This window comes from Pseudomonas sp. BF-RE-21 (assembly GCF_019947305.1).
In the GTDB taxonomy this organism is placed as follows: Bacteria; Pseudomonadota; Gammaproteobacteria; order Pseudomonadales; family Pseudomonadaceae; genus Aquipseudomonas; species Aquipseudomonas migulae.
This window is the reverse complement of record NZ_JAGYGF010000012.1, coordinates 1-55,861: the sequence shown is the minus strand read 5'-3', so window position 1 is coordinate 55,861 and position 55,861 is coordinate 1. Positions and strand designations below refer to the sequence as shown.

The window sequence follows — 55,861 nt, the reverse complement described above, 5'->3', positions numbered from 1 at the left end:
GATCAGCGCTTTGGCGCCCTCGGCCAGTGCGTCGGCAATCTGTCCGCGAACAAAATCTGCGGCGGCCGGCGAGACCATCGGACCCAGCGTGGTGGCTTCGTCCAGCGGGTTGCCCAACACGTACTGGCGAGTCAAATCGGCGAAACGCTCGACGAAGGCGGGATAGATTTTCTCGTCCACATAGATGCGCTCGACCGCACAGCAGCTTTGCCCGGAGTTGAAGAAGCTGCCGTCCACCAGGTTTTCCACGGCGTATTCGAGATTGGCGTCGGCGCGAACGTAGGCCGGGTCTTTGCCGCCGAGCTCCAGGCCCATGCCGATGAAATCCGTGATGGCTGCTTGTTGGACTTGCAGGCCAGCGTCCACCGAACCCGTGAAGTTCACCTGTTGTACGTCGCCGGTGACGATGGCTACTGCGGTACTGGCATGACTGAGCAGCAGGTTCTGGAACAACCCTTCAGGCAGATTGGCCCGGCGAAAAGCTTCAGCGAAACGCTCGCCGACCAGCAGGGTTTGCGAGGCGTGTTTGAGGATCACGCTGTTGCCCGCCATCAACGCCGGAATAATCGTGTTGACGGCGGTCAGGTAGGGGTAATTCCACGGGGCGATCACGAGCACCGTGCCTAGCGGCTCGCGTTTGATGTAACGCCGAAAACCTGCGACCGGTGCAGGCTCAACGGCTGCAAGCGCTTCGGGCGCAATAGCGATCATGTGCCGGGCCCGCTCTTCGAAACCGCGCAGCTCGCCAGCGCCATAACGCACCGGTCGACCCATTTGCCAGGCCAGCTCCGGCACGATTTCATCTTTCATGGCGAGCATCGCGTCCACAGCGGCACTGCAAAAAGTTGCGCGCTCGCTCAGTGGTCGGCGCTTCCATTGCGCCTGGGCCGTTGCAGCCGCCTCAAGCGCCTGAAGGAGTCGGGCGGTATCTATTTGTTGGCGCTCGACGTACACCCGGCCATCGACCGGAGAAATAAGCTGAATCTTCGCAGTCATGGTGTGCTCAATAGCGCTCGAAGCCGCGCTGCAGTTCCCAGTCGGTGATCCGCCGGTCGTACTCTTTCTGCTCCCACTCGGCGGTGTGAACGTAGTGATCGACCACTTCATCGCCGAACGCCTCGCGCAACATGCTCGACCCCTTGAGGGCGGAGCAGGCATCGCGCAGGGTTTTCGAGACTTCCGGCAAATGCTCATCGAGGTAGGCATCGCCCTCGAACGGGGCCGCGAGTTCGAGCTTCTCGTCGATCCCGGCCAGGCCCGCCGCGATCAGTGCGGCAAAGGCCAGATAAGGGTTGAGGTCGGCGCCGCCGATGCGGCATTCGATGCGGATGGATTTGCTGCCTTCGGCACACAAGCGAAAGCCGGCGGTGCGATTGTCGCGGCTCCATACCGCCCGCGTCGGCGCGAAGGTGCCGGCCTGGAAGCGCTTGTACGAATTGATGTAGGGCGCCAGAAAGCAGGTGATGTCGTTGGCGTACTTCAGCTGCCCGGCGACCCAGGCGCGCATCAGTTTCGACATGCCGAACTCGGCTTTGGCGTCGAAGAACAATGGCTTCTTGGCGTTCTTGTCCCACAGCGAATTATGGATATGGCTGCTGGAACCGGCGGCGTCATAGCGCCACTTGGCCATGAACGTAATCGCCTTGCCTTGCAGCTGCGCGATCTCTTTGCAGGCGTGCTTGATGATGACGTGGTGGTCGGCCATGGTCATGGCATCGGCGTAACGAATGTTGATTTCTTCCTGGCCGGGGCCCCATTCACCCTTGGAGTTTTCCACGGGAATGCCCGACGCTTGCAGATGTTTGCGAATCGCCCGCAGCACCGGTTCCTCGCGGGTGGTCTGGAGGATGTTGTAATCCTCGATGTAATGCCCGGCGGTTTTCGGTTGGTGATAGTTGCGCTGGTGGATCGCCTCGTAGCTCTCATCGAACAGGTAGAACTCAAGCTCCGAAGCGAACATGCCGGTGTAGCCCCGTTCACGCAGGCGCTCGACCTGTTTTTTCAGAATCGCCCGCGGGCTGTGGGGCAAGTCCTTTCGATGGTGATGATCGAGCACATCGCAGAGCACCAGCGCCGTGCATTCCAGCCAGGGCACACGCCGCAGCGTGGACATGTCCGGTTTGAGGACGAAGTCGCCATAGCCTTTGCTCCAACTGGCTGCGGCGTAACCCGGCACCGGTTCCATGTCGATGTCGTCGGCCAGCAGGTAATTGCAGCAGTGGGTTTCTTCGTGGCCGCTGTCGATAAAAAACTCGACCTGGAAGCGCTTGCCGACCAGGCGTCCCTGCATGTCGACCATGCAGACCAATACGGTGTCGATTTCGCCAGCGGCAGCCGCGCGCTTGAGTGCATCAAAGCTGAGGAGGGGCTCGGTCATCACGTCAATCCTGCGTGAAAGGGTTGGGCCTGTCTGAGATAGCTGTTGCAGACGCTCTCCAGAACAACCAAAACCCTGCAGAATCGAGCATCGTGAGCAATAAGCTGATCCAAGCTTAGCCTACTGTTGAAAACTGCAAGTCCTTATGAGCCGCTAAATTCACAGCTTGTAGCCAATCTGCCGCAACAGGTTTTTGCGCCACAGAATGTCTTCGTCGCCTTCAATTTCCTTGGCGCAGAAGCCATCCACCACACCCAGAATCGCGCGTCCCTGTGCTGTCTCGGCGAGCACCACTTCAGTGGGGTTGGCGGTTGCGCAAAAGATCCGGCACACCTCTGGAACCGTCTTGACCGTGTTCAATATGTTCAGCGGGTAGAAGCCGTCACCCAGGAAGATGATGAAGCTGTGCCCGGCGCCGATGGCTTGGGCATTGCTCTGGGCCAGTTTGATCATGGCGGGATCGGTGCCGGACCAGCGCACCATGCATTTGCCCGAGGCTTCGCAAAAAGCCACGCCGAAGCGGATGCCTGGCACTGCGTTGATCAACGCTTCGTGAATGTCCTCGACGGATTTGATGAAGTGGGTCTGGCCCAGAATGAAATTCGTGTCTTGCGGCTTATCGATTTTCTGCGTGATGAGTTGCATCTCGAACACCTCCTTTCACGACGGTGTTGCCAGGGGCTGGCAACCGTTCAAGTCTCACGATTCATTTTAGGAGATTCGCGCCCAGGCCGACGCTTGAGCGACCGGCGCACGTCGGGCGGCGGTAATCGGGTAAGGTAGGCGCGAAAATGCACCGGGTGCGCCGATTGACTTCACTGGAACCGAACATGATGAAAGCTGTAACCCTCACCTTCGTCCTTTCACTGACCGCAGGGGCATTTTGCACGCCGGCGGCAGCGGCGGGGGATGCTGAAGCCGGGGCGAAACTGTTCACGCGGATCTGCGGCGGCTGCCATCAAGTGGGCGAGTCGGCGCGGGGCGGCTTCGGCCCGCAACTCAACGGCATTTTCGGCCGTCCCTCGGGAAGCGTGACGGACTACCAGTACTCCGACGCGATGAAATCCGCCGGCATTGTCTGGACGCGAGAGACACTGACGGCTTACCTCGAAGCGCCGAAGAAAGTGGTGCCCGGCACCCGGATGATTTTCTGGGGGCTCAGCGATCCGGAGAAGATCGAGGATGTGCTGGCGTACTTGCAGACGTTTCAGCCGCAGTAATCAAATGCGTCGTTGAAATGTACGTCGATGTACATTTTGTGTACGCACGAGGGCGTGCAGCGTAGAGTGGAGCGACATTTTCAGAACACGGTGGTACCCGAGGATGTCGCAGACAGGAAAGACACGGACCAAGGCACAGGACGCCGGCTGGCGCGGCTCGGTCAATGGCTGGCTGGACGCCGCCTACGATGCCCTCAAGGAATCCGGTGTGGACGCGGTGCGCGTGATGCCGCTGGCCAAGCGGCTGAACTTGTCGCGCACCAGTTTCTATTGGTTCTATGAGGATCGCGAGCAACTGCTGGCGGCGCTCCTGACCCGCTGGCGCGACAAGAACACCGGCGGGCTGATCAGCCAGTGCGAGAGTTACGCCGAAAGCATTTCCGAAGCCATCCTCAACGTTTTCGAATGCTGGGTGAATCCCGAGCTGTTCGACTCGCAGTTCGAGTTTGCCGTGCGCAGTTGGGCGTTGCAGTCCGCCGAGGTGGCCGATGAAATCGCGGCGGCTGACGAGGCGCGGATCAATGCCCTGGCCGGCATGTTTCGCCGGTTCGGCTACGAGACCGACGCCGCCGATGCGCGGGCCAGGACGATCTACCTCACGCAGATCGGCTACATCTCGATGAAAACCACTGAGGACATCGTCGTGCGTTTCCGACGCATTCCGCAGTACGTCACGGTGTTTACCGGCAAGGCACCGAAGCGTCGCGAGCTCGACCGTTTTTTTGGCAAGTTCGGCTACGCGGAAAAAGAGCCGGGTGTTTTCGTGTCGCTGGTCGACACTTTCGAGGAGGCCACGCCCGATGCCGAATAGAACACTGGGCATCATCGGCGGCACCGGCTGGTTGGGCCGTTCAATCGCTGACGCGGTGCTGGAAAGCGGCTTCATCGCTGCCGATTGCCTGCTGATTTCGAACCGTTCCGGCAGCAGCACGTTCGGGCCAGACGTGCGGGTGCTGGCGGATAACCAGGCGCTGGTTGAACTTAGCGACGTCGTGGTGCTGTCGATCCGTCCGGAGCAATTTCGTGAACTGCAGATCGACGCCCGGGGCAAACGGGTGATTTCACTGATGGCCGGTGTTCCGGCGGCGACCATCAGCGCCGCCATCGGTGCGCAAGTCGTGGTGCGGGCGATGCCGAATGCAGCTGTGGAAATCCGCCAGTCGTACACGCCTTGGTACAACGCCGGTGAGTTGAGCGAACAGGACCGCGAGTGGGTGCAACGACTTTTTGAATGCGTCGGTTCGGCGGACGAAGTGCCCAATGAGGATTGCATCGATTACCTCAGTGCTCTGTCCGGCACCGGGCCTGCTTTCCCGGCCATGCTTTACAGGGCGCTGGTTGAATCGGCGGTGGTCGCGGGGATTCCCGAGGCGATCGCCCAACGTGCCGCGCACGGCGTGGTGGTGGGTGGCGGTCAGCTACTGGCCAGCCGCGATCCCCTGCAAATGATCGACGCCCTCATGGCTTATCGCGGTGTGACGGCAGCGGCGTTGCAGTCGATGGCTGATCAACATCTCGACGCCATCGTGGGCCAGGCTGTACAGGCCGGTGCGGCTGTCGCCCGACGCGGGATGTAAAAAAAGAGGGAGCAAAAGCTCCCTCTATTCATGTTTGACAGGGGTCAGATTTCCTTCACCAACCGCAAGGCATCGTAGATCGCCGCATGCGTGTTGCGGGCCGCCACGGCGTCACCGATCCTGAACAGCTGGAAACGCCCTTGAGGGTTGGTGACGATGTGCTGCGCGTGACCGGCAATCAGGTCGTGCTGTTCCACCGCGCCGCCATTGCTGGAGTGAGGGCGAAGATCGAAATACAGGTCGTCCAGCGGCAGCGTGCCGTGGTTGACCACGACCTGATCGACGACACGCTGCTTGTTGACCTTGCCGTAGTCGCTGCCGAAGGTCGCGACCAGCTTGCCATCGCGCTTTTCCACCGACTCGACGCGGTACGTGACGGTAAAAGTGACGTCGAGGTCTTGCAGGCTGCGCATGTAGGGCACCAGGTTCATCGCCATCACTTCCGGCGCAAATGCACGGTCGGGCGTGACGATCTCCACGGTCGCGCCGCTTTGTGCGATGACTTCGGCAGCCTGCAAGGCGGCATGGTCGCCGGCATCATCGAAAATCAGCACGTTGCGGCCAGGTTTGATGTCGCCGGAAATAATGTCCCAGGTCGACACCACCAGTTCGTTGCCTCGAGCAAGCACCTCGGTGTCGGGCAGGCCTCCGGTCGCGACGATGACCACGTCCGGCTCGTGGGCCAGCACGGTGTCGGCTTCCGCCCAGGTGTTGAAGTGAAACTTCACGCCAAGGCGCTCGCACTGCGCCATTCGCCAGTCGATGATGCCGATCATTTCGCGGCGGCGTTCGTTCAGGGACGTCAGCCGGATCTGCCCGCCGGGCCGGTCCGCCGCTTCCAGCACAGTGACGTCGTGGCCGCGTTCGCCCGCGACACGCGCTGCTTCCAGCCCGGCGGGGCCGGTGCCGATGATCAGCACTTTGCGTTGGTGCGCCGCCCTGGGAATCTCGTGGGGCATGGTGGTTTCGCGACCGGTCGCCGCGTTGTGAATGCAGTAGGCGGCGCCGCCCTGATAGATCCGGTCCAGGCAATAGTTCGCGCCCACGCAAGGGCGGATGTCTTCCTCGCGCTTCTCGATGATCTTGCGCACGATATGCGGATCGGTCATGTGCGCGCGGGTCATGCCCACCATGTCGACCTTGCCCGAGGCAATCGCGTAGCGCGCCGTGGCGACGTCGGGAATCTTCGCCGCGTGGAAGGTCGGGAAGCCCGTCGAGGCACGGATCTCACCGGCGAAATCAAGGTGCGGCGAGTTGCGCATGCCCTGGATCGGGATGACATCAGTCAGGCCCGCGTCGGTGTCGATGTGGCCGCGCACCACGTTGAGGAAATCGATCAGCCCGCTGTCCTTGAGCATGTGCGACACCTGCATCCCTTCACTGGCGTTGAAGCCGCCCGGCAGCGTTTCGTCGCCGGTGTAGCGCACACCCAGCAGGAAGTTTTCGCCGACACGCTGGCGAATCCCGCGCAGGATGTCGAAGGTAAAGCGCATGCGGTTTTCCAGCGAGCCGCCATAAGGGCCGTCGAGATCGTTGGTCAGCGGCGACCAGAACTGATCCATCAAATGCCCGTAGGCCTGCAATTCCAGGCCGTCCATGCCGGCGGCCTGCATGCGTTCGGCTGCGTCCACGTAGTCCTTGATGATCCGCTCGATGTCCCAGTCTTCCATCTTCTTGGGGAACGAGCGGTGCGACGCCTCGCGACGGTGCGAAGGCGAGACCACGGGCAACCAGTCGGCCTTGTCCCAGCGAGTGCGCCGGCCCAGGTGGGTCAACTGGATCATCACCGCCGCGCCATGTTCGTGGCATTCATCGGTCAGGTCCTTGAGCCATCCGACTACTTCGTCCTTGTAGGCCAGCACGTTGTTGAACACCGGCGGGCTGTCCCGGGAGACCGCCGCCGAGCCCGCCGTCATGGTCAGGGCAACCCCGGCCTTGGCGCGCTCGACGTGGTAGGCGCGATACAGCGCCTGGGGCATGCCGTCGATAGGGTAGGCCGGCTCGTGCGCCGTGGTCATGATCCGGTTTCTGAGGGTCAGGTGCTTGATCTTGTAGGGTTGCAGCAAGGGATCGCTGGACATCGTGGTGCGCTCCAAAGTGGGCTTCATCAGGCTCGGCGACTTGAAATTAGGATAAATGTACATAGGTGTCAATTGCTCATGACACACGTGTACATTTTTCTTGCGCAACACAAAAGTCGCCGATAAGATCAGGCTCGAAAGGGTGCAGAGGAGCGACAGTCGTGCCTGGCACGATGTGAAAAGGGATTGCGAGGGATTCGGTGGAGAAGGGCTGTGCTGCCCGAATTCGAAGCAGCGAAGACTGCACTGTTCACGACCGTAAGGCCGTTCAAACGAAGACAACCTGCCTATCACCGTAAAATAGGAAGACGCCTGATGAACGCTCATTCGTATCGAAAAACAGCCTGTGCCTGCCTGTTCGGACTGGCGCTTGGAACCCACGCGGCGCTGACTCAGGCGGCGGAACAGCAACCTGTGCGCATTGGCTGGGTCAACTGGTCCGACACCGAAATCATCGTCAAGCTCGCCACCACCGCGTTGCAGGAACATTTAAAACAACCGGTGAAACTGGTGATGGCCGACATCGGCATTCAGTTCCAGGCCCTGGCCAACGGCAATATCGACCTCATCCCGATGGTCTGGCTGCCGAGTACCCACAAGGCGTTCTACGACAAATACAAGGACCGGCTCGAAGACCTCGGCGTGCTCTATGAAGGACGTATTGGTATGACGGTGCCGACCTCGGTGCCGATCAGCGAAGTGGCGAGCGTCGAGGACCTGAACAAACCGCAGGTCAGGGAAAAGCTCGACGGCAAGATCCTCACGTCCGAGGTCGGCAACGGCCAGTACAAGCTCACGGTCAAGGCCATCGAGGAGTACAAGCTCGATGGTTACAAGCTGGTGGCCTCATCGGAGTCCGGCATGCTCAACGAGTTGGACCGTAACCTCAAACGCGGCAAATGGTCCTTGGTCAATGCCTGGAGTCCGCACTGGATGTTCTCCAAATATCCGCTGCGCTATCTGGATGATCCCAAGAAGATCTTTGGCGGCGCCGAGCAGATTCACGCCATGGCGCGCAAGGGCTTCAGCCAGGAGTATCCGGAAGTGGCGTACTTCTTCGCCCACTACTCGATCCCTCAGGCTGATCTCGAAGCGTTGATGATGCAGGCGCGCCAAAGCTCTTCCGACCAGGCCGTCGCCGCTTATTACGCCGCCAACAAGCCCCGTTTCGAAGCGATGTTCGAGAAGGGCGCGCAGAGTGTCAGCAGTCGCCAGCCTTGAGTGCACTGGCAGACGGCAGGTGACTCATCGACCGATGATGCACAAATCCCCGGTGGCGCGGATCAATGCCTGGCCATGCAGGCCATCCTTGATCAGCGCCGACCGCTCTTTGGCCAGCCACTGGGCGCAGTTCGGGTCTTTGCGATAGGGCGCGAAATCGGCGTAGTGCTGCAACAGGCGGTTTTGCAGCTCATCCAGTTGTGGCCGGATTTGATTGGCAAGGTCCGGCCGCGGCACATCAGGCGCGTTGCCTGCCGCTTGCCATTGCGCGAGCAGTCCGTATTGCACCAGTTTGTTGGCTTCGATCTGTGCGGCGATCAGCTCGGCGATTTCGTCCGGGTCGAGTTTGCGGGTAACCGCTTGATTCCTGGCATTGGCGATGACTTGTGCTTCCCGGGCGCTGTCCTGGATCGGTTTGTGGCTGTCCCATTTGGTCAGCGCCACCAGATCAGCAATGTTCAGGCGTTCGTTTATCGTCACCAGCAGCGGTTGCAAACTGGCGGGCGCCGGGGAGGGCGTGCCGGCTTGTGCGCCGCAAGCGAGTAAACCGGACAGGGCGCAGGTCAGCAGCAGGCGTGGGGAGAAAAACATGGGCAACCTCATTGGATACGGGACTCGCAATCAGGAGCTATGTATCACAGGTGTGCTAGTGGCATTAAGGGGGAGCTGATTTTATTTGTGCACGAAAAAGCCCGGCGGGTCAGGCCGGGCTTCTTTTTGAGTACCGCGGTAGCGTTATTCATTCATACGGCGCGGCTTTCGATCAGACGGTCGGAACCGCCTTCGGCGACGCGGTTTTCGATCAGGCGGTCGGAACCACCTTCGGCAACGCGGTTTTCGATCAGACGGTCGGAACCACCTTCGGCAACGCGGTTTTCGATCAGGCGGTCGGAACCACCTTCGGCAACGCGGTTTTCGATCAGGCGATCGGAGCCACCTTCGGCAACACGGTTTTCGATCAAACGATCTGAACCACCCTCAGCCACACGACTTTCAATCAGACGATCCGAGCCGCCTTCAGCGACAACCGGGTGAGCAGACGAAGCGGCAAAAGCGTTAACTGCAAAAACCGAGAAAGCGATGCTGAGGAAGAGTTGGCGTTTCATGATGGTGTGCTCCGGGATGTAGTTGTTTGGTATGGAGCTGATGTTACGCCGCACAGTTTTTAAGAGAACTTCATTGAGTTGATGGTGACTATCGACGCCGGCAATGGTTTGCCAATGATGCGAAAGGGCGTCTGGGCGCATGCCTGCTCAGTACCGCCCCCCCTGTAGGAGCCAGCTTGCTGGCGATGGTGTGTCAGTCGACATTTCCTTAGCTGACACTCCATCGCCAGCAAGCTGGCTCCTACAGGGGGGGCTGGTGAGTAATGTCCTAAAAACTCCATGGCGCCAGCCTGTCGTCGGCTGCACCGCCCGGCCGGAGCAGCCGGGGTATGCTGGATCTCCCGAACTGTCGACGGTCTCCGGCAAGTCAGGCCGTGAGGCGTTTTCTGCGAGGTTCCAGGCTCTGATCGAGAGGGTAAACCGATGCACGACTATTACGATTTGGGCACCTACAGCCGCCCCGTAACGACTCGTTCGCCACAGGCTCAGCTTTGGTTCGACCGCGGATTGTTATGGTGCTACGGCTACAACCACGATGAATCCATCCGCTGTTTCCGCAAGGCGATCGAGCACGACCACGATTGCGCGATGGCCTACTGGGGAATCGCCTATGCCAGCGGCCCCAACTACAACAAGCGCTGGGACGCGTTTATCGAACAGGAGTTGAAAGACGCCGTCGCCCAGGCCCGACTGGCGACGCGTACTGCGCTGGCGCATTGCGACGGTGCCAAACCGGTGGAACAAGCGCTGATCCGGGCGCTTGAGCAACGCTATCAGGCCGACGCTGCCGACAGTGTTGAACAACTATTCACCTGGAACGATGCCTACGCGGCGTCAATGCGCGATGTCCATAAAGCCTTTCCCGACGACCCCGATGTGGCGGCGCTGTTTGCCGAAGCCTTGATTGACCGCACACCCTGGCTGCTGTGGGATCTGACAACCGGTGAACCCGCGCCGGGCGCCGACACCCTCGAAGCGCTGGCTGTGCTGGAGCAGGCACTGGGCGGTGCGCCGCACCCCGGCGTGCTGCACATGTACGTCCACACCCTGGAAATGTCACCCCATCCCGAACGAGCGTTGCTCGCCGCCGATGTTCTGCGCGACCTGGTGCCGGACGCCGGGCACCTGCGCCACATGCCGTCGCACATCGATGTGCTCTGCGGCGATTACCGTGGGGCCATGAACACCAATAGCCAAGCGATCCTGGCCGACCGAAAATTCCTGGAGCGGGAAGGGCCGCTCAACTTCTACACCCTGTATCGATGCCACAACTACCACTTCAAACTCTACTCGGCGATGTTCCTCGGGCAATACCAACCGGCGCTGGACGCCGCCGAAGAGCTGATGTCGACCATCAAGGAAGAACTGCTGCGCGTCGAGCAACCGCCCATGGCCGACTGGCTGGAAAGCTTCGTGTCAATGAAGGTGCATGTGCAGATCCGCTTCGGCAAATGGCAGGACATCCTCGTCACTCCATTGCCCAATGACCAGGAACTGTACTGCGTGACCACCGCAATGCTGCATTACGCCAGAGGCGTGGCGCACGCGGCCAACGGGCATATTGCCGCCGCGCAAGCCGAACAACGGCTGTTCATCAATGCGCTGACCCGCGTGCCGCCAACGCGTTACCTCTTCAACAATAAATGCACCGACATCCTGGCGGTGGCCGGCGCCATGCTGCACGGGGAAATCGAGTACCGCAAAGGCAACTACGACAGCGCGTTCGCTCACCTGCGCGAGGCGCAGTCACTGGACGACAACCTGCCGTACGACGAGCCTTGGGGCTGGATGCAACCGGTGCGACACGCGCTGGGTGCGCTGCTGCTGGAGCAGGGTCGGGTGGAAGAAGCCTTGCAGGCCTACCGGGCCGATCTGGGGCTGGACGACACGCTGAGCCGTGCGTCCTGGCATCTGGACAATGTCTGGAGCCTCCACGGTTATGTGGAGTGCCTGAAACGCTTGGGGCGGGACGCCGAAGCCGCTGCTGCCCGGACCCGCCTCGATCTGGCCATGGCGCGGGCCGATGTGGAAATCACCGCCTCCTGTTTTTGCCGTGTCGGGGCGCGCTGCTGTCAGGGCTGAACTCGCCGGAAACGGGCGCCACGACGCCCGTTTTCAGGCATCGAGAAACGCGTCGATCATTGGCACCAGCCATTCGGTGCGCGTGGTCACCTGCATGTGATCGGTGCCGGGGAGCACGGCAAGCTGCGCGTGTGCCAGGCGCCGGAACATCTGCACGGCATGTTCGGGACGGATGACGTCGGCATCGCCGACCACCACCAATGTCGGTGCGGTGATGCGGCGGATATCGTCGTCGGGGATGTCCTTGAAATCGCGCATGCGCCGGGCTGCCTTGTCATGCATCAGCCGCAGATTGCCGGGCTGCGGCGCGACCTTGAGGTACGCCTCCTGCAACTCTGGCGGCATGTTCTCCAGCGTGGCGTTGGCCATCGCTTCCCAGAGCCACGGATAGGCACCGTCACGATTGACCAGCGCCGACGCCGCCACGATTTTGCGAACGAGGTCCGGATGCCTGATCGCCACCTGCAAGGCGATGGTGCCGCCATTGCTGAAACCAAACAGGTCCGCTTGCCCGATGTGCAGATACGCGAGCAGTGCCGCCGTGTCGTCCGCGGATTGCTCGAAGCTGAACGGACGGTCGACGATGTCCGCTGTGTGCCCATAACCCTGTTGTTCGATGGCAATGACCTGACGCTCAGCCGCCAGCACCGGCAGGATCTGACCGAATGAGGTTTCAAGGGTGTCGCCGCCGCCATGCAGCAGGACGAGGGGCGGTCGCGTGGGGTGCGCTGCGCCGTGAATCTCGAAATAGATCCGCAGGCCGTTGACGGGGGCGTAGCCGGTTTTGCGCTGATTCATGGCGGGTTCTCCGCGTATTTGAGGGTTTGCAGGCTGGCGAGTGGATATCTGCACGAAGGTGATTATGCTTCATGAAACCTTGCAGTGATGTGAGGCGGTCAGCCTGTTGCCAGGCTTTGTGCATTCCGTAGTCCGATAACTTCAGCCCCAGGGCCTGGGTGCGACGATGCTAGTGAGGTGCTCCGGCCTACAACAAGAGCAAGACGGAGAAGACTCATGGCCGCAATCGACAACACCACCACGGGCAACGTGCCCAACCACGGGATCACCAGGGAGGAGCGCAAGGTCATCTTCGCCTCGTCCCTGGGCACCGTGTTCGAATGGTACGACTTCTACCTTTACGGCTCTCTCGCCGCGATCATCGCCAAGCACTTCTTTGCCGGTGTCAACGAGACAACCGCCTTCATCTTCGCGCTGCTCGCGTTCGCTGCGGGGTTTGCCGTGCGGCCTTTCGGCGCGATTGTGTTTGGGCGACTGGGCGACATGATCGGACGCAAGCACACCTTCCTGATCACCATTGTCATTATGGGTATCTCCACCGCCATCGTCGGGTTTCTGCCCGGCTACGCGACCATCGGCGTCGCGGCGCCGATCATCCTGATCACCTTGCGACTGCTGCAAGGCCTGGCGTTGGGCGGTGAGTACGGTGGGGCGGCGACCTACGTCGCGGAGCATGCGCCGAAGGGCAAGCGCGGCTATTTCACTTCGTGGATTCAAACCACCGCGACCCTCGGTCTGTTCCTGTCGCTGTTGGTGATTCTCGCCTGCCGCACCGTTCTCGGTACGGAAGCGTTCGAGGCCTGGGGCTGGCGGATTCCGTTCCTGCTGTCGATCCTGTTGCTGATCATCTCGGTGTACATCCGCCTGCAACTCAGCGAATCGCCGGTGTTCGTGAAAATGAAGGCCGAGGGCAAGTCGTCCAAAGCGCCGCTGACCGAATCCTTCGCCCGTTGGGAAAACCTCAAAATTGTGATCATGGCGCTGCTCGGTGGTACTGCCGGCCAGGCTGTTGTCTGGTACACCGGGCAGTTCTATGCGCTGTTCTTCCTCCTGCAAATGCTCAAGATCGACCCGCAGACCGCCAACCTGCTGATCGCCGGTTCGCTGCTGATCGGCACGCCGTTCTTCGTGATATTCGGCAGCCTGTCCGATCGCATCGGTCGCAAGGGCATCATCATGGCCGGTTGTATTCTGGCGGCGGTGACTTACTTCCCGATCTTCCATGCGTTGACCCAGTACGGTAACCCCGACGTGTTTGCGGCACAGGCGAAAAACCCGGTCACGGTGGTCGCTGATCCAGACCAGTGTTCGTTCCAGTTCGACCCGGTGGGCAAAGCCAAATTCACCAGTTCCTGTGACCTTGCCAAGACGGTACTGGCGAAGAAAGCCATCCCCTACATCAACGAAAAAGCCGAGCCGGGCACCGTTGCGCAGGTTCGCATTGGCGGCAAAGTGGTCGAGAGCTTCGAGGGCACCGGCATGCCGGCCGCCGACTTCAAGACCCGCAACGATGCCTTCGTCGCCACCCTTGGCACCTCGCTCAAGGACGCCGGTTACCCTGAGAAGGCTGATCCGGCGAAGACCAATTACCCGATGGTGTTGTTGCTGCTGACCATCCTGGTGATCTACGTGACCATGGTCTATGGCCCGATCGCGGCGTGGCTGGTGGAACTGTTCCCGGCGCGTATCCGCTACACCTCGATGTCGTTGCCGTACCACATTGGTAATGGCTGGTTTGGCGGCTTCCTGCCGACGGTTGCGTTCGCCATGGTCGCGGCCACGGGGGATATCTACTACGGGCTTTGGTATCCGATCGTGATTGCGGTGATGACGGCTATTCTTGGGACGTTCTTTTTGCCGGAAACCAAGGATCGGGAGATTCATCACACCTAGGGTTGGGAGGGTTTTTGGGATTGGGTGGGGGTATATCCGTTGCTGCGGTGATGGCGGCTGGCGGTTTCGCCCTTACGGCGAGTCACTTGGAAGAGCCCCAAGTAACCAAGGGCTCTTGCCCCTTTCGTTCGGTGGCTCGCTAATGCTCGCCATGCCCTCGCTCCGGTCCTGCTCCGTGGGCCCGCCGCCATCGGCCATCCATGGCCGGGGGCGGCTAACCCGGCATCCATGCCGGGTTGCCCACTGCGCAGAACCTGCGCTCGGCCTCTCGAGGGGGCGTGTACCTCAAGATCAAAAGCTGAAGGCGAGCTAACGCTCGGCCTGATGAGTGGTGAAAATCAAAAGCGTATGGGATTCCCTGTAGGAGCCGGCTTGCCGGCGAAAAACGTCTGGGCGACGCGTTCATTCAGACAGTACGCGTTATCGTTGACGTCCATCGCCAGCAAGCTGGCTCCTACAGGGTAAATGCAGATGTGTCTGGATAAATACGATCAACCGTAGGAGCCGGCTTGCTGGCGATAGCGTCCGTCCAGTCAATAAATGCGCCGACTGACCCACCGCCATCGCCAGCAAGCCGGCTCCTACAGGGGGGCGGTGTACATATCCGGAATGAGTGACCGCAGCAGTGAAGGCGAGCGCGTACGGTTATAGAGACAGGTCGGCTGGCAGGCCGCCTCGCTTTGGCTTTTGCTTGGCTTTTGATTTTGATCTGCCCCGTCGGAAGGCCGAGTGGAGGTTCTGCGTAGTGGGCAACCCGGCATGGATGCCGGGTTAGCCGCCCCCGGCCAGGGATGGCCGATGGCGGCGGGCCCACGGAGCAGGACCGGAGCGAGGGCATGGCGAGCCTTAGCGAGCCACCGTACGTCAGGGGCGCGGGCGCTTGGTTACTTGGCGCTTCTCCAAGTGACCCGCCGTAAGGGCGGAACCAATAGCCGCCGTTACCGCAGGAATGGATATACACCCAGTCAAAGACCTCCGGTCTGTACCACTCCAAGAGAATGCCCATGGATCGCCTGTCTACGTTGTTTTCGCAGTTCGGCGTACGCGCACACCTGTTTTACAACGGCAGGCTGTGCGGTATGGCGGCGTACGATGGCGCCGACCAGCGTGGTCATATTCACCTGCTGCAGGCCGGTACCATCACTTTGCGGGGCGGCGACCGTAAGGACGTGCTGCTGACGCAACCCAGTCTGATTTTTCTGCCACGCCCAAGCCGGCATCAACTGTTCGCCGGTGAGCCCGAGGGCGCTCAACTCCTGTGTGCGTCAATGGAGTTTGAGGGTGGGGTCGATAACCCATTGTCTGCCTCGCTACCCGATTGCCTGGTGCTGCCCCTGGAAGAGTTGCCGCAGCTGGCCGATACGCTGCGATGGATGTTCGTTGAGGCGGCAGCCGGACATTGCGGCAGGGAAGCGGCGCTGGATCGCTTGTTCGAATTACTGATCATCCTGCTGTTTCGACATCTGCTCGATCATCACCAACTGCGGACCGGCATGATGGCCGGGCTCGCGGATTCGCGACTGGCGCGCTCGCTGGTGCAAATGCACAACGCACCTCACCGTGCCTGGTCGGTGGCGGAACTGGCGAGCGAGTCGAACATGTCGCGTGCGGCCTATGCCGTGCACTTCCGGGCCGTTATAGGGCAGACACCGGCGGACTATCTGTTGAGCTGGCGTATCAGCCTGGCGCAGAAGCGTTTGCGTGAAGGGCGGCCGATTACGCTGATCGCCGCAGAAGTCGGTTATGAAAGTCCTTCGGCACTTGCTCGTGCGTTTCGTCGCAAGACGGGCTACAGCCCTCGGGACTGGCTAAAAGATTTGGCGGGAGAGGGGGACGGACTTTCTTGATGGGGCATGGCCTGAAAACATCGGATTGCTTCAGGCCATCCCAAGAGAAGGATCATCGATTCAGCGGTTTTCCAGCGCGGTTAATGAATGGCCGGCCACGAAGATGGACGCGGCAAGCAACCCGATGTCTTTCAGGAGAAACTGGCCCGGTGCAACCGAAATGGCCGGGAAGCCGAGGCTGGGTTCGATCACTCCTGGTGTCGACAACATAAAGCTCAACGTCGTGAAAAACAGCCCGGCTGACAAGGCGCCACCGATCAATGAAAGCTTGGGTGACAGCAGTCGACCTGCAATAAGAGCACCGATCGAGACTTCCAGGACGCCGAGTAAACTGGAGAAGGTATCGACGCTGAAAATGTTGTAGACCCAACCCAGGAAAGGGCTGTTGCTCACCAGCGGAACCAGGCCTTGCGCTTCGTAGTGAGTGAATTTCATGCCACCGAACCAGAAGTAGATCACGGCGAGGGCAAAGTACGCTCCGTAAGTCCCAATCGCTGTGGTTTTGCTCCCGAGCGATGATTGTCCAGAGGCGGCATTGGTTTTGTAGTTCTCGATGCTTAAGGTTTTCATGAGTCAGGCTTCCAATAGTGGGGTGGCAATACCTTTCACACCCCAACGCGGTGTGCGTTGGGAGTGGAGACAGTGTTGCCTTTGATGCCGCGCTATTGGGTTCTGAACGTATTGAGTCCGATGCAGATCGTCTTGACTCATTGTTGGTGCTGAATGAGAAGGGCCTCGACGCTCATCCTCTCGCGGTGGAGGCCGGGCTTGTTTTACCATTCGGGCCCACCTGCTCAAGTGGCACGCGACCCGATGGTTGCGCGTCGTATTCAAATGGAAGGATCCCAGCGTCATGTCCGGTTCGTTGTTTCGCAAGCTCGCCTTGTCCAGCCTTCTCTTGCTCGCCGGTTGCGCTGCAACAACCCCGAATGCTCCGATTCCCGTCAAGTCCAAGGCCATTGAAGCTTTCACCGACATCTGCCTGAAGACTGCGCCATCGTTCGCTGGTTCGGCCGAAGCCGCCAAGCGTTACGGTATCGATGATCTGCAGGATATGGGTTTTACCCGTATCGGCTTCACGGCTGACAAAAACCTTGCGGTGCAGTTGTCTGCGAAAGAGTGCGTGGTCACGACTCCGAGCCAGTCCGACGATAGCCTGACCCGACAATTGCTGAGCGCTGTGCAGCCATATTCGCAGACAGCGGTGGCGGATCGTGTGCCGTCGAAGGTTAGCCTGCAGGGCGCAAACTTCATTCTTCAACATGACCGTAATGGTGGTGAGGCTTACGTGCTGTTGCGCAATAACTGAGCCGTGTTTTTTTAGTTTGCGGCGGAGTTGGATTTGGGAAGGGTGTACATATCCGTTGCTGTGGTAACGGCTGCTAATGGTTTCGCCCTTACGGCGAGTCACTTTCGAAAAGCGCGAAAGTAACCAAAGCGCTCTTGCCCCTTTCGTTCGGTGCCTCGCTAAGGCTCGGCATGCCCTCGCTCCGGTCCTGCTCCGTGGGCCCGCCGCGATCGGCCATCCTTGGCCGTGCGCGGCTAACCCGGCATCCATGCCGGGTTGCCCACTACGCAGAACCTCCACTCGGCCTCTCGAGGGGGCGACTACCGCCACAGCCGCCGAGGCGGCCTGAAAGCCGACCTGGCTCATTTGCGTACGCGTTCTGCTTCACTGCTGCGTTCACTCATTCCGGACATGTACACCGATCCCCTGTAGGAGCCGGCTTGCTGGCGATGGCGTCCGTCCAGCCAATACATGCGTTGACTGACTCACCGCTATCGCCAGCAAGCCGGCTCCTACAGTTGATCGAGGACATACCGAAAACCAATGCATTTCCCTTGTAGGAGCCAGCTTGCTGGCGATGGACTTCAACGATAACGCGGGCTGTCTGAATCAACGCGGTGTCTGGGCGTTTTTCGCCGGCAAGCCGGCTCCTACAGGGAATCCCATACGCTTTTGATTTCCACCACTCATCAGGCCGAGCGTTAGCTCGCCTTCCGCTTTTGATCTTGAGGTACACGCCCCCTCGAGAGGCCGAGTGGAGGTTCTGCGCAGTGGGCAACCCGGCATGGATGCCGGGTTAGCCGCCCCCGGCCATGGATGGCCGATGGCGGCGGGCCCACGGAGCAGGACCGGAGCGAGGGCATGGCGAGCCTTAGCGAGCCACCGAACGAAAGGGGCAAGAGCCCTTGGTTACTTGGGGCTCTTCCAAGTGACTCGCTGTAAAAGCGAAACCAATAGCGGCCGTTACCGCAGAAACGGATATACCCCCAAGCAAAGTGATCAGCACCACACTCACTCAGGCAACCCAGCCATCCGCAGCCCCTGCGCAAAACGAGCAAGATCCTCTGGCCGCTGAATAGGCAGCCATTCTTTCAAATTGGAAACACGCAATGCAGGATCCAGCTCGCGCAAGCGCTGCATCGCCTGCTTCGCCTTATCCATTTGTCCCCTCAGCGCATGACTGGCCGCCAGCAGCGCGACCGGAGGCAGCAGGGTGGGCAGGTTGCGCAATGCCTTATCCGCCCAGTCCGTCGCACAGTCATAGCGCCCGGCAACGAAGTGCGCGAGCGCCATACCCACCTGCATCCTGAACATCTCCGGGTCCAGCGGGCTCAAGCGAACCGCATGGGTCAAAAACTCGATGGCGGCGTCTGTTTCACCGCGCAGTGCACGCAAAATACCGCCCAAAAACCAGGCAGGAGCGAGGTTCGGATTGAGCAAGCGCGCCCTGTCGAGCAGGGCAATGCCGCCATCGACATCACCGGTGAGATGGGCCAGCGCATGCCCGCTTCGCGTCAACGCCACCGCATCGTCCCGACCGAGCGCCATGGCTAGGCGCGCCAGCCGCGCACCTTCGGCGATCTCTTGAGGTCGATCGGTCATCCAGCCATTCAACTTGCGCCAGAAATGACACCACGCCGCCATGCCATAGGCCGATGCAAACTCCGGGTCGAGTTCAATGGCCTTGTAGAACATCACCAGCGCCTCCTCGATGGCTTCCCGTGTGCCGTTGTGCAGTTTCGCCATTCCCCGCAGGTAATAGTCGTAGGCACAGAGGCTTTCCGTCGGCTTGCGCTTGGCCCGTTCGATTTCCGCCCGTTCGAGCTGCGGCGCGATGGCACCGACGACGCTTTCAGTGATTTGATCCTGCAACTCGAAGATGTCGTCGAGCGTGCCTTCGAAGCGCTCCGCCCAGAGATGGGTTCCGGTCGTTGCATCAATCAGTTGCCCGGTGATGCGCACCCTGTCACCGGACCTGCGCACGCTGCCTTCCAGCACGTAACGCACGCCGAGCTCCTGGCTGACACCCTTGACGTCTACCGCCCGGCCTTTGTACGTGAAGCTGGAATTGCGCGCGATCACGAACAGCCAACGGATCCGCGACAGGGCGGCGATGATGTCCTCAACCACGCCGTCGGCGAAATAGTCCTGTTCCGGATCGCCGCTGAGGTTCTGGAAGGGCAGGACAGTGATCGAGGGTTTGTCCGGTAGCACGAGGGGTTCATTCCGGTCGGCGGGCACGCCTGCGTCGATATCGTGTCCGTCAGGTTGCCGGGCCTCGGCGGTCTCGCCTGCCTCGACCAGGCCAATGAAGCGATAACCCTTGCGCGGCACCGTGCGAACCAGGCGCTGTTCCTCACCGGTATCGCCGATGGCCTTGCGCACCGCATTGATGTGGCTGGTGATCGTCGATTCCGAAACCACCCGGCCGCTCCACACCGCCTTGAGCAAGTCATCCTTGCTGACGACTCGATCGCGCTGGCTGACGAGCTGCAGCAATAAATCGAAGACCTGTGGCCCGATGGGCACGACTTGCCCGCGCAAGGTGAGTTCCCGGCGCTCTTGATCGAGCACGTAGTCTTCAAACACGAATGGCAAGGTGAATATCCCCTGGTCGAGCGGGTAATGAGTACGAGCAGTCGATAATACGGCAGCGCGTAACCGGCTGCACCGTCGAGTCAGGATGACATTCAAACGGCGGTTTTTTGGACGAAAAACCAAGCGTGAGCGAAGGTAAATCCAAGGCCTGCGCAAGGACTTCGCTTATGCACGGGGGCACTCTTTACTCACACCGACAGCAATGGTTGCCGTCGTGAAGCGGAGAGAACCCATGAAGATCGTCGTCATTGGAGGCACTGGCCTCATCGGATCGAAACTTGTGAATAACCTCCGCGAGCGCGGCCATGACGTGCTCGCTGCCGCCCCCAGTACGGGCATAAACAGCATCACCCGCGAAGGCCTGGCCGAAGCGATGGATGGCGCTGATATCGTCGTCGACGTGGCGAACGCGCCGTCGTGGGAAGACCAGGCTGTCCTCGACTTCTTTGAAACTTCGAGCCGCAACCTGCTGGCGGCTGAAGCGGCCGCCGGCGTTCGTCATCACGTGGCCCTGTCAATCGTCGGTAGCGAACGGCTTCCCGAGAATGGCTATTTCCGGGCCAAGGTCGCCCAGGAAAACCTGATCAAGGCGTCCAGCATTCCTTACACCATCCTGCGGGCTACGCAGTTCTTCGAATTTGTCGGCGGTATCGCGCAATCGGCCGCCGTCGGTGAGGAGATTTGCCTTTCGCCCGCGCTGATCCAGCCACTGGCGTCCGACGACGTAGTGGCGGCGCTGACGGAGGTCACGCTGCAAACACCGGTCAACGGCACGCTCGAAGTCGCGGGGCCCGAGGCCATGCCGCTGGACGAACTGGTCAGGCGCTTTCTGCGGGCAACCGGGGACTCCCGCAAAGTCGTTCCGGACGTGCACGCACGCTACTTCGGCGCGGTGCTCGACGATCAATCGCTGACCCCCGGCAAGCACCCGCGCCTGGGCGCGATTCGTTTCGAGGACTGGCTCGCCCGGTCCTGACACCGGGTTGCGCCCTCATCAAACAGACGCATAAGGAGATTTGCCATGTTCACCCGATATCTTCTGGCCGCTGCTTTCGCAGCGCTCTCGATCACCGCGTCGGCCGACGACAAGCCCGCGGGCAAGGTGACGGTCGTGTTCGACCGGCCCATTCCCAATATCCCCGGCAAGAGCATGAAAGGCGTGGTTGTCGAGTATGGGCCTGGTGCCGCGTCGCCGGCCCACACCCATCCGAAAACGGCCTTCATTTATGCAACGGTCCTGGAAGGCTCGTTTCGCATCAAAATCAAAGACAAGCCGGAAAAGATCTACAACGTCGGCGAAAACTTCGTAGAGGAGCCGGGCTCCGTGCACGAAGTCAGCGCCAATGCCAGCGATACCCAACCTGCGCGTTTGCTGGCGGTGTTCGTCCTCGATTCCGATGAAAAGGTGCTCGTCACGCCCATCGGCAAGTGACCTCATACACGCGCTGATCGACGCGCGATAGCCGGGCGGCAGGCCACTGCCGCCCTTTGCCTGCTGCGTTTCCCGGCATTGAACAGGTAATGAGAACAATGAACTCGCTCCAGGACAAGGCCGCCATTGTCGCCGGCGCAAGCGCCGAAATCCCTGTCGCCGTGACGCGCCCCGGCAAGAAAAAAACCATCGGCCGGTTGCTGTGCGTCGCCGCCGTTCTGGTCCTGGCTGTCGGAGGGGGCTTGGCTGTTTTCAGCGGCGCGACCTCCACCGATAACGCTTATGTGCGCGGCGACGTGACCTCGCTCGCCGCCAAAGTGGCCGGATACATCACGTCGGTAGAGGTCGAGGATAACCAGACCGTCCGGGCGGGTGATGTCCTGTTTCGCATTGATGATCGAGACTACCGCGCTCGGCTGGCGCAGGCCGTGGCGAATGTCAGTGCGGCCCAGGCTCGCCTGAGTCATGTCGATGCCCAGACCCAGCTTCAGCGTGCCCTGATCCGCCAGGCCGAAGCCCAGAGGCGTTCAGCTTCCGCCGAGATGAATCTGGCGACCAAGACCCATGATCGCAACCGCAAACTGATCGTCAGCAACGCGGTCAGCCACGCCCTGGTCGATGAAACCGCCGCTGCACGGTCCAGAGCCGAGGCGACGGTATCGGCCGCCTCGGCATCGGTCGAGGCGCAACAGCAACACATCGCCGTGTTGGTTACCGAGCGCGAAGCAGCCGTTGCGGCGGTGAATCAGGCGCAGGCGGCGCGGGATCTCGCCCAGATCGATTTCGACAGCACCGTGGTCCGCGCGCCTGTCGATGGCGTTATCGGTAACCGCCAGGTCCGCGTCGGTCGGTATGTGACGACGGGCGTGTCGTTGCTCGATATCGTGCCGGTCCATGATGTGTGGGTCGTGGCGAACTTCAAGGAAACCCAACTCGAGCATATTCGCCCCGGTCAACGGGTGCGCATCACAGTTGACGGCTATCCGAACGAGGCACTTGAAGGTGTGGTCGACAGTTTTGCACCGGGCAGTGGTTCGGCATTCAGCCTGCTGCCCACGGACAATGCGACCGGCAACTTTGTTCGTGTCGTCCAGCGAGTGCCGGTGAAAATCCTGTTGGCCCACAACCCGTTGCCGGGCCGCATTGTGCCGGGCCTGTCTGCGCGGGTCGAGGTTGCGCAAGGAAGTGGCTCATGAGCCCGGTGGCCACCGCCACGCCGGGTAATGTCAGCGTGACGAATGGCCTCCTGATCATGGCGGGCATCCTGCTTGCCGCGCTGACGGAAGCGCTCGCCGGCACCGTCCTGTCGCTTGGCCGCAGCGACATCATCGGCGATACCTATGCAACGCCCGATGAGTTCGCCTGGCTGGACATTGGCTACACCGCGTTCAAGCTGATCGGGTTCGTGACCGCTCCTTGGTTGGTGAACCGCTTCGGTCCGCGTCAGGTCCTCATCAGCGCCACTTTGGTCATGGGCCTGGCGTGCGCCGTTGCCGCCATGACGGCTCGGCTGGATGTGCTGGTAGCGCTTCGAATTATCCAGGGCTTCGCCGGCGGCACGCTGCTGGTCGGGGGGCAGGTGATCATCTTTCGCGCCTGGCCGCGATCACATCAACCCATCCTTCAGGCGCTGTTCGCCATGGGCGCGGTTGTCGCGCCCGCCACCCTCGCGCCGGCCCTTCAAGGATGGTTGATCGATAGTCAGTCCTGGGCCTGGATTTTCTTCAGCGTTGTTCCGCTCGCCCTGGCGGCCAGTGGACTTTTGCTGACTGCCGACGCCCCGATGCCGACCAAGACACGGCATCGTCCGTTTGACGGGGTCGGCTTCTGCCTGATCTGCGTCACCTTGTTGTGTTTTACCTATGTGCTCAGCCAGGGCAGCCGATGGGACTGGTTCGAGGAACCGCGCATCCTGTGGCTGACCGTGATGGGGGCAGCCGCGTTGCTGGCTTTTCTTGGCCAGCAAGTGTTGACCCAAGGCCAGGGTGTGCTCGATTTCACCCTGTTCAAATCGAGCGATTTTACCTTCGCCTTTATCGTCAGTTTTGTCGCCGGTGCGGCCTTGTTCGGCAGTGCGTTCCTGATTCCGGCGTTTGCACTGTCAGTCCTCGCGTTCACACCCACCGATGCCGGCCAGCTGCTGTTGCCCAGTAGCGCCTTTTTTATCGGGGCGTTGCTGATTTCGGCCTGGCTCATGCAAGCCCGCCGCGTTCCGCCGTTCGCCACCGTGCCCTTCGGCATCCTGATGATCATGGTTGCGATGTGGATGCTGTCCGGTTCCACCCGTGAAAGCGGCGCCGACGACATGATGGCGGCCATCCTGTTGCGCGGGTTGGGTCTTGGTTTTCTGTTTCTGTCGATCACCCTGATCGCGTTCAGTGACCTCAGCAGGCGCAACCTTGCCAGCGGCATAGGGCTTTTCAATACGGGGCGCCAGTTGGGTGGCCTGATGGGCGTCGCAGGGCTTCAGACGCTGATCGAGCATAACGTTGTCGCCAACTCGGTGGTCCTTGGCGCCAGCGTCACTCCGGGAGGGGGCGCGGTCATCGAGCGGCTGACCGCCACGACAGCGATGTTGTCGGCCAAGGGAATGGATGCAGTGGCTGCGGGTCGGGCGGCGATGAACCTTCTGGGTCGTACCGTCACAGGTCAGTCCACCGTGATTGCGTTTGACAGCGCATTTGTTGCAGTGACGCTGCTTTTCGCAGTCGCCGCGCCCATGCTGGTCGGCATCAAAATCGGGTTGGGGCGATACGCGAAGCGGCGTGCTGCGGCGTCACCTCAATGAAGGCCACTCATTTGTTTGACGCAAGAAAAAGCCCGACTGATTAGGCCGGGCTTCTCGTTGAGTACCGCGATAGAGCCATTCATTCATACAGCGCGGCTTTCGATCAGACGGTCGGAGCCACCTTCGGCAACGCGGTTTTCGATCAGACGGTCAGAGCCACCTTCGGCAACGCGGTTTTCGATCAGACGGTCGGAACCACCTTCAGCGACGCGGTTTTCGATCAGACGGTCGGAACCACCTTCGGCGACGCGGTTTTCGATCAGGCGGTCGGAGCCACCTTCGGCAACGCGGTTTTCGATCAGACGGTCGGAACCACCTTCAGCGACGCGGTTTTCGATCAGACGGTCAGAGCCACCTTCGGCAACGCGGTTTTCGATCAGACGGTCGGAACCACCTTCGGCCACACGATTTTCGATCAAACGATCCGAACCACCCTCAGCCACACGGCTTTCAATCAACCGATCCGAGCCGCCTTCAGCGACAACCGGGTGAGCGGAGGAAGCGGCAAAAGCGTTAACTGCAAAAACCGAGAAAGCGATGCTGAGGAAGAGTTGGCGTTTCATGGTGGTGTGCTCCGGGGTGTAGTTGTTTGGTATGGAGGCGATGTTACGCCGCACAATTTTTAAGAGAACTTCATTGAATTAATGGTGACCATTGACGAAACCAATACATGGAAGAAGGTCCATGTTGTCCCAGTGATGGCATCTGGCTACGCGTTGCTTGATTGGATCCACAGTGGCACCCTCAGCGCCCGTTGCACCAAGGAGCCAGGTGATCAAGGAATGAGTGGATACGTACCCAACCCCCCGAAAAACTTCCGATACGACGAAGCCAAACCCGTCGACATCCACGCCAGACGCTGGGCCGAGTACGAGAAATACGGCAAGGCACCGGCGGCAGCGAAGGAGAAAGTCCGCGTCGCATTGCGCATTGGCGTGTTCTTCGACGGGACGCTGAACAATGCGAGCAACTCGGCTTCAGGATTGCTGTGTGGCGCCCATCATCCGATTTTGCCTGCGGATGTAGATGCGAGCTGCAAGCCGTATATGGCGGATCCGGAGGGGAGTTTTGGGAATGATGTGAGTAATGTTTCGAAACTGTTTGACCTCTATCCGGAATCGAAAGACGTACAGGGTGCAGGCTCGGTCAAACTAGCGCTGCGAAGCCTTTACGTTGATGGGATAGGCACAAGCGCCGGAGCCGAAGACAGCCTCTTGAATGCAGCCAGTGGGCGGGGAGCAACGGGTGTAGCGAGTAAGGTGCAGCAAGCGTTCGCGGACCTGAAGACATTGGTCAAGAGAGTAATCGAGAGTAACCCCGACAGCGAAATCACCTCGCTCACCTTTGACACGTTTGGTTTCAGTAGAGGCGCTGCTGCGGCACGGCATTTTGCAAACGAAATTGTCCGTTGCAAACAAGGGCCATTGGGAGAAGTGCTTCGAAGTAACCCCAAGGGCTTCAGCTCCAGCTTTGGCAGCCAATACAACAGCGAAATCATCATGGGGTTTGTCGGCCTGTTTGATACTGTTCCCTCTGTCGCGGGCTTTACAAATATGGGCGATATCAAAAGCCCGGTGGCTCCTGGCATTAACCTGTACCTGGACCGAAAATACTTCACCGATGTCGTGCAACTGACGGCTCGTGATGAGCATCGTGCGAATTTTGCGTTGAGTAGTGTCGTTCCTGCGCATCCGGAAATTCCCCTGCCCGGTGTGCATTCCGACATTGGTGGTGGTTATCGCGAGGAAGTGGAAGAGTGTGTATTGGTGAGCCCAATGCAGGCCCTCACAATCAGTAAAGGTGAAGACATCCGTACCACCTCCATTTATCGAGACGCCCTTCAAGAGAAAGCCAAGTGGATTGCCAACGGCTGGCCAGATGCAATGCTGGAGGTTGTTACTCCTGCGCCATCTGAGTTACCGGTGGCGGAGCAAGATCGTTTGGGGGGCATAAAAGTCCGAGCCTATGCGGGCTTGCAACTAAAAAGATCGGTGAGTGGAAAGTTGTCGGTGGTATCTCTGCGCTTGATGCACAAGTTGGCGAAGGAGAAAGGCGTCCAGTTTGATGATGTTCCGCAAACTCCTGAGTACGCTGTCCCGGCAGAGCTTCAATCGTTCTGTGACAACGTCCTCGCAGGTCAGTACAAACCATCACCTGAAGAAGAAAGGTTGCTTAGGCTTAAGTACATCCACATGTCTGCTAACTGGAACAACCCGATTGGCGGCAGCCGCGAACGTGGGATGAAAATCCGCTACACCAATGCGCCAACGGATGACGGAGTCCGTGTTCGCCACCCACATATTGCTGACCCAGGCTGGAGATTATTTTGATGCGAGCAATCGTCATTTTGTTGTGCGCATTGCTGGCGGCAGGTTGTCAGGCAACCGAGCCATTGTCGGGCAAAGGCGATCCGAAAAATCCTTGGTGGAGTCTCAGTTTCAACGAGCCGTTCTACATGAAGGTTTGGGTAGAGGACAGCGCTGTTGAAGACATCAATGGCAAGCTGTTCAACCGCACGGGCGGAGGTCGTGCATCCGGGGGAGAACCCGAGAATGGAACCGAAGCGGCGCGTGGATGGGGTGAGCATATCGGTGGCAGTATTCGGGGAGTGGTCGGCGCTGACTTGCCTAAGCGCATATACGTACGTTGGCAGTCCATCGTCGAGCCACAAACCTATCATGCGTGGGTGGATATTCCCGAAGAGGCGCGTCAAATCATGCACGCCTCTGTGAACGAGCGTTGCGTGACAAGACCGCAGGAGGCTGCCAATTACCGGGCGGCGATGTATGTCGGATTGGCTCCCGGCGGCATTGTGCAAGTGTGGGTAGAGGATAAATGCCTGAAAACGATCAAGGTCGCACGGGCCCAGGCTGAGATAGAACCGTTAGGACCGAGTCAGGGAAAGAGCGAAGGGAAGTATGCCTATCCAGTCAGTGAAAAGGCGAAGCGCTACATCGAACAATTCGGCATCCCGTACGGCAGTTGGTAACCCCCCACACACAAATAAAAACGGGCGCCTATCAAGACGCCCGTTTTCATTTCGGCGTAACGCAATCAAGCCTCACTAATCTGACTGACACTCGTCACCTGCCCATTCCAGACCATCTCGTAATGCGCCGCCTGAATCACCGATAAAACCGGTTTCGGCGTCATCAGCGCCCAGCAATCACTGCCGTGCATTCGCACCGAGTGGTAACGAAGCCCAGGGCAGCCCGCCTCTTTGACTGACTTCCCTAAACGACGGGAGTGCGTGTAATCGTCCGGATCGTAAACAGGGTCGGTCATCGAAAGGGCGGTCGCATCTTTCATCCCGGCCTCCACAAAAGAGCAGGACAACCCGCGGAAAACAAACCGCTCGTAGTTGAGGCTCGGGACGTTCGACCAGTACAGGCTCTGATGATGCTTCACTTCAGCCAGTGCCGTTTCCAGGGTATCCGCCAGATACAACACTCCAAAACTGCCATCGCTGAACCGCGAGCCTGCCGGGTTTACGTGGGTAAAGGGGGCCGTCGCATAAGAGCAGCCCGGAATGCCGAACGGGATTTCACTGCGGCGAATCAGCTCAAGGCGACCCACTTCATTTTTAAGTCTCGGGTTGGTGAGTTCCTGGATCTGATACAGCACTTCAAACGCGTCCGCGTCCGCCACGTCATCAAACAAGGCCACCGGGGGGAACTTGGAATTGACCAGTCGATAGGCTTGCAATGGCTCGCCGGCAAGTGCTGCCAGTTCGCTCAGCCTCACCATTGCGCGCCCCGCAGCACGTCGATGCGCCGGAAGGTCTCATACAAGGAAATCATATCGCCCTGAGCCATGATCTCGAGCGGGGAGCGGCCGTTGAAGAATTCGTTGTCGTTGGCCATCGACGGGAAGCCGTAGACGTTTTCCGGGTTGTCGAACACCAGGCGCAGCGCCGCGTGGATGTTGAGCACGAAACTGATGCGCTGCATCTGGTCCGCGTCCAGTGCCACGGCCCAGTCGGGATCGCGTTGGCGGGCGCGGGTGTAGGTGCTGCGGGAGATGCGCAGGATACGGCAGGCCTGATCGCTGGAGGCGCGCCATTTATCGAGAATGCCGACAGCGGCGCGCAGGCCGGTTACGCACTGGCTTTTGGTGAAGGCTTGTTGCTGGAGGGCAACGGCCATGTTCATGACCTCAAATTGAATCTATAGATTCAAAATTAGGTAAAAAGCATCTGTAGAGCAAGTTCGTTGCGACCAGTGGTGGCTGCTATCGTAATAAGCCTTCCGGTCGCACGAATTCAGAGGAGGCGCACCATGGACTCTTTTACCGGCGGTTGCCTGTGCGGCAACGTGCGAATTGTGGCATCCGGGCGGCCATACCGGGTCGGCCTCTGTCACTGTCTCGATTGCCGCAAGCATCATGGCGCGCTGTTTCACGCCTCCGCGATATTCCCCGAGCGTGCGGTGACGATCACCGGCGAAACCCGCGACTATGCCGGGCGTTTTTTTTGCCCGCGCTGTGGCTCCTCGGTTTTCGCCCGCACCGACGACGAAGTTGAAGTGAACCTGGGATCGCTGGATGCCCCTGACCAACTGACGCCCACCTATGAAAGCTGGATCATTCGCCGCGAGCAGTGGTTGCCGCCGTTTCCATTGACCCGCCGATACAAGCACGACCGCGAAGGCACGGGACGTTTTGAAGGGTAGCCCCCAAACCTGTAGGAGCCGGCTTGCTGCGGGCGGCGTTCCGACGATTGCGGCCTGTCAGTCAACAACGCCGTCGTCTGACCCACCGCCATCGCCAGCAAGCTGGCTCCTACAGGGGCTGTGTTCTTCCAGCGGCATCAGCGTTGTGAATGCAATCGACCAGACACCCCGGAACCTGTAGGAGCTGGCTTGCCAGCGATGAGGCCCACGAAATCAACGCAATATTCAAGGCCCAATCGCCAGCAAGCCGGCTCCTACAGGGGTTGTGTTCTTCCAGCGGCATCAGCGTTGTGAATACCACCGACCAGACACCCCGAAACCTGTAGGAGCTGGCTTGCCAGCGATGAGGCCCACGCAATCAACACAATATTCAAGGCCCAATCGCCAGCAAGCCGGCTCCTACAGGGGTTGTGTTCTACCAGCGGCATCAGCGTTGTGAATGCCACCGACCAGACACCCCGAAACCTGTGGGAGCTGGCTTGCCAGCGATGAGGCCCACGCAATCAACGCAATATTCAAGGCCCAATCGCCAGCAAGCCGGCTCCTACAGGGGTTGTGTTCTACCAGCGGCATCAGCGTTGTGAATGCCACCGACCAGACAACCCGAAACCTGTAGGAGCTGGCTTGCCAGCGATGAGGCCCTCGCAATCAACGCAATATTCAAGGCCCAATCGCCAGCAAGCCGGCTCCTACAGGGGTTGTGTTCTTCCAGCGGCATCAGCGTTGTGAATGCAATCGACCAGGCACCCCGGAACCTGTAGGAGCTGGCTTGCCAGCGATGAGGCCCACGAAATCAACGCAATATTCAAGGCCCAATCGCCGGCAAGCCGGCTCCTACAGGATCGGCGGTGTCACGAAACCAGGGATTGCAGCTTTTTCATGATCCCGACGCTCGGATCTGTGTTTTTGGCTGAGCCGGATTTTTCGCTGTCAGATCCGTCCGTCACGATACCCGCGAGGATTTCAGCCAGGTTGTGGAAATGCCCGGTCTTCTTCTCGGCGGGGTCCAGACTTGAGCTCTGATTCAGCGCCGCTTCCAGCGACAAATGCTGGGACAGCCACTCAGGCTTGGCTTTTTCTTCGGGGCTCATGTTGTCCATGAAATCCAGCGCGGCGCGGGCCCGACCGTAAGGGTCGTTGATAAACGGTTCTTTCCAGTTTTTTTGCTGGTCCGCCGGGCCACTGTAATAACCGGTGGCGAGGCGCGCCTGTTGGCGCATCAAGGCTTGTGCCGAGGCTTGTTCCTCTGCGGTGAAGGTCCCGCCCTGATTGGTGGCGACGGCGTTCAGCGAACGTCGATCCAGATCGCCCATCAGTGCATTCCGGTCTTCATCGCTGCTGGTGTACGGTTTGCCGCTGGCTTTCATCAGCGCGTATTTTTCATCCATGCGCTTGCGGGCATCGGTGGCCACTTCGGCAAACGTCTTGTCCTTGGAACTGGAGATCGCGCCAGGCTTGGAGGCACCGAGGACGAGGGCGTCGGCGTTCATGCCCGAACGCACCGGGAAGAACGGCGCGTTGCCGGCGATCGAATTGCTGTAGGCGGTGGAGGTGCTGGACAGGCTCACCGAATCGTCGTTCGGTGTCTTGGCCGGATCATCCTGAGCCACGCGTTGCTGTTGCGCAGCCGCCGCAGCCTTCGCCTCGGCGGCAGAGGTGTAGGCCGACATCGCCGCATTCGTTGAAGTCGAAGTTGAAGCAGTGATCATTGTTCTTCCTTGACGAGAGAGGCTCGCAAATGGCCGCGTTGGATCGCTTTGTATCGGACAAGATACGCAGTATTTGTGAACCTATCACTCATGCATGCGTATCAACACAACTGGCGAGTCAGCGGGTAGGTGACAGCTCGTCGCTGGCCAGGGTCCGATCCACCAGGCGCAGGCTGTTGCGTCCGCCGCGCTTGGATTCGTAAAGCGCGGCGTCGCCTTGCTCGATCAAGGCGGCCAGGCTCGCCGGCGGCTGGTCGAACAGGTTGGCGCCGATGCTCAAGGTGACCGGTTCAGGCGTGGTGAATGCCTGTGCGGCGGCCTGGTGAAACCGGTCCCGCAGCGCGTTGCCCAACCCGACGACTCGCTCACTCGATGCGTCATTCAGCAGGATGACAAACTCGTCGCCGCCCAGCCGGGCCGCCAGTGCACCGCCGGGCAAAACCGCGCGAATCATCTCGCTCAGCGAAACCAGCAATCGATCGCCGGCCGTGTGGCCGTAGAGGTCGTTGACCAGTTTGAAGTTGTCGATGTCGATCAGCAGCAGCGCGCCCGGTCGCGTGCCCGAGACGTTCTCCAGCAGGCGCGGTGCCCGTACTTCGAGGGCGCGGCGGTTGTACAGGGCGGTCAACGGATCGCGTGCCGCCAGTCGTTCAATCTGTTTCTCCCGCCGGTAGCGCTCGGTGCCGGTCATCGAGAGCGCGATCAGCATGATCGCCATCGCGCCCTCAACCAGCGAAATCTGGATGATCTCGCCACGAAAGGCCGCCAGATCGATCAGCGTGCCTGGCACGACCACCGATATCGCCTTGGCCAGATAAAACAGCCCGTGGGTCAGCAGCACATAACGCAGTTGCACCGCGCCCACGCTCAAAGACTTGCCATGAGGACGCAGGAGGAAGCTGGCCCTGAGCGTCGGCAGGGCGACCAGCAGCGAATTGGCCACCAGCATGAGCTTCGACCACGACGCTTCGTCCGGCAGCAACAGCACGGCAAACCAGGCTGCAAAAATCAGGTACCAGGCGCGAGACAGGCGCACCTGCGTAAAACGCGCGACGCCCAACAGGAACAGGAAGTGCGCCGTCACCAACAGGCCGTTGGCGAACCAGATACCGATCAGCAACAGGCCGCTGATGCGCAGCAAGGCGAGGGTCGAACCCACGGTGATCGTGGCAAATCCTGCGCTCCAGAACAGCAGCGAGGGTTCGCGAATGCTGCGCCACTCGATCGCCAGATACAGCGCGGCGGCCGCTGCGAGGGCGATAGAGAGTGTCAACATCGTTGGAGGGTCGAGCGCCATAGCCGGACGGGTCTGCCTGATCTGCGGGAGAGGGCTGTGATTGTAGCGTTCAAGACTGTTTTTCGCAGGGCTCGTCATCCGTATATCGCACTGTCGATTTCCCGGCGTCTCGTTCGACTACGGTTAAGGAATGCGCCTGATCGTCGGTGTTTCCTGCAAGAGCGCTGTCACGAAGACCAACCGGGAGAAGACCATGCGCACGCTCACCGTTGCCGCTTTCATCAGTCTTGATGGCGTTATTCAAGCGCCCGGCGGACCCGAAGAGGATCCCGACGGCGATTTTCGTTTCGGTGGCTGGATCGTGCCTTACGCCGACGAAGCCTCCGGCCAGGCCATCAACGAGCTGTTCGCGCAGCCGTTCGAGTTGCTGCTGGGGCGCCGCACCTACGACATTTTCGCGGCGTATTGGCCCGACAAAAACGGCCATCCCATCGGCGACCTGTTCAACCGCGTGGCCAAGCACGTCGCCACGCATCGACCCGATACGCTCGACTGGCAGAACAGCCATGCACTGAAAGGCAACCTTGCTGACGCGATACGCGTGCTCAAGCAGCAAGACGGCGCCCGTTTGTTGACCCAGGGCAGCAGTGATCTGGTGCGCCAATTGCTGGCCGCCGGGTTGGTCGACGAGCTGCGGCTGATGACGTTTCCCGTGGTCCTGGGGCGCGGCAAGCGCCTGTTCGGCGAGGATGCACTGGCGTCGGCGTTCACCCTGGCGCACTCGATCACCACGCCAGCGGGTGTATTGATCAGCCGCTACGAACGCAGCGGCGAAGTACATACGGGAACGTTCGAAGACGTTGACTAGGAAAAACCGCCACATTCATTTGGAGAACAAAAATGGTCAGCAAAAACACGATTTGCCTGTGGTATGACGGCGCCGCGCTGGACGCCGCGACGTTCTACGCCGAAACATTTCCGGACAGTGCGGTGAACGCTGTCCACCGCGCCCCCGGCGACTATCCGGCGGGCAAGAAGGGCGACGTCCTGACGGTGGAGTTCACGGTGATGGGCATCCCGTGTCTCGGGCTGAACGGCGGGCCGTCGATCAAGCACAACGAGGCCTTTTCGTTTCAGGTGGCGACCGACGATCAGGCCGAGACGGACCGCCTGTGGAACGCGATAGTAGGGAACGGCGGCGAAGAAAACGTCTGCGGCTGGTGCCGGGACAAGTGGGGTTTGTTCTGGCAGATCACCCCTCGGGTGCTGACGGCGGCGATCACTGATCCCGATCCCGCCGCGGCCAAGCGTGCATTTGAGGCGATGATGCAGATGGGCAAGATCGACGTCGCGGCGATTGAAGCGGCGCTCAGGGGTTAGCCGGGTTAAACAAACCACGAGGGTGAGTTTCACCCTCGTGCCACCGCTGGCACCTCTGTTGGCTTCTCACCTGATGAAACATCGTGCAGGGAGATCTTCGAAGTCTCCGGCAACGCCAGGCCGCCAACCAACGCCAACACTGCAATGGCAATCAAGTAGAACGCTGGCGAGAGATTGCTGCCGGTGGTACTGATCAGCCAGGTCGCCATCAGCGGCGCGGTGCCACCAAACAGGGTGTAGGCCATGTTGTAGGTGATTGCCGATGCGGTGTAGCGAGTGCGCGTCGGGAAGGTTTCCGAGAGCAGGGCGGCGGTCACCACGTTACACAACACGGCGCCAATCGCCAGGAGCATGACGCCAACGATGGAGGCTGCGAACGAGCCGGAACTGGCCATCATGAACGATGGATACACCGCCACGATCAACAGCGCGCAGGCCGTCATCACCGTCATGCGCCGCCCGACCCGGTCCGAAAACAAACCGGCCAACGGGCACATCAGTGCGGCGAAGATCAGTGCAATCAGCGACACCAGCAACGCCGTTGCGCGACTCAGGCCGCCCGCGACCTGCAAGTAAGTCGCGAAGTAGGTGGTGAACATGTAGAACGACAGGGCCGTCAACGAGATGAACGCACCGAGGGAGCAGATGGCCGAACCATGGTTGCGCAGGGTCTCCTTGAGCGGAGAGTGCGCGACGGCATGTTGTTGGGTGACGGCCTGGAACGCCGGGGTTTCATCCATCTTCCAGCGCAGGTAAAGACCGACCAGGCCCAGTGGCGCGGCAATCAGGAACGGCAGGCGCCAGCCCCAGCTGCCCATGGCTTCGGCCGACAATGACGCCTCGAGTGCGTAAGCCACCACGGCTGCCGATGCAAAGGCTGCAAAGGTCGACACCGGAATGAAACTGCCATACCACGCTCTTTTATCGCTGGGAGCATGTTCCATCAGATAGGCGCAGGCACCGGCATATTCGCCCCCTGCGGAAAAACCCTGGGCGCAGCGGATCAGGCTCAGCAGCACCGGTGCCGTGACACCGATCGCGGCGTAGGTCGGCAACAAACCGATCAGGGTCGTCGCGCCCGCCATCAGCAGGATGGTCATCGCCAGGGTACGCTTGCGACCGATCCGGTCACCGAGCATGCCGAAGAAAATCCCGCCCAGGGGCCGAAACGCAAAGGCCACGGCGAATACCGCAAAGGTTTTCAGCAGCGCAACGCTGGCATCGCCACTGGGGAAAAATTGCTGGGCGATGGTCGTCGCCAGAAAGCCGTAGACGGCAAAGTCAAACCACTCGACGAAATTGCCGATGCCGGCGGCGACAATCACTTTTCTCAGGGTTTGCGGGCTGACCTGCTCTGTCGCGGCGCTTGTCATGCTGAACCTCGATGTCTCATGGGTTTAGCGTTCGATTATCGCGGCAGCCGCTGAAACGTCTCAGCTCAAAAGTGTCGTCGGCATAGTCAGGACCGACTCAAAAGCATGCCCAGGCCTCAGCGCAAACTCCACGACACCCCGACATACGCCGCCATACCTTCGCCCGGCGTCGACCGTGCCGCGTCCAGACCTTTGTCGTCGTAGCCCGGCGTGACGGTGGCGGCGTAGTGCTTGTTGGTCAAGTTGCGCAGGTCCAGCCAGGTCTGCCAGTCGCCCTTGGGCGCGTTGTAGCCCACAGTCGCGCCGAACAGTGCGTAAGGATCGGCGTAATAGCTGTTGGCGTAATCGACCGCAGTTTTCGACACCCACTGCGTATTGAGCCCGGCGAAGAAACCCTGGGGCCAGTCGTAGCGCAGTTCGCCCTGGTAGTAGTGCATCGGCAAGCCCGGCAGGCGGTTGTCGCCGAAGCGGTCGTCGTCGCGGTAGTGGAAGTCGCTGAAGGTGTAGCTCTGGCGCAAGCTCAGTTGGCCGCCATCGCCGGACGACCACAGGTTGCTTTGCAGGCTGGCTTCCACACCTTGGTGCACGGTCGGGCTGGCGTTGAGTTCGTAAGGCGTCACGGCATTGGCATCCGGCAACACCGAAAGCAATTCGTGCTGCACCTGAGCGTAGTACCAGGCCAGGCTCCATTGCCCCATCGTGCTGTCGCCGCGGCCGCCGAGTTCGAGGGTGGTCGCGGTCTGGTTCTGCAGTTTGATCGGGTCGCGCTGGGCGCCTGTGGCGACACCGCTGCCTGCCGGGAAGCGAATGTTGGAGCTGTAGATCAGCGACCACGGGTGCGGCGCTTCGACCGAGCGGCTGAGATTGCCGAACAGCTGCAAGTCCGGTGTGAGTTGATAGCGCAGGCCCACGCGTGGTGCGTAGTCCCAGTCGTTGAGGCTGGTTTTGCCGCCACCTTCCGGGAAGGTCACGGCGCTTTCGCGGCGGGTGTAAATGGCTGCGAGGCCGGTGGTCAGCCACAGGTCGTCGGCGATCTCCAGGTCATTGCCCATATGCAAGACCGTGTCCGAACCCTGGTAAGTGAAGTTGCGAATGGGCGTGCCCGGCGCATAGCCGGCGGTGTTGCCGGTGGGGATGCGCACTGATTCGCTGGCGCCGGCATTGGGCAGGTGCTTCGTCACGCGCAGGCCCAGCGTGCTTTGGCTTTCCAGGCCCCAGAGGGTGTCGCGACGCTTATAGTCGAAGGTGCCGCTGACGTCTGTGTACGCCACCTTCAAGCGGTTGGGGCCCTCACGCAAGTCCATCGGGTAGTCATGGTAGACAAGACCGGTCTGGATACTCGAATCGTCATCGATGTAGTAGGTGGTCTTGTTGCCGAAGAAGGTGCTGCCCGGTTGTTCGCGACGGTCGTCCCGCGTCACGTAAGCGGGGTTGGCGGCCCGTGGGTCGTGCTCGATGGAGTGCTTGGTCACCCGCCCGGCGAGGTCGTTGTCGGTCTGGCGATAGCGCAGATAAAAGCGCGTTTCCAGCTTCGGGTTGAAGCGATAGCCGAAGTTGGCAATGACGCCCTGGCTCTCGCTGGCCGTGTGATCCTGATAGCCGTCGGCGCGCGCATCGGTCGTGGACACGTAGTAGTCGAAATCCCCCAGCACCTGCCCGGAACTGACCTGACGCTGCTGATAACCGTGGCTGCCCATGGCGTAGCGCACTTGCAACAGCGGTGCGTCGTAGCCGGTGTGGCTGATGTAATCGACGGCTCCGCCCAAGGCCAGCGCGCCCCTGTCAAAACCGTTGGCGCCGCGCAGCACTTCCACATGATCGAGCCACAGCGGCTCCAGCAACTCGTAGGGCGTGCCGCCCGGGCCGGTCAGCGGCAGACCGTCGAGCATGGCGTACAGCCCCGAGGCATGGGCGCCCGGTGCACGGTTGATCCCCGAGCCACGGATCGAAATCTTCACCCCTTCATTGCCCGCAGACTGGGCATAGACCCCCGGCTGATAGGCCAGCACATCCTGGTTGCTGGCCACGCGACCCTGAAGGGGGCGGCGCATATCGACCACATTGGTGCCGCCGGGCACCTGGGCAAGCCGGGCCTCGGCGTCCTCGATCGTCTGGTCTTCGCCGCGCTGCTCCTCAGCCTGAATCAGCACCTGTCCCAGCTCCAGGCCTTGGGCTTCCTCGGCCATGGCCGGACAGGCAAGCGCCAGCCCCAGCAGCGTAGCGGGCAGGGATTTGGGCGAGGGCATCGAGAGAACTCCAGACAGATAGAAACGGGCAGTGAGAACTGCGACGTATGAACTAACGAGTGGAACACATGGCAATTTTGCTTTTTTGCCAGCTCAACGTTCATCCGCTTCGGTGCAGCCATCCTGACCCTGCGCCGACAGGCTGCCGCACAAGAGACGTGCGCCTATCCACGAATGCCTGCTGCGGTGGCTTTCCTGTTCGTGATCACGTCACTTTTGCTCGGCGATCAATCCTGAAAGAACTTCAGCTGAGGTGGTGGTGTGCCGAAAATGGTGGGTCCAGAGGCTGATACCCAGTTGCCCGGAGCGGTCCAGGGATGAACCCACCGTGAGGTCGGTGACGAGCGTCGGATAAAGGCCGGCGTCAAACAGTGCAAAGCCTGCGGCCAGGACACAGGTGTCCGTCTGGATACCGCAAACCAGAACACGGTCCGGCTTCAGGCGCTTCAAATAGTCCATGGTCTCTGGCGAAGGTGCATAGCCGTGCTTGACGAAAACCTGCTCTGTTTTTACCGCGCTGCTGTCGAGCGCCGCAGGGTGCCAGCCGAGCTGTTGATGGAACGGCGTGCGCTGCTCGTCATGCAGCTCAACGGTCGCCACCGCCGGGACAACGTCCGCGAGTTTTTGAATACCCTTCACGAGCCATTCAGGCGGCGAGAAGGTGGATTGAACATCCACAACGAGAAGAACTTGGCGCATGGTCTGGATTCTCCATTCGGCGCGCTACATTATCACCCCGTGCACTCAGCGCCAGTGCACAGCAGGTGTCTGATTGACAGGACTGCTACTCATATCAAGGAGACACCAAGATGGTCGAAGAAATTTTGAAATCGAAGCTGGTCAATTTTCTGGTGCCCGACGCCCGAGTGGACTACGACACCGTGAGCGATCTGTACGACGAGGCGGGGAGTGTTGGCGCGGGGCAAAAGCGCTGTGCAATGCTGGGCTTGTCACTGGCTTAACCCAACAGCTGCTCGCCGAGCAAAACGACCGCGATGATGATCATGGCCGTTCCGGAGAAACGACTGACACACCGGGCCGCGGCGGGGCGTGCTTGCAGTACGGCCTGTGAGCCGAATCCCACGAGCAAATAAATCACGCCACAACTGACCGTGTGGATGAGCCCCAGCGCAATCATCTGCATCGGCACAGGCCAGGCCGCTGCCGCGTCGGTGAACTGAGGCAACAGCGCCAAAAACAGCAAAAACACTTTCGGATTCAGCCCGCTCACACAAAGCCCCTTGATCGCCCAACGCTGCCAGGAGCCTGGCGCCTGAGCATCATCTGAGTGCGGTGTAGCGGGGCGGGCGAGCATGTTGATGCCCAACCACAGCAGATAACCGGCCCCGGCAACGGTCAGCACCGACAAGGCAACGGGGTGGTTGGCCACCAACGTGCCGACGCCCGCGGCAACGATCATCGTGGCAATCAAATGACCGGACAACAGCCCGCCCACGGCGGGTATCACGACCCGGCCCTTCAACCCCGCCGAAATCGCGTAAGCCCAATCTGCACCCGGCGTGATGACGAACAGAATCGACACCGCCCAAAAAGCCACGAAAACACTCAAGGTCATGGCGCTAACCACTTCTGCTGCTGATACACCGTGCTCTGCATCGTCCCGCTCCGAAAAATATGGATGCGAGGAAGAATAAGGAAATCTTGTTAGAATTTACTTTCAAAGATGATCATCAGAATGCGCAGAGTTGGGAGAAAATTCGAAATGGACAGGATTGATCGCAAGATTCTTTCTGAGCTGCAAAAGGACGGTCGCCTGTCGGTCACCGAACTCGCCGAGCGCGTGGGCCTGAGCCTTTCCCCTTGCCATCGACGCGTCCGGGCATTGGAGGAGTCGGGTGTGTTGCTCGGCTACAGAGCCCAATTGGACCCAAGCGCCTTGGGCCTTAACTTTTCCGCGATGGTGTTTGCCACGTTGCGTGAGGGCGACCGCAAAGCGGTCGAGGCATTCGAGACGGCGCTTGTCGACATCCCGCAGGTGGTCGATGCCCAGCGGTTGTTCGGCGAACCGGATTATCTGCTGCACGTCATCACTCAGGATTTGCCGGCCTTTCAACGGCTTTACGATGAAAGCCTTTCGACCTTGCCCAACGTGCAGCGGCTGACGTCGACGCTGGTCATGAAACGGGTGGTGCAGGACAGGCCTTTGCCCCTGTGATGAGAGAGGCGGGCAATGGGAAGCACACGATCCCGCGTGGATTTCAGGATGGTCGATGAACACGTAATGCTGGCTTAATTCATGTCCGGTGTTATCGCCTGCGTCGGAACCTGATGACAGGTTGCTGACGACTCAAGCCCATCGTAAGAGCCATTTGCAGCGACTACACTCCAGCCCATGAAACGCTATCTGCGGTTTTGCATCATTTTCATGATCAGCCTGGCGCTTCCCCTCAGCGGGATGGCGGGCGTTCAGGCACCGACAGAACCGTGCCCCATGAAGACGATGGGCATGGCGATGATGGATGGCATGGGGATGGACTGCTGCAACGACATGAAAAGCCCCACCGAGCACGGCAAGCCTTGCAAACCAGGCCAGGAATGCAAGACGGGCGGCATGCTGCAAGTCTCGATTATCAAGCCTCCTGTCACCGTATTCAGCCCCGTAGCGCTTTCCTTCTTTAGCGATTCCCTGCCCGTACAAACCCCGTCCGGGGTATGGCGACCGCCCCGCGTTTGATTCCTGTCCCACATCGAACCTCATTCCGCATTAGCGGGATGACCTGGCTGTGCGCATGTCTTTTGACGCGCGCAGTTGATGATCACAGGAATCGTAGACATGAACTCCAAGTGCTATTGCACAGGCTGGCCCCTCGTGGTCGGCCTGGCGGCAAGCGTACTGGCATTGCCGAGCTTCGCTGCCGCACTGACACTCGATGAAGCGTTGCGGCTGGCCGAAAACAATGCGCCGTCACTGACCGCACAAGACGCCAGGATTCAGGCTGCCAGCAGCGCAGCCATCCCGGCGGGTGAACTACCTGATCCCAAGCTGCTTCTGGGAGTGCAGAACTACCCCATAGGCGGTCCGGATCGCTGGAGCCTCGACCAGGATTTCATGACCATGCAAATGGTCGGGGTCCGGCAGGAGATGCCGAACAGCGACAAACGCAAAGCCCGTATCGAGGTCGCCGATGCGGCTGTTGATCGCGCCGCCGCCGAGCGTCGGGTCGAACGTCTGAAGGTCCGCCAGTCCACCGCACTGGCCTGGATCAGCAGCTATTCCATCGAGCGTAAAGATGCGTTGTTCCAGGACTTCTACAAAGAAAACCGCCTGCTGAGCGATACCGTCCGGGCCCGGATTGCTGGCGGCCGCGCCCAGCCCGCCGATGCGGTGACACCCAAACAGGAAGCCGCTCAGTTGGCAGAGCAGCAGGACGATCTGATTCTGCAGCGAGCCCAGGCCCGAGCCGCCCTCAAACGCTGGATTGGCTCAGCCGCCAACGACAAGCCTGTGGGCAGCCTGCCTGAATGGCCCGTCGATACCTCAAGCTACTCCCATCAACTGCAACACCATCCGGAGCTGGCAGCGTTTGCGCCGATGACCCGCGAAGCGCAAGCCAGGGTTCGTGAAGCCGAGTCGGAGAAGCAATCGGATTGGAGTTGGGAGCTTGACTATCAGCATCGTGGCCGACAGTTCGGCGACATGGTCAGCGTGCAGTTTTCCTGGGATCTGCCGTTGTTTCCTGACGCTCGCCAAAACCCGAAAATCGCCGCCAGACACGCTGAACTCAACCAGCTTGAGGCCGAGCGCGAAGCCTTGTCACGCGAGCACACCCAGCAACTGGAAAACCAACTGGCTGACTATGAGCGCCTGAATCGTGCCGTGCACCGAAACCAGGAAAGCCTGTTGCCGCTGGCCAAGGAAAAGGTCGAACTCAGCATGGCCAGCTACCGGGCCGGCAAAGGCGATTTAGACACCGTTGTGAGCGCCCGACGTGAACTCATCGAAGTTCGGCTCAAACAGATCGACGTGGAAGAGCAGCGCGCGCTGACCAGTGCGCGTTTGTATTTTGCTTACGGGGAGGCCAGCCAATGAAACTTGAAAAATGGAACGGGGCATTGCTGGTTAGCCTTTCGCTGGCATTGGGTGTTGCCGGTGGTTACGGGGTCGCGCACCAGCGTATGAGCGCAGCGCCAAATGCGGTGGCGGAGCAAGACATCAATGCTGTGCCCGAACGCAAAGCCCTGTACTGGTACGACCCGATGTACCCGCAGCAGAAGTTCGACAAACCGGGCAAGTCCCCCTTCATGGACATGCAACTGGTTCCCCAATACGCCAGCGGCGCAGGAGACCGGGCGACTGTCAGTATCGACCCGGGGCTGACCCAGAATCTCGGGCTGCGTTTTGCGACTGTCACCCGTGGAACCTTTCATTCCAGTCTCGACGTGACAGGTGTCCTTGCGCTCAACGAACGTGATGTTGCGGTGATTCAGGCACGCACCGCTGGCTTTGTGGAGCGAGTCTATGCCCATGCTCCCGGAGATGTGCTGAACGCCAACGCAGCGTTGGCGGATATTCTGGTGCCGGAATGGGCTGCGGCTCAGACAGAGTTCCTTGCCCTGAAGCGCAGCGGCGACGCTGAGCTGCTGGCTGCGGCCCGCCAACGACTGCAGCTCACCGGAATACCGGCAGCGCTGATCACTCAGATCGAGCGTAGCGGTAAGGTTCAGCCATACCTGACGCTGACCAGTCCCATCGCCGGTGTGCTGCAAGCCTTGAACGTACGCACGGGCATGACCGTGGCGACGGGCGACACGCTTGCACGCGTCAATGGCTTGAGCAGTGTCTGGCTGGCCGTGGCCGTTCCAGAGTCGCAGACCGGATCGATCACAGTGGGGCAGACGGTCGAAGCACGGCTGCCAGCCTTCCCGGGGACGGTGCTCAACGGCGAGGTCAGCGCTATTTTGCCCGAGACCAGTGCGGACAGTCGCACCCTGCGTGTGCGGGTGGAACTGCCCAATCCGGACGGCCGCCTCAGGCCGGGTTTGACGGCGCAGGTGCGCCTGAACCGTTCGAGCGAACACAGTGTGTTGTGGGTGCCGAGCGAGGCGGTTATTCGTACGGGGCGACGGGCCTTGGTGATGCTCGCCGAAGACACCGGCCACTACCGCCCGGTAGAGGTGCAACCCGGGCAGGAAAGTGATGGCAGGACGGCCATTTTGAAAGGACTGGAAGAAGGCTGGAAGGTGGTTACGTCTGGCCAGTTCCTGCTGGACTCGGAGGCCAGTCTCAAGGGCATTGTCGCCAGCACTGAGGACGAGTCGCCACCCAGCGCAGCCGCCGCCGGTATTCATGAGGCGGATGGGGACAAATCGGGGAGCCAGCCATGATTGCGGCCCTGATTCGTTGGTCAGTCGCCAACCGGTTCCTGGTGTTACTGGCGACACTGTTCGTCACGGCGTGGGGCATTTGGTCAGTGCAGAGCACACCCATCGATGCGCTGCCGGATCTCTCGGATGTTCAGGTGATTATCCGCACTCCCTTTGCGGGGCAAGCGCCGCAGATTGTCGAGAACCAGGTGACCTATCCGTTGGCCACCACCATGCTCTCAGTGCCGGGAGCCAAGACGGTGCGTGGTTATTCCTTCTTCGGTGACAGCTTCGTTTATGTGCTGTTCGAAGACGGCACTGACGTGTACTGGGCCCGTTCGCGGGTGCTGGAATATCTGAGTCAGATACAAAGCCGGTTGCCGGCCAGCGCCAAACCGGCGTTGGGACCGGATGCAACGGGGGTTGGCTGGATCTATCAGTACGCTCTGGTGGATCGCAGTGGTGGGCACGACCTGGCGCAACTGCGTGCGCTTCAAGACTGGTTCCTCAAGTTCGAACTCAAGACCCTGCCCAACGTTGCGGAAGTGGCCACGGTGGGGGGAATGGTCAAGCAATACCAAGTGCAACTCGATCCGCTGAAACTGGCCAGCCTCGGCATCACTCAGACAGAGGTGACCGAGGCTATCGGCAAGGCCAATCAGGAAACGGGTGGCGCGGTACTGGAGATGGCAGAGACCGAGTTCATCGTGCGCGCTTCCGGTTATCTGAAGACGCTCAATGACTTTCGGGCGATCCCGCTCAAGTTGGGGGCGGATGGTGTGCCGGTGACCCTTGGCGATGTCGCCACTATTCAGTTGGGGCCGGAAATGCGGCGGGGCATTACCGAACTCGACGGCGAGGGCGAAACCGTCGGTGGCGTGGTGATTTTGCGCAGCGGCAAGAACGCTCGCGAGACCATTGCGGCGGTCAAGACCAAACTCGACGAACTGAAAAGCAGTTTGCCGGCCGGAGTGGAAATCGTCACCACCTACGACCGCAGCAAACTGATCGACCGCGCGGTGGAAAACCTCAGCCATAAGTTGATCGAAGAGTTCATTGTCGTCGCGCTGGTTTGCGGGATCTTCCTTTGGCACTTGCGCTCATCACTGGTGGCGATCATCTCCCTGCCGGTGGGCGTGCTGATGGCCTTCATCGTCATGCGTTACCAAGGGATCAACGCCAACATCATGTCCTTGGGCGGGATTGCCATCGCCATCGGCGCCATGGTCGATGCTGCCGTGGTGATGATCGAGAATGCCCACAAGAAGATTGAGGCCTGGCACGCAGCCAATCCAGGGGAGGAACTGAAGGGCGAGCGTCATTGGCACGTCATGACCGAAGCAGCGGCAGAGGTCGGCCCGGCGCTGTTCTTCTGTTTGTTGATCATCACCTTATCGTTCATTCCGGTGTTCACCCTGGAAGCGCAGGAGGGGCGACTGTTCGGCCCGTTGGCGTTCACCAAAACCTATGCGATGGCCGCGGCGGCGGGGTTGTCGGTGACCTTGGTGCCCGTGCTGATGGGGTACTGGATTCGCGGGCGAATTCCCGGTGAGCAACAAAACCCGTTGAACCGCTGGTTGATCAGGATCTACCAGCCGGCCCTGGAGGCGGTGCTGCGCCGTCCCAAAGTCACCCTGCTGGTGGCACTGGTGGTGTTTGTCAGTGCGCTATGGCCAATGTCGCGCCTGGGCGGTGAGTTTCTCCCGCCTTTGGACGAAGGCGATCTGCTCTATATGCCTTCCGCTCTCCCGGGGTTGTCGGCACAGAAAGCTGCGCAGCTGCTGCAACAGACCGACCGCCTGATCAAGACGGTGCCCGAAGTCGAGCACGTGTTCGGCAAAGCGGGGCGTGCCGAAACTGCCACCGACCCGGCACCACTGGAAATGTTCGAAACCACCATTCAATTCAAGCCACACGAGCAATGGCGGCCAGGCATGACCCAGGAAAAACTGGTGGAAGAACTGGATCGCGTGGTTCGGGTTCCAGGGCTGACCAATATCTGGATACCGCCGATTCGCAACCGTATCGACATGCTTGCCACCGGCATCAAAAGTCCGATCGGAGTGAAAGTCGCCGGCACCCAGTTGGCGGACATCGATGCTGTCACCCAGGCGGTCGAGCGGGTGGCCAAAGGCGTACCCGGTGTCAGTTCAGCGCTGGCCGAACGCTTGACCGGCGGCCGCTATATCGACGTGGATATCGACCGCAAGGCCGCCGCTCGCTACGGGCTGAATATCGCTGATGTGCAGTCCATCGTGGCCGGCGCTATCGGTGGTGAAAATGTCGGGGAGACCATTGAAGGGCTCGCACGTTTCCCGATCAACGTACGTTACCCACGGGAGTGGCGTGACTCGCTTGGTGCCCTGGAGCAATTGCCGATCTACACGCCGTCAGGCATCCAGATCACCCTGGGGACAGTGGCCAACGTCAAAATCAGCGACGGCCCTGCGATGCTCAAAAGTGAAAACGCGAGGCCTTCAGGCTGGGTCTATATCGATGTGCGTGGCCGGGACATTGCCTCGGTGGTCGCTGATTTGCGCCATGCCGTAAACGAGCAGGTCAAGTTGCAGCCTGGCATGAGCCTGAGCTACTCAGGGCAGTTCGAGTTTCTCGACAGAGCCAATGCACGACTCAAACTGGTGGTGCCAGCCACGCTGTTGATCATCTTCGTGCTGCTCTACCTGACGTTTGCGCGCTTCGATGAGGCGTTGCTGATCATGGCCACGCTGCCATTCGCGCTGACTGGCGGGGCATGGTTCATCTATCTGTTGGGATTCAACCTGTCGGTCGCCACCGGTGTCGGTTTTATCGCCCTGGCCGGTGTTTCTGCCGAGTTTGGCGTGATCATGCTGCTCTATCTGAAAAACGCCTGGGCAGAACGTGAAGACCTCGGCGACAGCACTGAGCGCGGGCTGGTTGCGGCGATTCGTGAAGGCGCTGTGCAGCGTGTTCGCCCCAAGGCCATGACCGTGGCCGTGATCATTGCCGGCCTGTTACCCATCCTGTTGGGTAGCGGAACCGGCAGTGAAGTGATGAGCCGCATTGCCGCGCCCATGGTCGGCGGCATGATCACGGCTCCCTTGCTTTCCCTGTTTGTCATTCCGGCAGCCTATCGCCTGATGCGCCGCCGACATCTCGTCATTGAATCCACTCACCTTAAAGGAAACGTCGTATGAAACTGACCCATATTGCAGTGGCAGGAACCTTGGTTGCGTTGTCTTTCCTGGCTCGTGCAGAGGATATGCCGGGTATGAAAATGGACGGTATGGAGGGCATGCAGACAAAGGAGACAAAGCAGGCGCCCGTCGCTAATGCCAACGGAACGATCAAGGCTATCGATGCTGCCAGGCACACGGTGACCATCTCCCACGGCGCAGTACCCGCCGTGCAATGGCCGCCGATGACCATGGCCTTTTCCGTGACGGATGATCAACTCGCCGGGCTGTCGGCCGGAGACCGTGTCTCGTTTGTTTTCCGGGTCGAGGGTGGCAGCGCGACGATTGTTTCAATCAAAAAATAGGGCAGCGGTGGTGCAAGTGGCCGGCACATTTTGTGTGCCGGTCGTAAGGACAGCTGACTTCAAGACGTGCGCGACTCACGTGTTGCGCTGCTCAAACCCATAGCCGTTACACCGATGCGCGAGAACACCAGCCACACAAACAGCAGCACACTGCAACCAACAAGAATGGACGCGGCGCCAATCAACGGCTCGATGGCCGCGACGCCCTTGAGCCGCAACGTCAGTGCGCCAAGCATCACCGGGACGCCAATGTTGTACATCCAGAACTGTGCGGCAGCCGCGCGCCCTTCGGTGATTGATGGGTGCGCTGTGCCGATGATGCCGAACAGGGCCATCGACACCCATCCCAACAGATTGACATGAGCATGTACCGCGAAAAGCGAGTGGTCGCCGGAAGCGCCCATCGCCACGCCCAGCATCACGCCAATGGCGAAGTAGAGGGCAGCGAGCCGAAACCAGGTCCGTGAACGGGGGTTGTGATTCATGGCATTCACCTCATGCGCCCAGAGGCGCGCTCAGTTGCTGAAATATAACGGGCGACCTCTTGTCGGTTGATTGTTGCGTGCCTATTATGAGACTCAAGTCTCATGAATAGACAGAGTCTCATATATTCCATGTCGATCCCGAAGTCAACCCCGTCTGAACCCGGCGGCGATCCGCAAGGCCGCGCCAACCAGAAGCTGCGAACGCGTCAGGCGCTGATCGATGCCGCCATCGCCTTGCGCGACGAGGGCCAAAACCCGACGGTGGCGCAAGTTGCAGAGCGCGCGATGGTCTCGCGCGCCACGGCCTATCGCTACTTTCCCTCGACCGAGGCATTGATCAGCGAGACGGCGGCGGATCGTGAAATGAAGCCGCTGGAGAGCTTCTGGCGGCCGGGAGACGACCCGGTCAAGGGCATCGGCCTGGCCGCGAACGCGTTGAACAAACTCTTGATCGACGACGAGATCGGCTTGCACGTGATGGAACGTTCGTTCATGTCGGTGTGGCTCGACAGCGAGACCCACGAGCCCCTGCGACCAGGCCGCCGGATGAGCTACATCGAACCGATCGTCGACTCGCTGAAGGACGTGCTCTCGCCCCGCGCACGCAAACGACTGAAGCAGGCGCTGTCGATCGTTATCGGCACCGAGGCGTTGATCGCCGTGCGCGATATCAGTGGCGCGAGCGTCGAAGAATCACTCGACACCGCCGCGTGGGCGGCGAGGGCGCTGGTTCGTCAGGCGTTGGCGGAGAATGAAGAGGCTCGGCGCAAGCGCAATTCCATATAGGTCGGGTTGCGGGTTTCTTCTGCGCGACACTGAATTGCCTGTGTTTGCTCAGGCAATGTGGGTGGCGGCTTTTGGCCGATAACAGGCAAGAGTCATTCCGCAAATTAGCGATGCCAGATCTTTTTACAGTTGAACAAAAAACGGGCGCCTTCAGCGCCCGTTTTCATTCACTCCTTCGCCAACGCCCGCAATCGCCGACCAATCACATCCATCAAGTCACAACCGTCGCGCAACGGAATGGCCAGCAGTTTGGAGAAGTCCGACAACACCACCGTGTCGCAACCAATCTCGGCACGAAAGGCGATGTTCTCCAGCACCTGAGTAACTGCGCGAATTCGGTAGTCAGCGGCGGCTTGCAATACGTCGAGTGGAGCTTCGGTGTCGATGAGCAGGGAAGCCGGAACCAGGTCGATTCCGGTGAGGGGCATGTATCGATTCATTTGAAGATCTCTGTTTGATTGGCTCAAAGGCCGTCACTCAGTCGTCGCCAAACGATTGGGTGGCAGCTGTGCGCAGGTTGGCGAACCGGCACAGAGAACACCGGCAGACCCGAAGGCCTCCCGCGCACAGCCGCCATTACAGCGGCCTTGCGGGTGCGACGACCCCTGCAACAAAGCGTAGAGCCCTCGCATTCTCTGTAGTCAGGTCGCCAAACCCGAATCGCCATTTTGGGCGACGGGGCGGACTATAAGCTTCATCGGAACGGCGGGCAAGGAGAGGCGTTCCGAGGTTTGTGTAGGAATTTCCATAGCGTCCTGGGAACGTTATGCCCCTTTAGTGGGCGACTGTTATCGGCCAAAAGCTGACTGTGGATTTCGTCTGAGGAACATGCATGTGCATAGCATTTGACCAACTGCTTATTAGGATTAAAGTCTAAGGGAAAGATCGACCCCGTCAGTCTTTGATCCGCAACGGCTATCGCCACGCAGGTTCCTCAATGGCAGGTACAGAAAAGGAGTATTGCTCATGATCAAATACCTTCGAATGATGGCAATGATTTCAATCCTCGCGATCACGGCGGGCTGCCAAATGGGTCAATCAACTTCCGCCTCTGATGCGATGGCTGCTAACGCGGAAATGGACCGCGAGGCGAAAGCGGCGTTACAGAGTTTGTATACCAAAACGCCGCAAGCGCGCGCCCTCGCGCAGCGAGCCAAGGGTATCCTCGTTTTCCCTGATGTGCTGAAAGCGGGCCTCATCGCCGGCGCACACCATGGCGAAGGCGAATTGATTGAGAACGGAAAAGTGACGGGATACTACGCGACCACAGCAGCCTCATACGGCCTTCAGGCAGGCGTGCAGCGGTTTGGATACGTGATGTTTTTCATGACCTATTCAGCGATGAATGATCTGAAAAATGTTAATGGATTTGAGGTCGGCGTGGGCCCAAGCATCGTGGTCGTAGATTCAGGCATGGCCAAATCGATAACTACCTCAACGGCTCAATCCGATGTCTATGCGTTCATCTTTGATCAAAAGGGCTTAATGGCCGGGCTGGGATTGCAGGGTTCAAAAATTACCAGGCTCAATCGCTGAGGCCGTCTGCATGTCGCTTACACAGAATTTAGTTGTGTTGCATCGACCTGCTGAATTCACAGCCAAAAGCTGCCCCTCCAGAAGGAGCGCTTACGACCCAAAGGTGCCCTTGGCAGAGGGCTGCTAACGCTACACCGGAAACGAAAAAGCCCGCTGTTTAGCGGGTTTTTTCGTTTCCGGCGGTGATTACCAGTTCATGGCATACATCTCCGGTCTTGAGTGGGGGTCACTTCAAATGAACTTTCAGCTCTTCGCAAGCCTGCAGCATTGCAGAGCGTACCGCCGGAACCTGGCTGACCACGTTCAGCAAGCCGTAGTCATGGATCATGCCGTTGTAGCGCACCGCAGTGACCGGCACGCCGGCTTGGTCCAGTTTGCGAGCATAGGCTTCCCCTTCGTCACGCAGCACATCGGCACTCGCGGTCTGGACCAGCGCTGGCGGCAGGCCTTTCAACTGCTCAGTGGTAGCGCGCAGCGGCGAGGCGTAGATCTCGGCACGTTGCTTGGGGTCGGTGGTGTAGTTGTCCCAGAACCACTTCATCATGTTCTTGGTGAGGAAGTGTCCCTCGGCGTACTGGTTGTACGACGCTGTCTCGAAGTTGGCGTCGGTCACTGGCCACAGCAGCACCTGGTACTTAATGGCCGGGGTACCTTTATCCTTGGCCATCAGGCTGACCACGGCTGCCATGTTGCCGCCGACGCTGTTGCCCGCTACCGCCAGGCGCTTACCGTCGACATTGATTTCCTCGCCGTGCTCGGCCACCCATTTGGTTGCACCGTAGGCCTGGTTGATCGCCGTCGGGTAGTGCGCTTCAGGGGACGGAGTGTAATTGACGAACACCGCCACCGCCCCGGACCCGACGACCAGATCGCGCACCAGGCGCTCATGGGTCGGGAAGTCGCCGAGCACCCAGCCACCGCCGTGGAAGTACATGAACACAGGCAAGGTCCCCTTCACACCCGCCGGACGCACGATGGTCAAGCTGATGTTCTGGCCGTCGACGGTGATGGTCTTCTCGCTGACATCCGCCTTGGGCAGTGTCAGTTTTACCCCGGCCTGAGCGCCGGTCAGTACCGCGCGGGCGTCCTTCGGCGAAAGCTGCTCGATGGGTTTACCACTGCCTGAGTTCAATGCATCGAGGAATGCCTGGGTGTTGTGTTCGACGCCAGAGTCAGCGAATGCGTTACCGATCGAAAAGGCAAGGAGCGAGCCAACGAGTGTTTTGGTCAAAACGTTCATTTCATATCTCCTGTTTCTGGTGAGGCGGGAAGTTAGACGGTGACGTGCAGACGGACATCGACGTTGCCACGGGTTGCGTTGGAGTACGGGCACACTTGGTGGGCCGCCTCCACCAACGCTTGTGCATCGACTTGCTCCAGGCCTGGCAGGTTGATGTTCAGGTCGATATCCAGGCCAAAGCCGCCTGGGATCTGGCCAATGCCGACCCGCGCAGTGATCGAGGCGTCGGCTGGAATGCTGCGTTTGCTCTGGCTGGCGACGAACTTCAGTGCACCGATGAAGCAGGCGGAGTAACCAGCGGCGAACAGTTGCTCAGGGTTGGTGGCATCACCACCGACACCGCCCAATTCCTTCGGAGTGGCCAGTTTCACGTCGAGGTTCTTGTCGCTGGAGATGGCTCGGCCATCACGACCACCGGTTGCGGTTGCGACTGCGGTGTAGAGAACTTTCATGGCTTTCCTCACTTTTGAATGTCTTGGGGGGATTCTGTTAGCGATTTAAATGTTTGCGTTATAATAATGCGCAATAAATTGCCGCTAAAAAATTTAGCGCGCAAACGTTTTAAAAAATCGTCTGTAGCTGTAACAAATTGATTTTCAAGGGGGGTTACACCTCAGTCCGCTTGGGCTCGCCCGCGCGTTGATGGTGCCTTACCGTCTCAAGCAACGACCGGAATCGGGCAGATTGCTTGTTGCTGCCAAGCCTTCGGTGTCATGCCTTCAGCCTTCACGAATGTACGGCAGAAGTGAGATTGATCGCTGAAGCCGCATTCCAGAGCGATCTCTGTGAGCAACTTCGTGGAAGCCTTCATTAACTCTCTGCTCTTCATGACCCGCTGTTCACGCAGCCATCGCTGCGGGGAAATCCGGGTGCTTTCCTTGAACCTGCGTGAGAAGTGACTACGCGACAATGCGCAAGCTTCGGCTAGTTCAGTCACTGAAATGCCGGTATCCAGCCTGTCCAGCATCAGTTGTTTGGCAGTTCTTATCTGCCAGGATTTGAGCTGCCCTGTCGAAGCCAGTGTGAGAGTGGCCAGCACGGTAGATTTGTCCTTGTTCATACACATCCATTAATCCAGGTAACAGGATGCGAACGCCTGACTCGAACAGCGCTGGGCATTGGAAATCCTCAGAGGTTCCAGGCCAGGCTCGTTGACTCGGTTCAGTCGACTGCGCACCCTTCGCAAGTCTGTGAACAGCCCCCGGGGCAGGGGGTGGCGATGGCGATGGCGATGGCTCAGACAGATGCAGCGACAGGCGCCAAGGTGGGGCCATGCTGTACGCGCTCAGGCGCCTTGTGCACCATGGTGTAGGCGTAGTCGACGCCCATGCCATATGCACCAGAATGTTCCTTTACCAGTTCCATTACGGCGTCGTAGGTGTCGCGGTTCTTCCAGTCCCGTTGCCATTCCAGCAGCACCTGCTGCCAGGTTACCGGTACCACGCCGGCCTGGATCATGCGCTGCATGGCGTAATCGTGGGCTTCTTTGGTGGTGCCGCCGGAGGCGTCTGCAACCATATAGATTTCATAGCCGGCATCGTTCATTGCCGACAGAGCGAAGGTGGCATTGCATACCTCGGTCCACAAGCCGGAGACGATGATCTTGTTGCGACCATTTCTCTTGAGTGCGTCGCGTACCTTCTGATCATCCCAGGAGTTCATGGAGGTTCGCTCCAGCAGCGGGGCGTCCGGGAACACAGCGAGTAGCTCGGGGTAGGTGTGACCTGAGAAGCTTTCTGTCTCAACCGTGGTGAAGGTGGTGGGGACATTAAAAATCTTCGCTGCCTTGGCCAAGGCAACGGTATTGTTTTTCAGCGTTTGCCGGTCAATGCTCTGAACGCCGAAGGCCATCTGTGGCTGCTGATCGATGAAGATCAGTTGGCTATTCAGCGGAGTCAGGACTTCAGTTTTAGGATTGCTCATTTTTGTTTCCTTTCGGCTTGATGATGTTCAGTCGCACAAGTCTCGGGGCCCGCACCTTGCAGGCATTACCGTAGCCACGAGTGCACTCCTCAGCGTCAGTGCTTGAGGACGAGCAAAAGATAACGAAACAAGGCGCCTTTCGGTGGCGCATTTTTGCGCTCCTGCCGGCTCATTTATGCGCCATAAAATGCGCGATCGCGCTGCTAGCATTCGCCCACCTATTCGGATCAAGTCGGTCCCTCATGTGCAGGAGAATGCAATGACAGCTTCACAACCGTTCAACAAGCAGACCGCCTACTGGGGCGTTTCCTGGGAGGAGGCGTATGGCTATCCGCAGGCACGGCGGGTAGGAAACGAGATCTACGTATCAGGTCAATTCAACCATGATGAGGCAGGTAATCTGGTAGCCCCGGCGCCGCTGAACGCCGACGGTAAGCCCAGTGATTTCTCTTCGATGGGAGAGCAGATGCGGGTCTCTTACGACAACATTTCGAAGCTGCTCGCCTTGTATGGCGCAACTATGCAAGATGTTGTCGAGGAAACGCTTTATGTGCTGGACATGGACGCTGCGTTCGCTGTGGTCGGCAAAGTGCGCAAGGCGACCTATGGCACTGAGCGGCCTCAGTGCGCGAGCAATATCATTGGGGTGTCGAGACTTGCCCAGCGTCCGCAGCTGATTGAGATCGTGTGCAAGGCCGTGATTGGCGCCCGAGACATCTGAGCTGCACTCCCGGTCTCGATTTAGGTGACCGGGAGTATCAATTGCCCCTCGACCAAGGGCTTTTGACTGGCCACGGCAGCGGCGCAGAAGGTCATGAATGCTTTGACTCGCCACGATTTTCGAATGTCCTGGTGAGTCAGCAACCACAACTCATCCTGAAGCTCTGGCACCACCGGGCCGGCGCGTACCAACCCTGGGGTTATGTCGCCCAACATGCAGGGAAGGAATCCAAATCCCAGACCCGCCGCGATTGCAGCGCTTGCTGCTGCAACAGAATCGGTGCGGTACGCTATGCGCTCAGCAGCGACTCTGCTTTCGACATAGCTTGTCGCCTTCAAACCGCAAAGCGCAGAGGAGTATGACACCCATGCCTGGCCCTCTTCGAAAAGGGGCAAGGCAGTCATCTGCTTGGCACAGCAGTAAGGTGCCCAGGCAATGTTCGCCAGTTTACGGCCCACCAGGCTTTCTGCAGGTTTTCTCGTCGCTCGAATCGCGATATCCGATTCATCCCGGGCGAGGCTAAGGGTTTCATTGCCCACCAGCACCTCGATGCTGACCCCCTCGTTCAGGGCCTTGAAGTCCGCGATGATGGGGGTGAAGAAGTACAGCAGCAGCGAGTCGCTGGTGGTAATTCGAAGTTTCCCGAGGGGGCCTTGGCCTGAACGTGAAACACGCCGCGTGACGCTGACAATATCCAGCTCCACTCGCTCGGCGAGTGCTCGCAATTCAGCACCTTCGGCGGTGAGCAGATACCCTGACTTGCGGTGATCGAACAGCGCGATGCCGAGCGTTCGCTCAACTTGAGCAACTCGGCGCGAAACGGTGGATACATTGATGCCAAGCTTCTTGGCCGTAGCCGAACGATTGCCGCAATCACTGAGCGTCTTGATGATGCGCAAGTCGTCCCACGAGAGCTGATTGACAGCCTCGCCTACGTCCCACTTCGTCCCATCAGGGGCAGCCGGGGCTTTTCCAGTTGGCGATTTCACACAGTTCGTTCCAGATGCAAAGGCGCTGATGATACGAGAAGGAGTTGGGTGAAGCAGCCACATTGTTCAGGCGATTGGTTGAAAACTGTTATGCCGACTGGCTGCGATGGGTCGTTTTCAGCCGGTCACCACAGGCAGAAAACGGTCAGGAGCAGTCACTCAGTGCGCTTACAAAAGGAGGGAGGATTCAGTTGCCCATTCAACTGACCTTGCTGCGATACCAGACGGTAGTACGTTCATTATCAGCCTGGAATTTTCGTATTTCGAACTGCATTGATTCGTGCAGGACATGCCTCAAGCTGCTGCAACCGTAGCGCTTGGGCGTCTGCTCTGGATAGGTACCACCAATCCAGCGAATGGATGCTTCCAATCGAGTCCAGCCACCTTCGGCAAGCTTCGTTTCTGCTTCACGTAAACAGCAGCAAATCCCACTGCCAGGTCAATCGACTGAGCCATCCACCCGGATACCGTCGAGCGCATCTTCAAATGCTTGGCTCTGTATAAACGAAGCCATTTTAGCTCGTGCCTCAATCATGTTTTTGGCCCAACATTGCAGACTCAGGCAATGCCGATTGATGGTTTCGTAGCTTTCCTCCAGAAAACCATCCGCCGCCTGGCAGCCCGATTCAGACCAGAGATCGAAACGCTCAATGAATTGGTGGACCAGGCTATTGCGCAGGTCAACCAGCTCCTTGAGGTCGGCCTTCATTGCCTCATAGTCCTCGGCTGTCATTTCCAACTGGTATCGAAGCCTGAGCCAGATCTGGTCACCGACATCGGCTTCGGTCTGTGACTCTTCTTCGTTTGGGGGCGGCGGGGTCAGAAAGCTTTCGGTCAACATCCCCATCAACGTACCCATCGTCTTTTTCTTTGCACATTCGACCTTCTGGTCACGGATGCTAGACAGCTGATCTGCAAGACCGGTCAGTTCGCAATGCGCGACAATGGCTTTCAGCAGCTGTTCGCATTGTTGCACGCGCAACAGACAGCGTCCGAGCTTGCGCTGCACTATGTGTTGAGTAGCAGGTACATCATCCGAGGGCACAATAGTGACTTCATCCATGATTAACGACTCAGGCATAAGTGGTAGGGCTGGAGCGTTCACCGCAATACGCTTGCCCTGCCAGGAAGGCTTGCAAAGCGTAAATCGGACGCCTATCAAGCTCAGTGTAGGTTGAGTCAATCCGTTCGGACTTTTTCAAAAAAATTAGTCGATAGCTGCGTCTGTGCAGGCTTTCATCGAAAAAAAACGGGACGTCTATGTGTGATGACTCGCAGCGTCGGGCCTGGCTTGTGTGACAGTCGGCGCGCTTTAGCGGATGACTGAACTGAGCCCGCAAGGAGGAAGAAATACGTCATGAACGCTCTACTGGAATTACACGGTGCGCCCACGGGCAATTGCATCCGGGCAGCCATCGCTCTCGAAGAAGCGGGGCTGGCGTACACGGTTCGACTGGTGGATCTTTCAAAAGGCCAGCAAACAGGGGCGGATCATCGTTCGCTGAATCCGGCCGGAAAAGTCCCGGTATTGGTCGAACGAAAGGGCGATGAGCCTGCCTTTGTGCTCACTCAGTCGAACGCGATCATTTTCTACGCTGCCGAAAAGGCTCCAGAGCGGCTCTTGCCCAGTGCCGCTGGCCACAGAGCTACGGTGTATGAGCGATTCTTCTTCTTTTTGACGGATGTCATCGCACCGGGCCATTCGGCGTTCTTCCTTCGCGGCCAAGGGCTCAACGATGGCTCTGCGCGGCTGGTCGAGCGCATGCTTTCGTCAATTGAGTTGGCTGAACAGTTCGTCAGTGCTGATGCTTATATGGCGGGAAGCTGTTTCTCCATCGCGGATATTGCCGCCTACAGCATCATGTCGTCAGTGGAGGCAGACATCCCGTGGGGGCGTTTGCCCAAGCTTCGCCGCTGGTATGAAAGGGTGGGTGTTCGACCCAACGTGGTCAGGGGATTTCAGGCATTCAGCTCGCGGTGAACTGTTGGCGTCCGGAAGTTTTAGAGGTTTTTGCTCAACGCATGCTTCAGTCCAGATATTCGTTTGTTGAACTCGGGCTGACAGCACCTATCTAAAAATGTGGGGTAACGTCCCACACAAAGATGCTGACTGGCTCTCAGGGATCGTGCGGAAACCGCAGTTGCTGGTTAATGCTGCAGATTTATGGCCGTGCCGGTTGGCTGGCCGCTCCAATGGGCGGCCGGGAACTCACTGGATATTGCGTTCGATAGGGACATGACTGCGCAACTCCAAGCGGAGGTGCATCATGCTGATCAAGAAATGTTTGTTGGCCCTGGCAATTGGCGGGGTCCTGTCGGCATCGACTGTTCTAGTGCCCGATTACATCAGTAGTTTCTCCAGCGTGTATGCCAAAGATGGCGGCAGCGGTGGTGGCGGCGGTAACAGCGGAGG

55 protein-coding genes (1 of these 55 cut by a window edge) are annotated in these 55,861 nt (G+C 59.5%); 28 read left to right on the top strand and 27 right to left on the bottom strand.

From position 1 onward, the window contains the following. The 3 genes from KGB25_RS11300 to KGB25_RS11290 form a co-directional block, all read right to left on the bottom strand. A protein-coding gene (locus KGB25_RS11300) for an aldehyde dehydrogenase family protein (RefSeq protein WP_223434968.1) crosses the window boundary here: on the bottom strand, positions 1-996 show its 5' portion. It extends 396 nt beyond the left edge of the window; 996 of the gene's 1,392 nt are visible here — the first part of the coding sequence; its start codon is at positions 994-996; the stop codon falls past the left edge of the window. Between the two features lie 7 nt (positions 997-1,003). After that, positions 1,004-2,377 carry a glutamine synthetase family protein gene (locus KGB25_RS11295; protein ID WP_008040447.1) on the bottom strand — a complete coding sequence of 458 codons (1,374 nt, stop codon included), beginning with the start codon at positions 2,375-2,377 and terminating at the stop codon, positions 1,004-1,006. Between the two features lie 159 nt (positions 2,378-2,536). Further along, positions 2,537-3,022, bottom strand: coding sequence for an adenosine-specific kinase (locus KGB25_RS11290; protein WP_008040446.1), 486 nt, complete (start codon positions 3,020-3,022; stop codon positions 2,537-2,539). Between the two features lie 185 nt (positions 3,023-3,207). On the opposite strand from KGB25_RS11290, the gene KGB25_RS11285 reads away from it, so the two are divergent. The 3 genes from KGB25_RS11285 to KGB25_RS11275 all read left to right on the top strand — a co-directional run bounded on the left by KGB25_RS11285 (position 3,208) and on the right by KGB25_RS11275 (position 5,174). Next, complete coding sequence (locus KGB25_RS11285) at positions 3,208-3,597, top strand: c-type cytochrome (RefSeq protein WP_008040445.1); 390 nt, start codon at positions 3,208-3,210, stop codon at positions 3,595-3,597. Between the two features lie 103 nt (positions 3,598-3,700). Next, positions 3,701-4,408 carry a TetR/AcrR family transcriptional regulator gene (locus KGB25_RS11280; RefSeq protein ID WP_008033332.1) on the top strand — a complete coding sequence of 236 codons (708 nt, stop codon included), beginning with the start codon at positions 3,701-3,703 and terminating at the stop codon, positions 4,406-4,408. Further along, positions 4,398-5,174, top strand: a complete 777-nt coding sequence (locus KGB25_RS11275; RefSeq protein WP_223434967.1) for a pyrroline-5-carboxylate reductase family protein — start codon at positions 4,398-4,400, stop codon at positions 5,172-5,174. The genes KGB25_RS11280 and KGB25_RS11275 overlap by 11 nt, the downstream gene beginning before the upstream one ends. A gap of 44 nt (positions 5,175-5,218) precedes the next feature. Here the strand turns inward: KGB25_RS11275 and KGB25_RS11270 are convergent, their stop codons facing one another. Continuing rightward, entirely contained in the window at positions 5,219-7,255 is a 2,037-nt protein-coding gene (locus KGB25_RS11270) for an NADH:flavin oxidoreductase (RefSeq protein ID WP_223435007.1), read from the bottom strand. A 315-nt stretch (positions 7,256-7,570) separates the two neighbouring features. Between KGB25_RS11270 and KGB25_RS11265 the strand changes: the two genes are divergently transcribed. Beyond that, positions 7,571-8,476 (top strand): glycine betaine ABC transporter substrate-binding protein, encoded by a 906-nt coding sequence (locus tag KGB25_RS11265; RefSeq protein ID WP_223434966.1) that lies wholly within the window; start codon positions 7,571-7,573, stop codon positions 8,474-8,476. A 24-nt stretch (positions 8,477-8,500) separates the two neighbouring features. Here the strand turns inward: KGB25_RS11265 and KGB25_RS11260 are convergent, their stop codons facing one another. Together KGB25_RS11260 and KGB25_RS11255 are read right to left on the bottom strand one after the other, a co-directional pair. Next, a complete protein-coding gene (locus tag KGB25_RS11260; RefSeq protein ID WP_008040441.1) occupies positions 8,501-9,067 on the bottom strand; it encodes a chorismate mutase in 567 nt (188 codons plus the stop codon). Between the two features lie 152 nt (positions 9,068-9,219). Beyond that, positions 9,220-9,582, bottom strand: a complete 363-nt coding sequence (locus KGB25_RS11255) for a hypothetical protein (protein ID WP_008040440.1) — start codon at positions 9,580-9,582, stop codon at positions 9,220-9,222. 423 nt (positions 9,583-10,005) lie between these two features. Between KGB25_RS11255 and KGB25_RS11250 the strand changes: the two genes are divergently transcribed. Next, positions 10,006-11,664, top strand: coding sequence for a tetratricopeptide repeat protein (locus KGB25_RS11250; RefSeq protein ID WP_223434965.1), 1,659 nt, complete (start codon positions 10,006-10,008; stop codon positions 11,662-11,664). 33 nt (positions 11,665-11,697) lie between these two features. Here KGB25_RS11250 and KGB25_RS11245 read toward each other — a convergent pair whose 3' ends face one another. Next, entirely contained in the window at positions 11,698-12,462 is a 765-nt protein-coding gene (locus KGB25_RS11245; protein ID WP_223434964.1) for an alpha/beta fold hydrolase, read from the bottom strand. A gap of 216 nt (positions 12,463-12,678) precedes the next feature. Here KGB25_RS11245 and KGB25_RS11240 point away from each other — a divergent pair, with 216 nt between their 5' ends. Together KGB25_RS11240 and KGB25_RS11235 are read left to right on the top strand one after the other, a co-directional pair. Further along, positions 12,679-14,355 carry an MFS transporter gene (locus KGB25_RS11240; RefSeq protein ID WP_207286133.1) on the top strand — a complete coding sequence of 559 codons (1,677 nt, stop codon included), beginning with the start codon at positions 12,679-12,681 and terminating at the stop codon, positions 14,353-14,355. A 1,004-nt stretch (positions 14,356-15,359) separates the two neighbouring features. Beyond that, complete coding sequence (locus tag KGB25_RS11235) at positions 15,360-16,202, top strand: helix-turn-helix transcriptional regulator (RefSeq protein ID WP_032832844.1); 843 nt, start codon at positions 15,360-15,362, stop codon at positions 16,200-16,202. Between the two features lie 60 nt (positions 16,203-16,262). On the opposite strand, the gene KGB25_RS11230 is transcribed toward KGB25_RS11235, so the two are convergent. Beyond that, on the bottom strand, positions 16,263-16,772 hold the full coding sequence (locus tag KGB25_RS11230; protein ID WP_223434963.1) for a YkgB family protein: 510 nt from the start codon (positions 16,770-16,772) through the stop codon (positions 16,263-16,265). A 283-nt stretch (positions 16,773-17,055) separates the two neighbouring features. On the opposite strand from KGB25_RS11230, the gene KGB25_RS11225 reads away from it, so the two are divergent. Continuing rightward, positions 17,056-17,511 (top strand): hypothetical protein, encoded by a 456-nt coding sequence (locus tag KGB25_RS11225; RefSeq protein WP_223434962.1) that lies wholly within the window; start codon positions 17,056-17,058, stop codon positions 17,509-17,511. A gap of 990 nt (positions 17,512-18,501) precedes the next feature. On the opposite strand, the gene KGB25_RS11220 is transcribed toward KGB25_RS11225, so the two are convergent. Beyond that, a complete protein-coding gene (locus tag KGB25_RS11220) occupies positions 18,502-20,088 on the bottom strand; it encodes a winged helix-turn-helix domain-containing protein (protein WP_223434961.1) in 1,587 nt (528 codons plus the stop codon). Positions 20,089-20,320: 232 nt separating this feature from the next. Between KGB25_RS11220 and KGB25_RS11215 the strand changes: the two genes are divergently transcribed. From KGB25_RS11215 to KGB25_RS11200, 4 genes are all read left to right on the top strand, one after another. Further along, positions 20,321-21,064 (top strand): SDR family oxidoreductase, encoded by a 744-nt coding sequence (locus KGB25_RS11215; RefSeq protein ID WP_207286580.1) that lies wholly within the window; start codon positions 20,321-20,323, stop codon positions 21,062-21,064. A gap of 45 nt (positions 21,065-21,109) precedes the next feature. Then, a complete protein-coding gene (locus KGB25_RS11210) occupies positions 21,110-21,520 on the top strand; it encodes a cupin domain-containing protein (RefSeq protein ID WP_008042324.1) in 411 nt (136 codons plus the stop codon). Positions 21,521-21,618: 98 nt separating this feature from the next. Continuing rightward, positions 21,619-22,716 (top strand): HlyD family secretion protein, encoded by a 1,098-nt coding sequence (locus KGB25_RS11205; protein WP_223434960.1) that lies wholly within the window; start codon positions 21,619-21,621, stop codon positions 22,714-22,716. Next, positions 22,713-24,308, top strand: a complete 1,596-nt coding sequence (locus KGB25_RS11200) for a DHA2 family efflux MFS transporter permease subunit (RefSeq protein ID WP_223434959.1) — start codon at positions 22,713-22,715, stop codon at positions 24,306-24,308. The genes KGB25_RS11205 and KGB25_RS11200 overlap by 4 nt, the downstream gene beginning before the upstream one ends. Before the next feature lie 83 nt (positions 24,309-24,391). On the opposite strand, the gene KGB25_RS11195 is transcribed toward KGB25_RS11200, so the two are convergent. Further along, positions 24,392-24,871: a phage infection protein gene (locus KGB25_RS11195; protein WP_090473931.1), complete on the bottom strand. Its 480-nt coding sequence runs from the start codon at positions 24,869-24,871 to the stop codon at positions 24,392-24,394. A 219-nt stretch (positions 24,872-25,090) separates the two neighbouring features. On the opposite strand from KGB25_RS11195, the gene KGB25_RS11190 reads away from it, so the two are divergent. Together KGB25_RS11190 and KGB25_RS11185 are read left to right on the top strand one after the other, a co-directional pair. Beyond that, positions 25,091-26,638, top strand: a complete 1,548-nt coding sequence (locus KGB25_RS11190) for a T6SS phospholipase effector Tle1-like catalytic domain-containing protein (RefSeq protein ID WP_223435006.1) — start codon at positions 25,091-25,093, stop codon at positions 26,636-26,638. Next, the gene (locus tag KGB25_RS11185) at positions 26,638-27,297 is read left to right on the top strand and encodes a DUF2931 family protein (RefSeq protein ID WP_223434958.1); all 660 of its coding nucleotides are present in this window, start codon (positions 26,638-26,640) and stop codon (positions 27,295-27,297) included. The genes KGB25_RS11190 and KGB25_RS11185 overlap by 1 nt, the downstream gene beginning before the upstream one ends. A 65-nt stretch (positions 27,298-27,362) precedes the next feature. Here the strand turns inward: KGB25_RS11185 and KGB25_RS11180 are convergent, their stop codons facing one another. Together KGB25_RS11180 and KGB25_RS11175 are read right to left on the bottom strand one after the other, a co-directional pair. Next, positions 27,363-28,055: an RES family NAD+ phosphorylase gene (locus KGB25_RS11180; protein ID WP_223434957.1), complete on the bottom strand. Its 693-nt coding sequence runs from the start codon at positions 28,053-28,055 to the stop codon at positions 27,363-27,365. After that, positions 28,049-28,453: an antitoxin Xre-like helix-turn-helix domain-containing protein gene (locus KGB25_RS11175; protein ID WP_008037849.1), complete on the bottom strand. Its 405-nt coding sequence runs from the start codon at positions 28,451-28,453 to the stop codon at positions 28,049-28,051. Before KGB25_RS11175 ends, KGB25_RS11180 begins: the two co-directional genes overlap by 7 nt. A 132-nt stretch (positions 28,454-28,585) precedes the next feature. Here KGB25_RS11175 and KGB25_RS11170 point away from each other — a divergent pair, with 132 nt between their 5' ends. Continuing rightward, on the top strand, positions 28,586-28,978 hold the full coding sequence (locus tag KGB25_RS11170) for a GFA family protein (RefSeq protein ID WP_008024674.1): 393 nt from the start codon (positions 28,586-28,588) through the stop codon (positions 28,976-28,978). An 851-nt stretch (positions 28,979-29,829) separates the two neighbouring features. On the opposite strand, the gene KGB25_RS11165 is transcribed toward KGB25_RS11170, so the two are convergent. Both KGB25_RS11165 and KGB25_RS11160 read right to left on the bottom strand, forming a co-directional pair. Further along, the gene (locus KGB25_RS11165) at positions 29,830-30,687 is read right to left on the bottom strand and encodes a hypothetical protein (RefSeq protein ID WP_223434956.1); all 858 of its coding nucleotides are present in this window, start codon (positions 30,685-30,687) and stop codon (positions 29,830-29,832) included. A gap of 118 nt (positions 30,688-30,805) precedes the next feature. Beyond that, positions 30,806-31,984 carry a GGDEF domain-containing protein gene (locus KGB25_RS11160; protein WP_223434955.1) on the bottom strand — a complete coding sequence of 393 codons (1,179 nt, stop codon included), beginning with the start codon at positions 31,982-31,984 and terminating at the stop codon, positions 30,806-30,808. Positions 31,985-32,177: 193 nt separating this feature from the next. On the opposite strand from KGB25_RS11160, the gene KGB25_RS11155 reads away from it, so the two are divergent. Together KGB25_RS11155 and KGB25_RS11150 are read left to right on the top strand one after the other, a co-directional pair. Then, positions 32,178-32,792: a dihydrofolate reductase family protein gene (locus tag KGB25_RS11155; RefSeq protein ID WP_008037842.1), complete on the top strand. Its 615-nt coding sequence runs from the start codon at positions 32,178-32,180 to the stop codon at positions 32,790-32,792. 32 nt (positions 32,793-32,824) lie between these two features. Then, positions 32,825-33,304, top strand: a complete 480-nt coding sequence (locus KGB25_RS11150) for a VOC family protein (protein ID WP_223415373.1) — start codon at positions 32,825-32,827, stop codon at positions 33,302-33,304. 29 nt (positions 33,305-33,333) lie between these two features. Here the strand turns inward: KGB25_RS11150 and KGB25_RS11145 are convergent, their stop codons facing one another. From KGB25_RS11145 to KGB25_RS11135, 3 genes are all read right to left on the bottom strand, one after another. After that, positions 33,334-34,677, bottom strand: a complete 1,344-nt coding sequence (locus tag KGB25_RS11145; RefSeq protein ID WP_223434954.1) for an MFS transporter — start codon at positions 34,675-34,677, stop codon at positions 33,334-33,336. Positions 34,678-34,793: 116 nt separating this feature from the next. Beyond that, a complete protein-coding gene (locus KGB25_RS11140) occupies positions 34,794-36,923 on the bottom strand; it encodes a TonB-dependent receptor family protein (protein ID WP_223434953.1) in 2,130 nt (709 codons plus the stop codon). Between the two features lie 210 nt (positions 36,924-37,133). After that, a complete protein-coding gene (locus tag KGB25_RS11135; RefSeq protein ID WP_008035580.1) occupies positions 37,134-37,622 on the bottom strand; it encodes an isochorismatase family protein in 489 nt (162 codons plus the stop codon). A 110-nt stretch (positions 37,623-37,732) separates the two neighbouring features. Between KGB25_RS11135 and KGB25_RS11130 the strand changes: the two genes are divergently transcribed. Further along, positions 37,733-37,885 carry a hypothetical protein gene (locus tag KGB25_RS11130; protein ID WP_223434952.1) on the top strand — a complete coding sequence of 51 codons (153 nt, stop codon included), beginning with the start codon at positions 37,733-37,735 and terminating at the stop codon, positions 37,883-37,885. Here the strand turns inward: KGB25_RS11130 and KGB25_RS11125 are convergent. Beyond that, complete coding sequence (locus KGB25_RS11125) at positions 37,882-38,499, bottom strand: LysE family translocator (RefSeq protein WP_008035576.1); 618 nt, start codon at positions 38,497-38,499, stop codon at positions 37,882-37,884. The two genes, KGB25_RS11130 and KGB25_RS11125, sit on opposite strands and share 4 nt — an antisense overlap. A 147-nt stretch (positions 38,500-38,646) precedes the next feature. On the opposite strand from KGB25_RS11125, the gene KGB25_RS11120 reads away from it, so the two are divergent. The 6 genes from KGB25_RS11120 to KGB25_RS11095 all read left to right on the top strand — a co-directional run bounded on the left by KGB25_RS11120 (position 38,647) and on the right by KGB25_RS11095 (position 45,768). Continuing rightward, positions 38,647-39,099, top strand: a complete 453-nt coding sequence (locus tag KGB25_RS11120; RefSeq protein WP_008035574.1) for an Lrp/AsnC family transcriptional regulator — start codon at positions 38,647-38,649, stop codon at positions 39,097-39,099. 177 nt (positions 39,100-39,276) lie between these two features. Further along, a complete protein-coding gene (locus KGB25_RS11115; protein WP_008037830.1) occupies positions 39,277-39,618 on the top strand; it encodes a hypothetical protein in 342 nt (113 codons plus the stop codon). 99 nt (positions 39,619-39,717) lie between these two features. Next, entirely contained in the window at positions 39,718-40,974 is a 1,257-nt protein-coding gene (locus KGB25_RS11110) for a TolC family protein (protein WP_223434951.1), read from the top strand. Then, positions 40,971-42,269, top strand: coding sequence for an efflux RND transporter periplasmic adaptor subunit (locus tag KGB25_RS11105; protein ID WP_223434950.1), 1,299 nt, complete (start codon positions 40,971-40,973; stop codon positions 42,267-42,269). Before KGB25_RS11110 ends, KGB25_RS11105 begins: the two co-directional genes overlap by 4 nt. Then, positions 42,266-45,424 carry an efflux RND transporter permease subunit gene (locus tag KGB25_RS11100; RefSeq protein ID WP_223434949.1) on the top strand — a complete coding sequence of 1,053 codons (3,159 nt, stop codon included), beginning with the start codon at positions 42,266-42,268 and terminating at the stop codon, positions 45,422-45,424. The genes KGB25_RS11105 and KGB25_RS11100 overlap by 4 nt, the downstream gene beginning before the upstream one ends. After that, a complete protein-coding gene (locus tag KGB25_RS11095; protein WP_008037822.1) occupies positions 45,421-45,768 on the top strand; it encodes a copper-binding protein in 348 nt (115 codons plus the stop codon). Before KGB25_RS11100 ends, KGB25_RS11095 begins: the two co-directional genes overlap by 4 nt. Before the next feature lie 59 nt (positions 45,769-45,827). Here KGB25_RS11095 and KGB25_RS11090 read toward each other — a convergent pair whose 3' ends face one another. After that, positions 45,828-46,253, bottom strand: a complete 426-nt coding sequence (locus KGB25_RS11090) for a hypothetical protein (protein WP_008037821.1) — start codon at positions 46,251-46,253, stop codon at positions 45,828-45,830. 129 nt (positions 46,254-46,382) lie between these two features. Between KGB25_RS11090 and KGB25_RS11085 the strand changes: the two genes are divergently transcribed. Continuing rightward, the gene (locus KGB25_RS11085) at positions 46,383-47,039 is read left to right on the top strand and encodes a TetR/AcrR family transcriptional regulator (protein WP_032832406.1); all 657 of its coding nucleotides are present in this window, start codon (positions 46,383-46,385) and stop codon (positions 47,037-47,039) included. Between the two features lie 167 nt (positions 47,040-47,206). Here the strand turns inward: KGB25_RS11085 and KGB25_RS11080 are convergent, their stop codons facing one another. Then, entirely contained in the window at positions 47,207-47,479 is a 273-nt protein-coding gene (locus tag KGB25_RS11080; protein WP_008035545.1) for a hypothetical protein, read from the bottom strand. 526 nt (positions 47,480-48,005) lie between these two features. Here KGB25_RS11080 and KGB25_RS11075 point away from each other — a divergent pair. Beyond that, positions 48,006-48,575: a YSC84-related protein gene (locus tag KGB25_RS11075; protein ID WP_008024532.1), complete on the top strand. Its 570-nt coding sequence runs from the start codon at positions 48,006-48,008 to the stop codon at positions 48,573-48,575. 226 nt (positions 48,576-48,801) lie between these two features. On the opposite strand, the gene KGB25_RS11070 is transcribed toward KGB25_RS11075, so the two are convergent. The 4 genes from KGB25_RS11070 to KGB25_RS11055 all read right to left on the bottom strand — a co-directional run bounded on the left by KGB25_RS11070 (position 48,802) and on the right by KGB25_RS11055 (position 51,738). Further along, entirely contained in the window at positions 48,802-49,815 is a 1,014-nt protein-coding gene (locus KGB25_RS11070; RefSeq protein WP_008037818.1) for an alpha/beta hydrolase, read from the bottom strand. A gap of 32 nt (positions 49,816-49,847) precedes the next feature. Beyond that, on the bottom strand, positions 49,848-50,267 hold the full coding sequence (locus KGB25_RS11065) for an organic hydroperoxide resistance protein (protein WP_008037816.1): 420 nt from the start codon (positions 50,265-50,267) through the stop codon (positions 49,848-49,850). A 206-nt stretch (positions 50,268-50,473) separates the two neighbouring features. Further along, a complete protein-coding gene (locus KGB25_RS11060) occupies positions 50,474-50,875 on the bottom strand; it encodes a helix-turn-helix domain-containing protein (RefSeq protein WP_008037815.1) in 402 nt (133 codons plus the stop codon). Between the two features lie 176 nt (positions 50,876-51,051). Beyond that, positions 51,052-51,738: a hydrolase gene (locus tag KGB25_RS11055; protein WP_008020170.1), complete on the bottom strand. Its 687-nt coding sequence runs from the start codon at positions 51,736-51,738 to the stop codon at positions 51,052-51,054. A 259-nt stretch (positions 51,739-51,997) separates the two neighbouring features. Here KGB25_RS11055 and KGB25_RS11050 point away from each other — a divergent pair, with 259 nt between their 5' ends. Continuing rightward, the gene (locus tag KGB25_RS11050; RefSeq protein ID WP_008037812.1) at positions 51,998-52,459 is read left to right on the top strand and encodes a RidA family protein; all 462 of its coding nucleotides are present in this window, start codon (positions 51,998-52,000) and stop codon (positions 52,457-52,459) included. Positions 52,460-52,479: 20 nt separating this feature from the next. Here KGB25_RS11050 and KGB25_RS11045 read toward each other — a convergent pair whose 3' ends face one another. The 3 genes from KGB25_RS11045 to KGB25_RS11035 form a co-directional block, all read right to left on the bottom strand. After that, on the bottom strand, positions 52,480-53,448 hold the full coding sequence (locus KGB25_RS11045) for a LysR family transcriptional regulator (RefSeq protein ID WP_008037811.1): 969 nt from the start codon (positions 53,446-53,448) through the stop codon (positions 52,480-52,482). A gap of 199 nt (positions 53,449-53,647) precedes the next feature. Beyond that, the gene (locus KGB25_RS11040; RefSeq protein ID WP_223435005.1) at positions 53,648-53,875 is read right to left on the bottom strand and encodes an OST-HTH/LOTUS domain-containing protein; all 228 of its coding nucleotides are present in this window, start codon (positions 53,873-53,875) and stop codon (positions 53,648-53,650) included. 12 nt (positions 53,876-53,887) lie between these two features. Next, positions 53,888-54,511 (bottom strand): hypothetical protein, encoded by a 624-nt coding sequence (locus KGB25_RS11035; RefSeq protein WP_223434948.1) that lies wholly within the window; start codon positions 54,509-54,511, stop codon positions 53,888-53,890. Between the two features lie 294 nt (positions 54,512-54,805). Between KGB25_RS11035 and KGB25_RS11030 the strand changes: the two genes are divergently transcribed. Next, entirely contained in the window at positions 54,806-55,429 is a 624-nt protein-coding gene (locus KGB25_RS11030) for a glutathione S-transferase family protein (RefSeq protein WP_223434947.1), read from the top strand. Positions 55,430-55,861 lie beyond the last annotated feature (432 nt).

Coding starts and splice junctions, on each gene's coding strand:
- KGB25_RS11145 (WP_223434954.1), bottom strand. CDS start 34,677: ATGACAAGCGCCGCGACAGAGCAGGTCAGCCCGCAAACCCTGAGAAAA.
- KGB25_RS11280 (WP_008033332.1), top strand. CDS start 3,701: ATGTCGCAGACAGGAAAGACACGGACCAAGGCACAGGACGCCGGCTGG.
- KGB25_RS11140 (WP_223434953.1), bottom strand. CDS start 36,923: ATGCCCTCGCCCAAATCCCTGCCCGCTACGCTGCTGGGGCTGGCGCTT.
- KGB25_RS11115 (WP_008037830.1), top strand. CDS start 39,277: ATGAAACGCTATCTGCGGTTTTGCATCATTTTCATGATCAGCCTGGCG.
- KGB25_RS11070 (WP_008037818.1), bottom strand. CDS start 49,815: ATGAACGTTTTGACCAAAACACTCGTTGGCTCGCTCCTTGCCTTTTCG.
- KGB25_RS11105 (WP_223434950.1), top strand. CDS start 40,971: ATGAAACTTGAAAAATGGAACGGGGCATTGCTGGTTAGCCTTTCGCTG.
- KGB25_RS11180 (WP_223434957.1), bottom strand. CDS start 28,055: ATGGTGAGGCTGAGCGAACTGGCAGCACTTGCCGGCGAGCCATTGCAA.
- KGB25_RS11265 (WP_223434966.1), top strand. CDS start 7,571: ATGAACGCTCATTCGTATCGAAAAACAGCCTGTGCCTGCCTGTTCGGA.
- KGB25_RS11090 (WP_008037821.1), bottom strand. CDS start 46,253: ATGAATCACAACCCCCGTTCACGGACCTGGTTTCGGCTCGCTGCCCTC.
- KGB25_RS11035 (WP_223434948.1), bottom strand. CDS start 54,511: ATGGATGAAGTCACTATTGTGCCCTCGGATGATGTACCTGCTACTCAA.
- KGB25_RS11130 (WP_223434952.1), top strand. CDS start 37,733: ATGGTCGAAGAAATTTTGAAATCGAAGCTGGTCAATTTTCTGGTGCCC.
- KGB25_RS11060 (WP_008037815.1), bottom strand. CDS start 50,875: ATGAACAAGGACAAATCTACCGTGCTGGCCACTCTCACACTGGCTTCG.
- KGB25_RS11095 (WP_008037822.1), top strand. CDS start 45,421: ATGAAACTGACCCATATTGCAGTGGCAGGAACCTTGGTTGCGTTGTCT.
- KGB25_RS11125 (WP_008035576.1), bottom strand. CDS start 38,499: ATGACCTTGAGTGTTTTCGTGGCTTTTTGGGCGGTGTCGATTCTGTTC.
- KGB25_RS11235 (WP_032832844.1), top strand. CDS start 15,360: ATGGATCGCCTGTCTACGTTGTTTTCGCAGTTCGGCGTACGCGCACAC.
- KGB25_RS11080 (WP_008035545.1), bottom strand. CDS start 47,479: ATGAATCGATACATGCCCCTCACCGGAATCGACCTGGTTCCGGCTTCC.
- KGB25_RS11075 (WP_008024532.1), top strand. CDS start 48,006: ATGATCAAATACCTTCGAATGATGGCAATGATTTCAATCCTCGCGATC.
- KGB25_RS11200 (WP_223434959.1), top strand. CDS start 22,713: ATGAGCCCGGTGGCCACCGCCACGCCGGGTAATGTCAGCGTGACGAAT.
- KGB25_RS11230 (WP_223434963.1), bottom strand. CDS start 16,772: ATGAAAACCTTAAGCATCGAGAACTACAAAACCAATGCCGCCTCTGGA.
- KGB25_RS11255 (WP_008040440.1), bottom strand. CDS start 9,582: ATGAAACGCCAACTCTTCCTCAGCATCGCTTTCTCGGTTTTTGCAGTT.
- KGB25_RS11270 (WP_223435007.1), bottom strand. CDS start 7,255: ATGTCCAGCGATCCCTTGCTGCAACCCTACAAGATCAAGCACCTGACC.
- KGB25_RS11275 (WP_223434967.1), top strand. CDS start 4,398: ATGCCGAATAGAACACTGGGCATCATCGGCGGCACCGGCTGGTTGGGC.
- KGB25_RS11155 (WP_008037842.1), top strand. CDS start 32,178: ATGCGCACGCTCACCGTTGCCGCTTTCATCAGTCTTGATGGCGTTATT.
- KGB25_RS11240 (WP_207286133.1), top strand. CDS start 12,679: ATGGCCGCAATCGACAACACCACCACGGGCAACGTGCCCAACCACGGG.
- KGB25_RS11065 (WP_008037816.1), bottom strand. CDS start 50,267: ATGAAAGTTCTCTACACCGCAGTCGCAACCGCAACCGGTGGTCGTGAT.
- KGB25_RS11190 (WP_223435006.1), top strand. CDS start 25,091: ATGAGTGGATACGTACCCAACCCCCCGAAAAACTTCCGATACGACGAA.
- KGB25_RS11165 (WP_223434956.1), bottom strand. CDS start 30,687: ATGATCACTGCTTCAACTTCGACTTCAACGAATGCGGCGATGTCGGCC.
- KGB25_RS11290 (WP_008040446.1), bottom strand. CDS start 3,022: ATGCAACTCATCACGCAGAAAATCGATAAGCCGCAAGACACGAATTTC.
- KGB25_RS11295 (WP_008040447.1), bottom strand. CDS start 2,377: ATGACCGAGCCCCTCCTCAGCTTTGATGCACTCAAGCGCGCGGCTGCC.
- KGB25_RS11055 (WP_008020170.1), bottom strand. CDS start 51,738: ATGAGCAATCCTAAAACTGAAGTCCTGACTCCGCTGAATAGCCAACTG.
- KGB25_RS11150 (WP_223415373.1), top strand. CDS start 32,825: ATGGTCAGCAAAAACACGATTTGCCTGTGGTATGACGGCGCCGCGCTG.
- KGB25_RS11135 (WP_008035580.1), bottom strand. CDS start 37,622: ATGCGCCAAGTTCTTCTCGTTGTGGATGTTCAATCCACCTTCTCGCCG.
- KGB25_RS11260 (WP_008040441.1), bottom strand. CDS start 9,067: ATGTTTTTCTCCCCACGCCTGCTGCTGACCTGCGCCCTGTCCGGTTTA.
- KGB25_RS11110 (WP_223434951.1), top strand. CDS start 39,718: ATGAACTCCAAGTGCTATTGCACAGGCTGGCCCCTCGTGGTCGGCCTG.
- KGB25_RS11215 (WP_207286580.1), top strand. CDS start 20,321: ATGAAGATCGTCGTCATTGGAGGCACTGGCCTCATCGGATCGAAACTT.
- KGB25_RS11100 (WP_223434949.1), top strand. CDS start 42,266: ATGATTGCGGCCCTGATTCGTTGGTCAGTCGCCAACCGGTTCCTGGTG.
- KGB25_RS11160 (WP_223434955.1), bottom strand. CDS start 31,984: ATGGCGCTCGACCCTCCAACGATGTTGACACTCTCTATCGCCCTCGCA.
- KGB25_RS11225 (WP_223434962.1), top strand. CDS start 17,056: ATGTCCGGTTCGTTGTTTCGCAAGCTCGCCTTGTCCAGCCTTCTCTTG.
- KGB25_RS11205 (WP_223434960.1), top strand. CDS start 21,619: ATGAACTCGCTCCAGGACAAGGCCGCCATTGTCGCCGGCGCAAGCGCC.
- KGB25_RS11030 (WP_223434947.1), top strand. CDS start 54,806: ATGAACGCTCTACTGGAATTACACGGTGCGCCCACGGGCAATTGCATC.
- KGB25_RS11245 (WP_223434964.1), bottom strand. CDS start 12,462: ATGAATCAGCGCAAAACCGGCTACGCCCCCGTCAACGGCCTGCGGATC.
- KGB25_RS11285 (WP_008040445.1), top strand. CDS start 3,208: ATGATGAAAGCTGTAACCCTCACCTTCGTCCTTTCACTGACCGCAGGG.
- KGB25_RS11120 (WP_008035574.1), top strand. CDS start 38,647: ATGGACAGGATTGATCGCAAGATTCTTTCTGAGCTGCAAAAGGACGGT.
- KGB25_RS11175 (WP_008037849.1), bottom strand. CDS start 28,453: ATGGCCGTTGCCCTCCAGCAACAAGCCTTCACCAAAAGCCAGTGCGTA.
- KGB25_RS11185 (WP_223434958.1), top strand. CDS start 26,638: ATGCGAGCAATCGTCATTTTGTTGTGCGCATTGCTGGCGGCAGGTTGT.
- KGB25_RS11250 (WP_223434965.1), top strand. CDS start 10,006: ATGCACGACTATTACGATTTGGGCACCTACAGCCGCCCCGTAACGACT.
- KGB25_RS11210 (WP_008042324.1), top strand. CDS start 21,110: ATGTTCACCCGATATCTTCTGGCCGCTGCTTTCGCAGCGCTCTCGATC.
- KGB25_RS11170 (WP_008024674.1), top strand. CDS start 28,586: ATGGACTCTTTTACCGGCGGTTGCCTGTGCGGCAACGTGCGAATTGTG.
- KGB25_RS11050 (WP_008037812.1), top strand. CDS start 51,998: ATGACAGCTTCACAACCGTTCAACAAGCAGACCGCCTACTGGGGCGTT.
- KGB25_RS11195 (WP_090473931.1), bottom strand. CDS start 24,871: ATGAAACGCCAACTCTTCCTCAGCATCGCTTTCTCGGTTTTTGCAGTT.
- KGB25_RS11085 (WP_032832406.1), top strand. CDS start 46,383: ATGTCGATCCCGAAGTCAACCCCGTCTGAACCCGGCGGCGATCCGCAA.